The 49,384-nt window shown below is 64.1% G+C and carries 43 protein-coding genes, 4 pseudogenes and 1 riboswitch; of the genes and pseudogenes, 22 read left to right on the top strand and 25 right to left on the bottom strand.

The window, feature by feature from the left end; translation table 11 throughout:
* A pseudogene (locus tag NKI88_RS27460) lies at positions 1–609 on the top strand (hypothetical protein); the annotation flags it as partial.
* 26 nt (positions 610–635) lie between these two features.
* Here NKI88_RS27460 and NKI88_RS27465 read toward each other — a convergent pair.
* Genes NKI88_RS27465 through NKI88_RS27480 form a run of 4 tightly spaced genes read right to left on the bottom strand, consistent with a single transcriptional unit; the run spans position 636 to position 3,713 of the window.
* Positions 636–935, bottom strand: coding sequence for a CcdB family protein (locus NKI88_RS27465; protein WP_352658543.1), 300 nt, complete (start codon positions 933–935; stop codon positions 636–638).
* Positions 935–1,177: a type II toxin-antitoxin system CcdA family antitoxin gene (locus tag NKI88_RS27470; protein ID WP_352658545.1), complete on the bottom strand. Its 243-nt coding sequence runs from the start codon at positions 1,175–1,177 to the stop codon at positions 935–937. The genes NKI88_RS27465 and NKI88_RS27470 overlap by 1 nt, the downstream gene beginning before the upstream one ends.
* A 54-nt stretch (positions 1,178–1,231) precedes the next feature.
* Positions 1,232–3,052, bottom strand: coding sequence for an ABC-F family ATP-binding cassette domain-containing protein (locus NKI88_RS27475; RefSeq protein ID WP_352658547.1), 1,821 nt, complete (start codon positions 3,050–3,052; stop codon positions 1,232–1,234).
* Position 3,053: 1 nt separating this feature from the next.
* The gene (locus tag NKI88_RS27480) at positions 3,054–3,713 is read right to left on the bottom strand and encodes a thiamine diphosphokinase (protein ID WP_352658549.1); all 660 of its coding nucleotides are present in this window, start codon (positions 3,711–3,713) and stop codon (positions 3,054–3,056) included.
* A 162-nt stretch (positions 3,714–3,875) separates the two neighbouring features.
* Positions 3,876–3,990: riboswitch (TPP riboswitch) on the top strand.
* Positions 3,991–4,033: 43 nt separating this feature from the next.
* Between NKI88_RS27480 and thiB the strand changes: the two genes are divergently transcribed.
* From thiB to NKI88_RS27500, 4 genes are all read left to right on the top strand, one after another.
* Complete coding sequence (thiB, locus tag NKI88_RS27485; protein WP_023752858.1) at positions 4,034–5,041, top strand: thiamine ABC transporter substrate binding subunit; 1,008 nt, start codon at positions 4,034–4,036, stop codon at positions 5,039–5,041.
* 249 nt (positions 5,042–5,290) lie between these two features.
* Entirely contained in the window at positions 5,291–6,898 is a 1,608-nt protein-coding gene (thiP, locus tag NKI88_RS27490) for a thiamine/thiamine pyrophosphate ABC transporter permease (RefSeq protein WP_352658551.1), read from the top strand.
* Positions 6,895–7,659, top strand: a complete 765-nt coding sequence (thiQ, locus tag NKI88_RS27495; protein ID WP_352658553.1) for a thiamine ABC transporter ATP-binding protein — start codon at positions 6,895–6,897, stop codon at positions 7,657–7,659. Before thiP ends, thiQ begins: the two co-directional genes overlap by 4 nt.
* A gap of 330 nt (positions 7,660–7,989) precedes the next feature.
* Complete coding sequence (locus NKI88_RS27500) at positions 7,990–9,396, top strand: M48 family metalloprotease (protein WP_245260137.1); 1,407 nt, start codon at positions 7,990–7,992, stop codon at positions 9,394–9,396.
* 96 nt (positions 9,397–9,492) lie between these two features.
* On the opposite strand, the gene NKI88_RS27505 is transcribed toward NKI88_RS27500, so the two are convergent.
* Positions 9,493–10,350: an RNA polymerase factor sigma-32 gene (locus NKI88_RS27505; protein WP_023693606.1), complete on the bottom strand. Its 858-nt coding sequence runs from the start codon at positions 10,348–10,350 to the stop codon at positions 9,493–9,495.
* Between the two features lie 397 nt (positions 10,351–10,747).
* Between NKI88_RS27505 and NKI88_RS27510 the strand changes: the two genes are divergently transcribed.
* The 3 genes from NKI88_RS27510 (at position 10,748) to NKI88_RS27520 (ending at position 13,103) form a co-directional block, all read left to right on the top strand.
* Positions 10,748–11,521, top strand: coding sequence for an amino acid ABC transporter substrate-binding protein (locus NKI88_RS27510; RefSeq protein ID WP_023712815.1), 774 nt, complete (start codon positions 10,748–10,750; stop codon positions 11,519–11,521).
* Positions 11,522–11,658: 137 nt separating this feature from the next.
* Positions 11,659–12,339, top strand: a complete 681-nt coding sequence (locus NKI88_RS27515) for an amino acid ABC transporter permease (protein WP_023693608.1) — start codon at positions 11,659–11,661, stop codon at positions 12,337–12,339.
* Positions 12,336–13,103, top strand: coding sequence for an amino acid ABC transporter ATP-binding protein (locus NKI88_RS27520; RefSeq protein WP_023673665.1), 768 nt, complete (start codon positions 12,336–12,338; stop codon positions 13,101–13,103). The genes NKI88_RS27515 and NKI88_RS27520 overlap by 4 nt, the downstream gene beginning before the upstream one ends.
* A 194-nt stretch (positions 13,104–13,297) precedes the next feature.
* Here NKI88_RS27520 and NKI88_RS27525 read toward each other — a convergent pair whose 3' ends face one another.
* The 6 genes from NKI88_RS27525 to NKI88_RS27550 form a co-directional block, all read right to left on the bottom strand.
* The gene (locus NKI88_RS27525) at positions 13,298–13,879 is read right to left on the bottom strand and encodes a CarD family transcriptional regulator (protein WP_023673664.1); all 582 of its coding nucleotides are present in this window, start codon (positions 13,877–13,879) and stop codon (positions 13,298–13,300) included.
* A 425-nt stretch (positions 13,880–14,304) separates the two neighbouring features.
* Entirely contained in the window at positions 14,305–14,643 is a 339-nt protein-coding gene (fdxA, locus tag NKI88_RS27530; RefSeq protein ID WP_013529180.1) for a ferredoxin FdxA, read from the bottom strand.
* 253 nt (positions 14,644–14,896) lie between these two features.
* Complete coding sequence (locus tag NKI88_RS27535) at positions 14,897–15,283, bottom strand: RNA-binding S4 domain-containing protein (RefSeq protein WP_023673663.1); 387 nt, start codon at positions 15,281–15,283, stop codon at positions 14,897–14,899.
* Positions 15,284–15,358: 75 nt separating this feature from the next.
* A complete protein-coding gene (locus NKI88_RS27540; RefSeq protein ID WP_352658556.1) occupies positions 15,359–18,910 on the bottom strand; it encodes a helicase-related protein in 3,552 nt (1,183 codons plus the stop codon).
* Positions 18,911–19,604: 694 nt separating this feature from the next.
* Entirely contained in the window at positions 19,605–20,330 is a 726-nt protein-coding gene (gene phbB, locus NKI88_RS27545) for an acetoacetyl-CoA reductase (RefSeq protein WP_023698448.1), read from the bottom strand.
* 129 nt (positions 20,331–20,459) lie between these two features.
* The gene (locus NKI88_RS27550; protein ID WP_023673832.1) at positions 20,460–21,644 is read right to left on the bottom strand and encodes an acetyl-CoA C-acetyltransferase; all 1,185 of its coding nucleotides are present in this window, start codon (positions 21,642–21,644) and stop codon (positions 20,460–20,462) included.
* 302 nt (positions 21,645–21,946) lie between these two features.
* Here NKI88_RS27550 and phaR point away from each other — a divergent pair, with 302 nt between their 5' ends.
* Entirely contained in the window at positions 21,947–22,561 is a 615-nt protein-coding gene (gene phaR / locus NKI88_RS27555) for a polyhydroxyalkanoate synthesis repressor PhaR (protein ID WP_023685813.1), read from the top strand.
* 49 nt (positions 22,562–22,610) lie between these two features.
* Here phaR and NKI88_RS27560 read toward each other — a convergent pair whose 3' ends face one another.
* Complete coding sequence (locus tag NKI88_RS27560; RefSeq protein ID WP_352658558.1) at positions 22,611–23,066, bottom strand: GNAT family N-acetyltransferase; 456 nt, start codon at positions 23,064–23,066, stop codon at positions 22,611–22,613.
* A 50-nt stretch (positions 23,067–23,116) separates the two neighbouring features.
* On the bottom strand, positions 23,117–23,536 hold the full coding sequence (locus NKI88_RS27565; RefSeq protein WP_023707263.1) for a rhodanese-like domain-containing protein: 420 nt from the start codon (positions 23,534–23,536) through the stop codon (positions 23,117–23,119).
* A gap of 89 nt (positions 23,537–23,625) precedes the next feature.
* Here NKI88_RS27565 and ftrA point away from each other — a divergent pair, with 89 nt between their 5' ends.
* Positions 23,626–24,618 (top strand): transcriptional regulator FtrA, encoded by a 993-nt coding sequence (ftrA, locus tag NKI88_RS27570; RefSeq protein ID WP_502909501.1) that lies wholly within the window; start codon positions 23,626–23,628, stop codon positions 24,616–24,618.
* Here ftrA and NKI88_RS27575 read toward each other — a convergent pair.
* Complete coding sequence (locus tag NKI88_RS27575; RefSeq protein WP_352658561.1) at positions 24,615–25,754, bottom strand: citrate/2-methylcitrate synthase; 1,140 nt, start codon at positions 25,752–25,754, stop codon at positions 24,615–24,617. The genes ftrA and NKI88_RS27575 overlap by 4 nt on opposite strands.
* Positions 25,755–25,847: 93 nt before the next feature.
* Between NKI88_RS27575 and NKI88_RS27580 the strand changes: the two genes are divergently transcribed.
* Entirely contained in the window at positions 25,848–26,936 is a 1,089-nt protein-coding gene (locus tag NKI88_RS27580) for a citrate synthase/methylcitrate synthase (protein ID WP_352658563.1), read from the top strand.
* Positions 26,937–27,189: 253 nt separating this feature from the next.
* Here the strand turns inward: NKI88_RS27580 and NKI88_RS27585 are convergent, their stop codons facing one another.
* Complete coding sequence (locus NKI88_RS27585) at positions 27,190–27,480, bottom strand: hypothetical protein (RefSeq protein ID WP_352658590.1); 291 nt, start codon at positions 27,478–27,480, stop codon at positions 27,190–27,192.
* On the opposite strand from NKI88_RS27585, the pseudogene NKI88_RS27590 reads away from it, so the two are divergent.
* The 8 genes and pseudogenes from NKI88_RS27590 (at position 27,371) to NKI88_RS27625 (ending at position 36,678) form a co-directional block, all read left to right on the top strand.
* Positions 27,371–28,452 (top strand): annotated as a pseudogene (locus NKI88_RS27590) (patatin-like phospholipase family protein). The gene NKI88_RS27585 and the pseudogene NKI88_RS27590 overlap by 110 nt on opposite strands.
* Positions 28,453–28,933: 481 nt before the next feature.
* Positions 28,934–30,133, top strand: a complete 1,200-nt coding sequence (locus NKI88_RS27595; RefSeq protein WP_352658565.1) for an efflux RND transporter periplasmic adaptor subunit — start codon at positions 28,934–28,936, stop codon at positions 30,131–30,133.
* 65 nt (positions 30,134–30,198) lie between these two features.
* Positions 30,199–33,363 (top strand): efflux RND transporter permease subunit, encoded by a 3,165-nt coding sequence (locus NKI88_RS27600; protein WP_352658567.1) that lies wholly within the window; start codon positions 30,199–30,201, stop codon positions 33,361–33,363.
* A gap of 96 nt (positions 33,364–33,459) precedes the next feature.
* Positions 33,460–33,618 carry a DUF3309 family protein gene (locus NKI88_RS27605; RefSeq protein ID WP_023707271.1) on the top strand — a complete coding sequence of 53 codons (159 nt, stop codon included), beginning with the start codon at positions 33,460–33,462 and terminating at the stop codon, positions 33,616–33,618.
* Positions 33,619–33,895: 277 nt separating this feature from the next.
* Positions 33,896–34,312 carry a DOPA 4,5-dioxygenase family protein gene (locus tag NKI88_RS27610; RefSeq protein WP_023712827.1) on the top strand — a complete coding sequence of 139 codons (417 nt, stop codon included), beginning with the start codon at positions 33,896–33,898 and terminating at the stop codon, positions 34,310–34,312.
* A 529-nt stretch (positions 34,313–34,841) separates the two neighbouring features.
* Complete coding sequence (locus NKI88_RS27615) at positions 34,842–35,450, top strand: hypothetical protein (RefSeq protein ID WP_352658570.1); 609 nt, start codon at positions 34,842–34,844, stop codon at positions 35,448–35,450.
* Positions 35,447–35,839 (top strand): phage holin family protein, encoded by a 393-nt coding sequence (locus NKI88_RS27620; protein WP_023693628.1) that lies wholly within the window; start codon positions 35,447–35,449, stop codon positions 35,837–35,839. The genes NKI88_RS27615 and NKI88_RS27620 overlap by 4 nt, the downstream gene beginning before the upstream one ends.
* Positions 35,836–36,678, top strand: a complete 843-nt coding sequence (locus tag NKI88_RS27625; protein ID WP_352658572.1) for a hypothetical protein — start codon at positions 35,836–35,838, stop codon at positions 36,676–36,678. The genes NKI88_RS27620 and NKI88_RS27625 overlap by 4 nt, the downstream gene beginning before the upstream one ends.
* Positions 36,679–36,953: 275 nt before the next feature.
* On the opposite strand, the gene NKI88_RS27630 is transcribed toward NKI88_RS27625, so the two are convergent.
* From NKI88_RS27630 to NKI88_RS27650, 5 genes and pseudogenes are all read right to left on the bottom strand, one after another.
* Positions 36,954–37,199: a MoaD/ThiS family protein gene (locus NKI88_RS27630; protein WP_023684042.1), complete on the bottom strand. Its 246-nt coding sequence runs from the start codon at positions 37,197–37,199 to the stop codon at positions 36,954–36,956.
* 24 nt (positions 37,200–37,223) lie between these two features.
* Positions 37,224–39,488, bottom strand: a complete 2,265-nt coding sequence (locus NKI88_RS27635; RefSeq protein ID WP_352658574.1) for a xanthine dehydrogenase family protein molybdopterin-binding subunit — start codon at positions 39,486–39,488, stop codon at positions 37,224–37,226.
* On the bottom strand, positions 39,485–39,967 hold the full coding sequence (locus NKI88_RS27640; RefSeq protein ID WP_023684040.1) for a (2Fe-2S)-binding protein: 483 nt from the start codon (positions 39,965–39,967) through the stop codon (positions 39,485–39,487). The genes NKI88_RS27635 and NKI88_RS27640 overlap by 4 nt, the downstream gene beginning before the upstream one ends.
* A complete protein-coding gene (locus NKI88_RS27645) occupies positions 39,967–40,827 on the bottom strand; it encodes an FAD binding domain-containing protein (protein ID WP_352658576.1) in 861 nt (286 codons plus the stop codon). Before NKI88_RS27645 ends, NKI88_RS27640 begins: the two co-directional genes overlap by 1 nt.
* Before the next feature lie 178 nt (positions 40,828–41,005).
* Positions 41,006–41,961: pseudogene (locus NKI88_RS27650) on the bottom strand (SDR family oxidoreductase).
* A gap of 94 nt (positions 41,962–42,055) precedes the next feature.
* On the opposite strand from NKI88_RS27650, the gene NKI88_RS27655 reads away from it, so the two are divergent.
* Complete coding sequence (locus tag NKI88_RS27655) at positions 42,056–42,964, top strand: LysR family transcriptional regulator (RefSeq protein ID WP_352658578.1); 909 nt, start codon at positions 42,056–42,058, stop codon at positions 42,962–42,964.
* Here NKI88_RS27655 and NKI88_RS27660 read toward each other — a convergent pair.
* The 3 genes from NKI88_RS27660 to NKI88_RS27670 all read right to left on the bottom strand — a co-directional run bounded on the left by NKI88_RS27660 (position 42,928) and on the right by NKI88_RS27670 (position 45,377).
* Positions 42,928–44,103 (bottom strand): MFS transporter, encoded by a 1,176-nt coding sequence (locus tag NKI88_RS27660; RefSeq protein WP_352658580.1) that lies wholly within the window; start codon positions 44,101–44,103, stop codon positions 42,928–42,930. The two genes, NKI88_RS27655 and NKI88_RS27660, sit on opposite strands and share 37 nt — an antisense overlap.
* Before the next feature lie 155 nt (positions 44,104–44,258).
* Complete coding sequence (locus tag NKI88_RS27665; RefSeq protein WP_352658582.1) at positions 44,259–44,567, bottom strand: DUF1244 domain-containing protein; 309 nt, start codon at positions 44,565–44,567, stop codon at positions 44,259–44,261.
* A gap of 12 nt (positions 44,568–44,579) precedes the next feature.
* Complete coding sequence (locus NKI88_RS27670; RefSeq protein ID WP_352658584.1) at positions 44,580–45,377, bottom strand: N-formylglutamate amidohydrolase; 798 nt, start codon at positions 45,375–45,377, stop codon at positions 44,580–44,582.
* Positions 45,378–45,623: 246 nt separating this feature from the next.
* Between NKI88_RS27670 and NKI88_RS27675 the strand changes: the two genes are divergently transcribed.
* Positions 45,624–46,112, top strand: coding sequence for a DUF1036 domain-containing protein (locus NKI88_RS27675; RefSeq protein ID WP_023673118.1), 489 nt, complete (start codon positions 45,624–45,626; stop codon positions 46,110–46,112).
* On the top strand, positions 46,109–47,554 hold the full coding sequence (gene pyk / locus NKI88_RS27680; RefSeq protein WP_023690053.1) for a pyruvate kinase: 1,446 nt from the start codon (positions 46,109–46,111) through the stop codon (positions 47,552–47,554). The genes NKI88_RS27675 and pyk overlap by 4 nt, the downstream gene beginning before the upstream one ends.
* An 8-nt stretch (positions 47,555–47,562) precedes the next feature.
* Here pyk and NKI88_RS27685 read toward each other — a convergent pair.
* Both NKI88_RS27685 and NKI88_RS27690 read right to left on the bottom strand, forming a co-directional pair.
* Positions 47,563–48,026 (bottom strand): annotated as a pseudogene (locus NKI88_RS27685) (hypothetical protein).
* Between the two features lie 5 nt (positions 48,027–48,031).
* Positions 48,032–49,096 carry an alpha/beta fold hydrolase gene (locus NKI88_RS27690; RefSeq protein WP_352658586.1) on the bottom strand — a complete coding sequence of 355 codons (1,065 nt, stop codon included), beginning with the start codon at positions 49,094–49,096 and terminating at the stop codon, positions 48,032–48,034.
* Between the last annotated feature and the right edge of the window lie 288 nt (positions 49,097–49,384).

Genomic DNA, 49,384 nt, shown 5'->3' on the forward strand with positions numbered 1-49,384 from the left:
GCAGAGTTCTATACTCGCCCGGCGCCGGCGGCCGCCGCTCCCGCGCCGACCGGTGCGGGCGGCCAGAAGGCGATCTGCTACGAGGAACGCACCTCGACCGCGCAAGGTTCGGCCGAACCCGGCAGCATCGTCTGGTCGCTGGTGCAGGAATCGCCCGGCGGCGACCTGCCGCCCGAGCCGGCGATCCGCGCCGAGGCGACCATTCCCGGCAAGGACATCCAGCTGCGCATGACCATCCGCCGCAATACCGACCAGACGCTGCCGGCCAGCCACATCATCGAGATGATCTTCCTGACGCCCGAGGGCTTTGACGGCGGTGGCGTCGACAACATCCTGCGCGTCGCCATGAAGAGTTCGGAACAGGATGCCGGCAGCCCGCTGATCGGGATTCCGGCCAAGATCGCCGACGGCTTCTTCCTGGTGGCGCTCAACGACACCAAGGCCGACGAGGACGCCAATATGACCTTGCTTCGAGGCCAGGACTGGATCGACGTGCCGGTGGTCTACAAGACCGGACGCCGGGCGCTGCTGACCATGGAAAAGGGCATTCCGGGCGAGAAGGTGTTCGACGAGGCGCTGAAGGCCTGGCAGGCCAAGACGGCAGGTTGACGGGCGGCAGTAGCGGCTGCCTTCGCTCAGAAGCCCTGGAACAGCATGTCGAGCGCGGCGACGATGTCCTCGTGATGTCTAGAAAGGTTTCCCTCTGGCATCCGCAATTCGGACGCGCTGAAGGCCGACACAAACTGTGTGACCATCACAAGATCTTTGCCGTTTATAGCGAAGGTCGGGTGCAGGCGGCGACCAGGAAGCGGGGCAATCTCGGGCGGCATCAAAGGAACGACCACCCTCGTGCTCAGCCCTTCAAGCATATCTGACTGCACGTTGAGAAGATAACCGTCGCTCTCGGTACTCCGATAGAAATCGTAAGGCGCCATCAGAACGGCCGGTGTTTAGCCAATGGCAGTCCGTTCTTTCGGACATATTCGTTGGAGCCTTCGATGGCTTCCCTGTTTTCTTCTTGCCATCGACGCGTTTTCTCCGCCGCAATCGCTTTCGCGATCCCTGCTTCGGCAGCGCGGGAGATGTTGATGCCCAACGCTTTGGCGTCCTTGATCAGCTGAGAGTCAATGGACGTGTTGACAGAGGTCCGCTGAGTTTTTGGCGTCGATTGAAGCACGGAGATGCCTCCTTTCATGCGCACAATATACGCGCATAAAGACCGCAGGCAATGCTACCCCTCCATCTCCTCACGCAGCATTTCCAGCTCCAGCCACTCTTCCTCGAGTGCGGCCAGCGTGGCGCGTTCCTTGTCGAGGGCGGCGATGGTCTTTTGGAACGAGGCCGGGTCGCGCTCGTAATAGGCGGGATCGGCAATGTTGTTTTCCAACCGCGAGATCGAGGCCATTATCGCCTCGATCTTCTTGGGCAAGGATTCCAGAGCGAATTTCTGCTTGAACGACAGTTTCTTCGACGGCCCTTTTGGCGCTGCCGGCTCGCTCTTGCCCGCCGCCGGCGCATCGCTGGCTTCGGCCTTGGCGCGCGCCTTGCGGTCGTCGAGCCGGGTGCCGCCGCGCTGCGCCAGCATGTCGGAATAGCCACCGGCATATTCGATCCAGCGGCCGCCTCCGTCCGGGGCGATGATGCTGGTGACGGTGCGGTCGAGGAAGTCGCGGTCGTGGCTGACCAGGATGACCGTGCCGGCAAAGCCGGCGACAAGTTCCTGCAACAGTTCCAGCGTCTCCATGTCGAGATCGTTGGTCGGCTCGTCGAGCACTAGAAGGTTGGCCGGCCGCGCCAGAACACGCGCCAGGAGCAGCCGCGCCCGTTCGCCGCCGGACAGCTCGCGCACCGGGGTGCGCGCCTGTTCCGGCTTGAACAGGAAATCCTTCATGTAGGACACGACATGGCGCTGCTCGCCATTGATGACGAGGTTTTCGCCGCGCCCGTCCGTGAGATACTGCGCCAGGGTCTCGGCCGGATCGACCGCCTCGCGCTTCTGGTCGAGCGTGGCGATTTCCAGATTGGTGCCGAGCCGCACCGAGCCGGCGTCGGGCTTCATCTCGCCGGTGAGCATCTTCAACAGCGTCGTCTTGCCGGCGCCGTTCGGCCCGACAAGGCCGACGCGATCGCCGCGCTGAATGCGGGTCGAGAAGCCCTTGACCACGGTCAGGTCGCCAAAACTCTTCTCGATGTTCTTGGCCTCGATCACCAGCTTGCCGGATTCGGCGGCGTCGCTGGCCACCATGGTCGCCGAGCCCTCGGTGCCGCGATGGCCGCGAAAACGCTGGCGCATGGTCTGCAGTTCGCCCAGGCGGCGCATGTTGCGTTTGCGGCGAGCCGTCACGCCATAGCGCAGCCAATGCTCCTCGCGCACGATCTGGCGGCCGAGCTTGTGCTGTTCGCGCTCTTCCTCTTCCAGCACAAGGTCGCGCCATTCCTCGAAATGGCCAAAGCCCTTGTCGAGGCGGCGGGTCTGGCCACGGTCGAGCCAGACGGTGGCGCGCGAGACGCGTTCGAGGAAGCGACGGTCGTGCGAGATGACGATCAGCGCCGAAGACGTCCGGACAAGCTCTTCTTCCAGCCATTCGATGACCGACAAATCGAGATGGTTCGTCGGCTCATCAAGCAGCAGAATATCGGGTTCGGGCGCCATGACGCGGGCAAGTGCTGCGCGGCGCGCCTCGCCGCCGGAGAGATCGTTGGGGTTCTCCGTGCCGGCGAGGCCGAGATGCTCCATCAGATATGTGGCGCGGTAGGGATCGTCGGCAGGCCCAAGCCCGGCCTCGACATAGGCGCGCACATTGGCAAAGCCGTCCATGTCGGGCATTTGCGGGAGATAGCGCACCGTTGCCGAAGGCTGGCGGAAGACCTCGCCGTCTTGCGGCTCGATCAGACCAGCAGCAATCTTCAGGAGCGTCGACTTGCCGGAGCCGTTGCGGCCGACGAGCGCGATCTTGTCACCGGCGGACGCCGTCAGTTCGGCGCCATCGAGCAGCGGCGTGCCGCCAAAGGTCAGTCTTATGCCGTCGAGGTTGAGAAGGGGCGGGGCCATGTCAGCTTTCAGGCAAGGGGTAGGGGTGGGCGAGCAGCAGCGCGCGGCCATGGCCGAGCGCTATTTCGAGGCCTCCCCCGGTCGTGTTGGACTTGACCTCGTTCGAGATGGTCAGCGACGAGCCGAACACGACCTCGACATGGTCGAGCGGCCACTTCGCGCCGGACACGGTGAGGCCCGAAAGATCGGAAAAGCCGAGCACCGAAAACAGCGTTCCGTCGGCATAGTCGAAGCCGGCCTTGCCAGGCAGCAGAGGGGCGCCTTCCTGCGCTCCGCTGGTCAACAGCACTTTTGTCCCGGCCTCGGCCAGCCGCAGGCTGAGCGCCAGATGGAGGAAGGCGTGGTCGGCGCGCTTGCCGCCGAAAGCGCCGGCCAGCACCAGGCTGGTGGCGCCGCGTTCCAATGCCGCCGCGATCGCCAGTTCGCCATCGGTCTTGTCCTTTTCGGGAGGAAACACCTCCCGCGGCACGGCGGCGAGATCGGCAGGCAGGTCCGCCGGCACGGAATCGAAATCGCCGACCCACAGCTCCGGCATCAGGCCGAGCAGGCGGGCATGATCGATGCCGGCGTCGGCGGCGATGACGCGCGTGCCCGCGACCTGGCGGTCGAGCCGCGGCGTGCGGACGAGATCGCCGCCAAGCAGGATGGTGAATGTGCTCATATCCGCTGGCCCTTACCAGCCCCGCCGACGAAACGGAAGGCCGATCGGCACCGTCACTCTTTGTTGGAGCATGATCTTTTTCCGGAAACGGATTCCACTTTCCGGGATCATGCTCGGGCAAACTTCCACTTGCGTGGCACCTTGGCCGGGCCTATGTGTCGAAACGCTCTAACGGGGTGCCGGACGCGATCTTCGCGGACCGGCTGAGAGGCAGTCTCGCCAACCCGCTGAACCTGATCCGGTTTGTACCGGCGGAGGGATTAGACGCTTCGGACAGCCCGACGCCTCAATTCCTTTCAACACGAATGAAGGAGGCGCCGATGCGCATGTTTTTGTCCCGTCTTGTCCCAGCGCTGGGGCTTGCTGTTTCGCTACTGGCAAGCTCTGCGTCCGCGCAGGAAAAACTCACGATCTATACCTATGAGAGTTTCACTGCCGACTGGGGTCCGGGCCCCCAGGTGAAGAAGGAATTCGAGGCCGAGTGCGGCTGCAGCGTCGACTTCGTCTCGGTGGCCGACGGCGTCGCGCTGCTCAACCGCGTCAAGCTCGAAGGTGCCTCGACCAAGGCCGATATCGTGCTTGGTCTCGACACCAACCTCACCGCGGAAGCCAAGGCTTCCGGCCTGTTTGTCCCACATGGCGCGGTGGCTGAAAACAACGTGCCGGGCGGCTGGAGCGACGACACTTTCGTGCCCTATGATTATGGTTATTTCGCCGTCGTCTACGACACCGAAAAGCTGAAGAGCCCACCGAAGAGCCTGAAGGAACTGGTCGAGGGCGATGCCGCCGACAAGATCGTCATCCAGGATCCGAGGACGTCGACGCCGGGCCTCGGCCTGCTGCTGTGGGTCAAGTCGGTCTATGGCGACAAGGCGCCGGAAGCCTGGGCGAAACTCAAGGGCAAAGTGCTGACGGTGACGCCGGGCTGGAGCGAGGCCTACGGCCTGTTCACCAAGGGCGAGGCGCCGATGGTGCTTTCCTATACGACGTCGCCGGCCTACCACATGGTGGCCGAGAACACCGGGCGCTACCAGGCGGCCTCGTTCGAGGAAGGCGAGTATCTGCAAATCGAGGTCGCCGGCATCACCACCACGGGCGCGAAGAATCCGCTGGCGGCGAAGTTCCTGGCCTTCATGACCGGGCCGAAATTCCAGGATGTCATTCCGGAGACCAACTGGATGTTCCCGGCCGGGAAAACCGACAAGCCGCTCAATCCGGCTTTTGATAGGCTGGTCAAGCCGGCGAAGACCTTGCTGTTCAGCCCGGAAGAGGTCGCGGCAAATCGCAAGGCCTGGGTGGATGAATGGCTGGCGGTGATGAGCAAGTAGGAATTCAGGATGGCGCTTGAACACCCCCCTCTGGCGTGCCGGCCATCTCCCCCGCAAGGGGGGAGATCAAGCGCTCAGAAGCTTTCGTCAACCTCCAACGCGGCGAGGATGGGGCGGGGAGCGAAGCTGCTAATCTCCCCCCTTGCGGGGGGCATGTCCGGCAGGACAGAGGGGGGTGGGCGGGAACTCGACCTCCATGAAATATTTCCGTCAGCAGCCAACATGCGATGTAGGGTTGGATAACACGAAATGCGTGCGCACTATCCCTCTGACCCCCGCATCACGGCCGGCATTGTCGCGCTTGCGGCAATCGCGCTGCTGATCGGTGGCGCCTTCGCCGGCCTTATCCGCGAAGGCGCGCACGACCTTTCCGGCGCCGCGTCCGCCTTTGACCTCTATCTCCTGCGCGTTGTCCGCTTCACGCTCTGGCAGGCTGCGCTCTCGACTCTGCTTTCCGCCGTACCGGCGCTCTTCGTCGCCCGGTCGCTGTCGCGGCATCCGCGCTTCTTCGGACGCGGCTTCATCCTGCAGCTGTTCACTGTGCCCCTTGCCTTGCCGGCAATTGTCGGAGCGCTGGGCATACTGGCGCTCTATGGCCGCGCCGGTTATTTCGCCGCGATCGGTGGCCAGAGCTGGCCCGACATCTATGGGCTGCCGGGCATCCTCGTCGCCCACGTCTTCTTCAACCTGCCGCTGGCCACCCGGCTGTTCCTCGAAGCGCTGGGCACGGTGCCGGCCGATCAATGGCGGCTGGCGAGCCAGCTCGGCATGGGAGCGAGGCCAGCCTTCCGGCTGATCGAGTGGCCGGTGCTGCGCGCCGCGCTGCCGGGCATCGCGGGGCTTGTCTTCATGCTTTGCATCACCTCCTTCACCATCGTCCTGATCCTCGGCGGCGGGCCGGCGGCGACGACGCTGGAAGTCGCCATCTATCAGGCACTGCGTTTCGACTTCGATCCGGCGCGAGCGGTGACGCTGACCGTGCTGCAGATCGCGCTGACTTTTGCCGTCATGCTGGCGCTGACGCGGCTTGGCGCCAATATGACCGGCGACGCCAATTTGCCTGTCGCGCCGCGCCGCTATCACTTGGTCGGCAAAGCAGAAACAGCGTTCAACGCCGTCCTGATCGTGCTCGCCTTGCTGTTCGTCGCCGGACCGATGGCGGCCACCGTTGCCTCCGGCCTCGGCGCCGATCTCGGCCGGCTGGCGGGCGAGAGTGCCGTGCGTCAGGCGACCCTGACCAGCGCCGGTCTCGCCCTCTCGGCGGCGCTACTTTCGGTGGCGCTGTCGCTGTCGCTGATCATGGCTCGGCGGGCACTGTCGCTGCGCCGCCGGTCCAGTGCCCGTTCATTGCTCGAACATGCCACCGACACCGGCGCCGGCTTCGTCCTCGTCGTGCCGCCCATTGTCATCGGCGCCGGCTGGTTTCTCCTGCTGCGCGCGGTCAGCGATGTCTTTGCCATCGCGCCGGTCATGGTCGTCACCGTCAATGCGGTGATGGCGATGCCCTTTGCCATCCGCGCGATGCGCCCGGCCTATGATGCGGCGAGCGAGCGCCACGAAAAGCTGTGCGCGCAGCTCGGGATTGCGGGCTGGAACCGGCTGCTTCTGGTCGACTGGCCGTCGCTCCGGCGGCCGCTGGCCACCGGCTTTGCCTTCGCCATGGCGCTGTCGCTCGGCGATCTCGGCGTCATCGCGCTGTTCGGCAGCGATTCGGTGCAGACCTTGCCCTATCTCCTGCTGGCGCGCATGGGCAGCTATCGCACGGCCGATGCTGCCGGGCTGGCTTTGCTGCTCGGGGCGGTCTGCCTTGCGTTGGTGGTCGCGGCAGACTGGCTGGGACGGGGAGAGAGATCGTGACGTCCGCTGTGGAGAAAAGCACGACCGTCCGGCTGGACAAGGTCTCGTTCAGCTATGGCGGAACGTCATTCCTGTTCGATGTCGAATTCGACACATCGAAGATCACCGCCATCATGGGGGCAAGTGGTTCGGGCAAATCGACCTTGCTCAATCTGGTGGCTGGTTTCGAGACGCCGCAGTCCGGTCGTGTGCTGATCGGCGGCGCCGATTTCGGCGTCGAGCCGCCTTCGGTGCGGCCGGTGTCGATGGTGTTCCAGGAAAACAATCTGTTTGCTCATCTCTCGGTGGAGAAGAATGTCGGGCTCGGCCGCTCGCCATCGCTCAACCTGACCGAGGCCGATCGCGCCGCGATCGCCGAGGCGCTTGACCGCGTCGGCCTGGCCGGCAAGGAAAAGCGCCTGCCGCGCGAACTCTCCGGCGGCGAAAGGCAGCGCGTGGCGCTCGCCCGCGTTCTGGTGCGCGACCGGCCGGTGCTGCTGCTCGACGAGCCGTTCGCTTCGCTCGGGCCAGCACTGCGCGACGACATGCTCGACCTGGTGGCCGGCGTTCATGCCGAGCGGGCGATGACGGTGCTGTTCGTCACGCATCAGCCGGAAGACGCTCGCCGTATCGGCGAGCAGATGGTTTTTCTGGACAATGGCAGGGTTGCCGCGACGGGACCTGCCGCCGATTTTTTCGACGGCACTGGCCCTGAAGCGTTTCGGCGCTATATCGGCGCAAGTTCGGGCGGATCACGCGATATTGCCCGGAAGCGGACATAATTTACGACCAAACCGGCTACAGGTGATGTGGCGCTTGCTTGCCATGGTCCAGTCGATGTGGCTAGGTCCGCTTAGTACTGGTCCGGCACGAGCCGTGATTTGCCCCTACAGCGCCGCACCCGGCCGGATGCGTAAACGCTGTAGGTTTTTTGATGTGTGCAGGATTGCCAACGAAAACCGATTTTTCGCTGGCGCGGACCCCGGTCCAAATCATGCGCCGAGAGCTGAAGGAACGCCGTGCTGCCGACCGGCACTGACACTTTGAAACGCAGACCGCTGGTGCGCTTCCTCGCGCTGGCCGGCCTTGCCGTGGCGCTGGCCAGCTGCCAGATGTTCACGCCTCCCGAAGTGCAGGAATCCGGCTTCCAGCCTTCCGACAAGCCGATCACGGTCGACAATGTCGCCGCCAACAGCAAGCTTGCCGAACTGGCGAAGGCGCAACATCCGCGCATCCTTGCCACCTATGGCGGCGAATATTCCGATCCCAAGCTCGAGCGCATGGTGGCCAAGGTTGTCGGCAGCCTGACCGTGGTGTCGGCCAATCCGACCCAGACCTATCGCATCACCATCCTCAATTCGCCCAACGTCAACGCTTTCGCGCTGCCGGGCGGCTATCTCTACGTCACCCGCGGCCTGCTGGCGCTGGCCAATGATTCGGCCGAACTCGCCGCCGTCATCGCGCATGAGATGGGCCACGTCACCGCCAATCACGGCTTGCAGCGCCAGCAGCTCGAGGCCGAGGAAGGCCTGGCGACCAAGGTGGTCTCCGATGTGCTGGGCGACAGCCCGACCGCCAAGCAGGCATTGATCCGCGGCAAGCTGAGGCTGGCGCAGTTCTCGCGCAACCAGGAGCTGGAGGCAGACGCGATCGGCATCAAGTCGATCGGCGAGGCGGGTTACGATCCCTATGCCGCCGGTCGTTTCCTGCAGTCGATGTCGGCCTATACCGATTTCCGCTCGATCAGCGGCGCCACCGACGCCAGCCTCGACTTCCTGGCCACGCACCCCAACACGCCGCAGCGAATTGATCTGGCGCAGCGCCACGCCCGCCAGTTCGGCGCGCCGGGCATCGGCACCCGCGACCGCGATTCCTTCCTGGCCGGGATAGACGGCCTGCTCTATGGCGACACGCCGGAAGAGGGCTATGTGCGCGGCCAGACCTTCCTGCATCCGGGCCTCGGCGTTTCGTTCACGGTGCCCGACGGCTTCATCATCGACAATTCGGCGGCGGCAGTGACGGCGACCGGTCCCGGCGACATGGCGATCCGCTTCGACGGTGTGTCGATCGACAAGGATCGTGCGCTGACCGACTACATCAGAAGCGGCTGGGTGGCCGGTCTCGACGAGACCAGTGTGCGCCAGGAGACGATCGACGGCAACCAGGCGGCGACCGCGCACGCCGGCGCCGATGGCTGGCAGTTCGACATTGCGGTGATCCGCGCCGGCGGTCAGGTCTACCGGCTTTTGACAGCGGCCCCCTCGGCCAGCACGACACTCGATCCGGTGGCACGCTCGGTCAGCGGTTCGTTCCGCGTGCTCAGCCCCGCCGAGAAAGCGGCACTGAAGCCGCTGCATATCCGCGTCGTCACGGTACAGGCCGGGCAGACGATGGGCACACTTTCGGCGCAGATGGTCGGCGTCGACCGCAAGCTCGATCTGTTCCGCGTGCTCAACGCGATGTCGCCGGGCGCCTCGGTTTCGGCCGGCGACAAGGTCAAGATCGTCACGGACAGATAGCGCCGGTCTTCGTCAGAAACCCCAGCCTTCGTAGTGCTTTTTTCTGAGATAACTTTTCTGAGATAACTCGGGGCGGTACCCCTGTTCCTGGCAATCTCACGCTGCCATGAATTCGGGGTTCTGCTTGACCAGCGCGAGCTTGAGCTTTTCCATGGCGCGGGCCTCGATCTGGCGGACACGCTCCTTGGAAATGCCGAGCGTCTCGCCGAGCGCCTCAAGCGTCGCACCTTCGTCGGTCAGCCGACGCTCCTCGATGATCCTGAGTTCGCGGGCATTGAGCGCGCGGAGCGCCGTCTTCAGCCACATCAGGCGCCGTTCGACGTCGATGGTGTCGCCGGCGACCTCGTCAGGCAATGGATCGTCCGAAATCAGGAAGTCCATCCGCTCGGTGGTACCGGCCTCATCGGCGAGGGGTGCGTTGAGCGAAGAGTCAGGTGCTGAAAGCCTGGAATCCATCTTCTCGACATCGGCCTCGGAGACGCCGAGGGCTACCGAGACTTCGCGGTAGAGCGTGGCGTTAGAGATCGGCTCGGCGCCGTTGGCAAGACGGGCGCGCAGGCGCCGCAGGTTGAAGAACAGCGCCTTTTGCGCCGAAGAGGTGCCGCCGCGAACGATCGACCAGTTGCGCAGGATGTAGTCCTGCATCGAAGCGCGGATCCACCATGTCGCATAGGTCGAGAAGCGCACCTCGCGCTCCGGCTCGAAACGCGCGGCTGCTTCCAGCAGCCCGACATGGCCCTCCTGGACCAGATCGCCGAGCGGCAGGCCGTAATGTCGGAATTTCGAAGCCATGGAGATGACCAGCCGCATATGGGCGACGGTAATCTGATGCAGCGCCTGCTGATCCTGGTCTTCCTTCCAGCGCAAGGCGAGAACATGTTCCTCATCGCGCTCGAGGTAAGGGGCTTTCATTGCCGTGCGGACCATGGTCCGTCCTGCCGTGTCTTCGATCATGCCGCGCTCCTGCTCCCGGACATTTTCGGACGGCCTGGCGGCCGTTATCTCTGTTTGACGCAATTCCGAGGGAAACCGCTTTCCCACTTTCCTGGAATTGCTTCGGGCCTAGCGCAGCCAAGGGTTCTTGAAATGGAAACGCGGCGCCCTACAACAAGCCATGAACGTGCCACACCGGGGATTGGTTCCGCCGCCGATGGCGGTTGTTTTGTGCGGTCCGACAGGGCGCATCGACACCGCAGATCGGGATTATTGGCACCGATCCGAGCTGCTTTGAGAATCTGATTTCTGGATCGTCGTTTTTTTGAAATCTGGTTCCTTATTTTGCTGCGCTGTATCTGTCAGTTTCCGGCTCTCACAAGCGCCGGACACCGGCCAAGGACGGGATCACACAGAAATGAAATGGCTCAAGTCGCTCATCGTCGCCGGAACGCTTCAGGTTCTGGCTGTTACATCAGGCCATGCCGGCGCCAATCTTGACCAGATCAAGCAGGCCGGCACCCTCAAAGTCGGCACCGAAGGCACCTATGCGCCCTTCACCTATCATGATGCTTCCGGCGCGCTGGTCGGCTTCGACGTCGAGATCGCCAAGGCGATCGGCGACAAGCTCGGCGTCAAGGTCGAGTTCCTCGAAGGCAAATGGGACGGGCTGATCGCCGGCCTCGACGCCAACCGCTACGACGCCGTGATCAACGAGGTCGGCATCACCGACGCGCGCAAGGCCAAGTACGATTTCTCCGATCCTTACATCGCCTCCAAGGCCGTGCTGATCGTGCGCGGCGACAACACCGACATCAAGACCTTCGCCGACCTCAAGGGCAAGAAGTCGGCACAGTCGTTGACATCGAATTTCGGCAAGCTCGCCGAGACCAACGGCGCCGAACTCGTCGGCACCGACGGCTTCGACCAGTCGATCCAGCTGCTGCTCACCGGCCGCGCCGACGCCACCATCAATGACAGCCTGTCTTTCCTCGACTTCAAGAAGCACAAGCCGGACGCCAATGTGAAGATCGCCGCGCAGGAAGAGAACGCCGACTATTCCGGCGTCATCGTGCGCAAGGGTGATCCGGAGCTGGTCGCGGCGATCAACAAGGCGCTGGCCGACATCAAGGCCGACGGCACCTACAAGAGGATCGCCGATACGTATTTCGGCCAGGATGTCTCGCAGTAAAGACCATCTCCCGGCGGTTTGCCGGCAATGACCAATAGCGGCGGGCCGTCTTTGACGGCTCGCCGTTTTTCGCATGATATGAGAAGCACACAATCGCACTGCCGTCACCGCGGCGGTCTGTGAAGGAGGAGCCGTTCGTGCCGCACTGGCTACACCTGATGCTGGACTCGTTGCCGACACTGCTGTGGGCGGCGTTGATCTTCACCGTACCGCTGACATTGCTATCGTTCGCACTCGGCCTGTTCGTCGGCCTGGTTGTCGCCCTGGTGCGGCTGTTCGGTCCCAAGCCTCTGGTTGCCGTGGTCCGCTTCTATGTCTGGATCTTTCGCGGCACGCCGCTTCTGGTGCAGCTGTTCCTGATCTTTTACGGCCTGCCTTCGGTCGGCATATTGCTGGATGCTTTTCCGGCGGCGCTGATTGGCTTCACCCTCAACATAGGCGCCTACAGTTCGGAAATTATCCGCGCCGTGATCGGCTCGGTGCCGAAGGGCCAGTGGGAGGCGGCCTATTCGATCGGCATGACCTGGAGCCAGGCGATGCGGCGCACCATCCTGCCGCAAGCCGGCCGCGTCGCCGTGCCGCCGCTGTCCAACACCTTCATCTCGCTGGTCAAGGATACGTCGCTGGCCGCCGCCATCACCGTGCCGGAGATGTTCCAGGCGGCGCAGCGCATCGTCGCCACCACCTATGAACCGCTGATCCTCTATGTCGAGGCGGCGATCCTTTATCTGGCGATGAGCTCGGTGCTTTCGGCCTTGCAGACGCGGCTGGAGGAGCGGCTCAACCGCTATGGCGGCTTCCTGGAGGCGCGCTCATGATCGGCCTCACCGACATCGAAAAGCGCTTCGGCGACAATCTGGTGCTGAAGGGCGTGACGGTCACCATTGCCGAAGGCAGCGTCACCGCGCTCGTCGGCCCCTCCGGCGGCGGCAAGAGCACACTGCTGCGCTGCATCAACCTGTTGGAGATCCCGACCTCGGGCATGGTGCGCATCGGCGACGAGACGCTGGAATTCCGTCCCGGCATCAAGATCCCCAGCCGCGACATCCAGCGCCTGCGGCTGCAGACCGGCATGGTGTTCCAGAACTTCCAGCTGTTCCCGCATCGCACCGCGATCGAGAACGTCATGGAAGGCCTGGTGACGGTGCTGAAATGGCCGACGGCAAAGGCGCGCGAGCGGGCATTGGCGCTGCTCGAGAAGGTCGGCATGGCGCACAAGGCGGACGATTGGCCGGCAACGCTGTCGGGCGGCCAGCAGCAGCGTGTGGCCATTGCCCGCGCCCTGGCGCCGTCGCCGAAAGTGCTGCTTTGCGACGAGCCGACCTCGGCGCTCGATCCGGAACTGGCGCAGGAAGTGGTCGACGTGCTCGGAAAGCTCGCCAGCGAAGGCACCACCATGGTGATGGCCACGCACGACCTTCGCCTTGCCTCCAAGATCGCGCAGGAGGTGGTGTTCCTCGATGCTGGTGTCGTCGTCGAGAAGGGGCCGTCCACCGTGGTGTTCAGCAATCCGGAGCGGGAACGGACCAAGCGTTTTATTGCGACGCTGAAGCAGGAGGCGGAGAAGGAAGCCGGCGGCTGAGCCTTCTACGTTCCCCTTGTGAAGAGGTCGGACGGAAGGTCCGGGTGCGGTCTGGTGTCGTCCCCATCCTCGCTGCTTCGCAGCGACCCTGCCTGGGCGAGCCACGGGTCTCGCCTGTCCTTGGAACCCCACAAGGGGGTAAAAACAAACCCGGCACAAGGCCGGGTTTTTCATGAATTCGACGGTGAAAGCGATCAGGCAGCTTCTTCCTGCTCGGCTTCCTCATTGTCGGCCTTGGCGCCGCGCTTCGGGCCCTTGTTGAGGTTGACCTCGATCAGGCGCACGGCTTCGGTTTCCGACATGCGGTTGACTGCCGCGATCTCGCGCGCCATGCGGTCGAGTGCCGCCTCATAGAGCTGACGCTCGGAATAGGACTGTTCCGGCTGGTTGTCGGCACGGTAGAGGTCGCGCACGACTTCCGAGATCGAGATCAGGTCGCCCGAATTGATCTTGGCATCATATTCCTGCGCACGGCGCGACCACATGGTGCGCTTGACGCGGGCGCGGCCCTGCACGACCTTCAGCGCGCGCTCGACATAATCCTCTTCCGACAGCTTGCGCATGCCGATGGAGGTCGCCTTGGCGACCGGAACCTTCAGGCGCATCTTGTCCTTCTGGAAGTCGATGACGAACAGTTCCAGCTTGTGGCCCGCAACTTCCTGCTCGTCGATCGAGACGATCTGGCCGACGCCGTGTGCCGGATAGACGATGTACTCGCCGGTCTTGAAACCGTGGCGTGCCGAGGTGGACTTCTTCTGCGGGGTGATCGTTGCCATTACGCCCTGAACTCCTTGTTGTGGCACCGGCGGCCTGCCGGTCCGAACGCATGCGACCGGGGACACCGATCGTTAGCCGCACAACAGATGAACCCATCGGAAAAGCCGGGACCGGCAAACCGCATACATAGCGACTGCCTGGCCCAGATCGCTCTGGTCCGATTGGGGATTTCACCTTTCAGTGATTTGGGGCGCTTGCGCCATAAATCGACGTTGTGTCACCGGCATGTTTCAACTGGTGTAGCACAAAAAGTCGGAAGAATCAAGGTTTTGCTGCAAACGCGAAGGTCGAGCGACATCGCCGCCTGTCAAGGCAGTTAATGTATGAGGCGCGTTACGCAGCGTTATGACGATCCAATAGGCCGCACTTTTTTGCTTTGCGCATCACCCTTTCCGAAATCGATTCCGATTTCAGCGTCATGTGCTCAGTCGCCTTCGCCGGGCTCGGCGGAGAAATATTTCTCGAACTTGCCGGCTTCGCCGTCGAAGCTCTTGGCATCTGCCGGAGGCTCCTTCTTGGCGGTGATGTTGGGCCATTTCTCGGCGTATTCGGTGTTGACCTGCAGCCATTTGTCGAGGCCCGGCTCGGTGTCGGGCTTGATTGCATCGGCCGGGCATTCCGGTTCGCAGACGCCGCAGTCGATGCACTCGTCGGGATGTATGACAAGCATGTTCTCGCCCTCGTAGAAGCAGTCGACCGGACAGACCTCGATGCAGTCCATGTACTTGCATTTGATGCAGTTGTCGGTCACGACATAGGTCATTGGTCGGCTCCGGGACGTCCCGTTCTTGCTAGAGCGACGTGCGTCCAATTGGACGCACAAAGTCCGCTCTGACACTTTGAATCTGCGCATCGTGCCTTCCGAAAAATCGATTTCCGATTTTCGGGCCGATGCGGCGGCTTTTTTGGTGAGGTAACGCCTTTGCCTGCCGCTTGCAAGGGCAGCCATTGCAGGCGGGGCCCGCGTGTCCGGAATGAAATTCCAGACCGCCGGCATGGCGCAGACGGCCAAGGCTTCAGTCTTCGCCGAACAGCCGGTCGGTTTGCCTGCGCTCTTTCTTGGTCGGCCGGCCGCTGCCGGCGTCGCGCAGCGCCGGAATGGCATCGGCAACAGCCTCGCCTTTCGGCGCCGGCGGCGGGGACATGTCCTCGTAGAGCGTGCGCGCTTCCTCGGCCGGACCGCGCCGCACGCCGGTGCCAAGCACCTTCCAAATGAAAATACGGCGCTCGTGCGTAATGGTCAAAACGTCGCCAGGCTTGACCAGATCGGAGGCCTGCGCTGCTTTGTCGCTGTTGATGCGGACGCGTCCGGCGACGACCAGCTTGGCCGCCAGCGAGCGCGATTTTATCGCGCGCGAAAAGAACAGCCACTTGTCGATGCGCTGACGACCTTCAGCAACCATCGCAGCGAGTTATCTCTTGTTGGAGCATGATCTTGTCCGAAAACCGGTTCCACTTTTCGGGATCATGCTCAGAGCCTACTTCTTCAGCTGGTCGCGCAAGGCGGCGAGCTTGGCGAAGGGCGAGTCCGGATCGAAGCGCGCAGGGCGTTCCTCGCGTGGATTGGCTTGGAAAGCCGGCTTGGCGCCTTGCGGTCCGCCTTTGCCTTCCGGCCTGCCGCCTTTCCAGTCAGGCCGGCCCTCGCGCGGACGCTCGCCTTGCGGCTTGCCGTCGCGGCGCTGTTCGCCCTCGGCCTGCGGCTTGGGCTTGAACTTCGAACGGTCGAAGCGTGGCTTGGCGGCACCGTCGCGCTGGTCGCGCCGGCCCTGATAGGCCGGCCGTTCGCCCGGTGCCGGCTGTCCGCCGGCAGCGTCGGCCGGCGCATCGGCGCGGCCAGCCTGGCCGTTACGCGGGCGATTGTCCCGGCCTTGACGATGGCGCGGGCGCTGCTCGAAACGACCCTGCCGCCACAGCAAGATGGGCTTTGGCGCTTCGGCCTCGGGGACAGGCTCAGCGCTTCCACCCTCCCCCTCGTGGGGAGGGTCGGCGCGCAGCGCCGGGGTGGGGGCAGCGCCGGCGTCGGCGGTTGCGCCTGAAGTGTCTGCTGTGTCTGCACCTGCTTCGTTAACGCTGTCACCCCCATCCGCGTCGCTTCGCGCCGCGACCTCCCCCATCGAGGGGGAGGTAAGGGCGTCGGCGTTTTCGGCGACGGTGGCGTCGGCGCTTTCGGGGACGGTGTCGTCAGCTTCTGCAACAGCCGGAGCTTCTTCCGCGATTTCTATGGGAGCTTCGACCTGTTCTTCCGCGACGGGCTCCGCCGTTGCTTCCTCGATGGCTGGAGCTTCGGCGGTGGCTTCAACGGCCGCAGTTGGCTCCGAACCCTCGGGAGGCGCGCCCGGCTGAGCGTCCGCAGCAACGGCCGCTGCGACTTCGGCGACGGGCTCCTCAGCCGTAATCTCGGTGGCTGCATCCGGCTCCGACCCAACGGCCGGCGCCTCAGCGACGGCTTCACTTGCCACGGCTTCCGCCGCCTGAGCCTGCTCGGCCTTTGCTGCGGCTTCCGCCAGCTTGGCCGCAGCCGCTTGCCGCGCGGCATTGTCCTGCGCTTCGAGCCGCGCCTTCACCTCTGCCGGCGGCTTCGGCTCGGCGCGATAGCCGAGACCTTTCAGGATCTCTTCCATGTCGTCGGCGGTGGCGCCGAGGATGGACATCATCGGCGGCGTCACCATGAAGGACTGGCCGTCATAAGCGCCGTCGGGGCGCTGTCCCAGACCGGGCTTCCAGTTGGTCGCAGGCCGGATCAGGTCGGCCAGCCGTTCCAGAATGTCGATGCGCACGGCGCGGCGCCCGAGATTGCGGTAGCCGGCGAGCCTGTAGAAGCTCTTGTCGAAGGCCGGGTCGATGACCACCGATGTGCGGCCGGAGGCCAGCGCGTGCACCACGTCGCCAAAGCCGGGCTTGTCCTTGCCGTCGTTCTTCAGCGCCCACAACAGCGTGATCAGTCCGGCGGGCGCCGGCTTGATCAGCGCCGGCACGAAAACGTGGTAGGCGCCGAAGCGCACACCGAGCCGGCGCAAGGCGGCGCGACCCTCCTGGTCGAGCGACTTCATTTCCTCGGCGATGTCGCGGCGGTTGATGAGGCCGAAATGCTCGACGAGCTGGAAGGCGATGCCACGGCCGATGCCGGCGATCTGCTCGGCATTCTTCAAGTCGACCAGCGGCTTCAGCAAGGATTCGATCTGGAAATTGACGAAGCGCTCGGCGCGCGCGGCGACCTTGTCGCGGGCGGGACCGGTCAACTGCTCGTCGGCCAAAAGCACCAGGCGCGGCTTCAGCGCGTCCTCGCCGGCAACCAGCGTGCCGATCGGCGCGCCGATCCAGCGCAGCGTGCCGTCGGAGCCGAGCGCAAGGTCGCCATTGGCGCAGGCGCCGAAGCGTTCGGCACGCGCCTCGAACTCGGCGGCCAGCGCTTTTTGCGCTGCCGTACGCACGGCCTTGGCGTCTTCGCCGCCGGCGCTCTGATCGGCGGTGAAGCGGAACCCTTGCAACTCGCCGACATGATGGCCTTCGACAAGGACGGTTCCGGTAGGACTGATTTCGGCTTCAGGCATTGTATTTTCTCTAAGGCGCCGCATGAGGACGGAAGTCCTGCGGTCTACAAACCGTTTCGTCAACCGCTCATGCAGCGCATCCGACAATCTGTCTTCGATTTCGCGCGTCTTTTCCCGCCAGTGTGCCTGATCGGCCAGCCAGCCCGGCCGGTTGGACACGAATGTCCAGGTGCGTATCTGGGCAATTCTGTGCGACAGCGTGTCGATATCGCCTTCGGTGGTGTCGGCGCGGCGCACCTGCTCGGCCATGTAGTTCTCATCGACATGGCCGTGTTTGGCGAGGTCGGTGTAGATCGAGGCGATCAGGTCGGAGTGCTGGGCCGGCGCGATCTTGCGGTAGTCCGGCAGAGCACAGGCTTCCCACAGCAGCGCGACGCGCTTGGCATTGGTAGCCAGCGCGCGGATGTCCTCGTCGCGGGAGAGATGTTCGAGCGCCTGCGCATCGACCGCCGGCAACGCCCGCGTCAGGCCTTCGACCGGCGCGTTGGCCTCGATCGAGCGCTTCAGGGCGTCGAGGCTGGCGAAGTCGAAATGCGCGGTGCGCCATTGCAGCACCTTTACCGGATCGAACTCATGCCCCTCGATGCGCTTGACCAACTCCTCGTCCAGCGGATCGACCTGGCCGGTGACGCCGAAGGTGCCGTCGCGCAGATGCCGGCCGGCGCGGCCGGCGATCTGGCCGAGCTCCGCCGCCGTCAGGTTGCGGTACTGGTAGCCGTCGAATTTGCGGTTCTGGGCGAAGGCGACATGATCGAGATCAAGGTTGAGCCCCATGCCGATGGCGTCGGTGGCGACGAGATAGTCGACGTCGCCTGCCTGGAACATTGCCACCTGGGCGTTGCGGGTGCGGGGCGACAGCGCGCCGAGCACGACCGCCGCTCCTCCTTGCTGGCGGCGGATCAGCTCAGCGATGGCATAGACCTCGTCGGCGGAGAAAGCGACGATGGCCGTACGCCGCGGCAGGCGGGTCAATTTCTTCGAACCGGCATAGGCCAGGTGCGACAGGCGAGGGCGCGTCACCACCGAGACGCCTCTCAGCAGCTTTTGCAGGATGCCATGCATGGTGGCCGCGCCGAGCAGCAGCGTTTCCTGGCGCCCGCGCAGGTGCAGGATTCGGTCGGTGAAGATGTGGCCGCGCTCGAGGTCGCCGGCGAGCTGCACCTCGTCGATGGCGACGAAGGCAACGTCGGTCTCGCGCGGCATGGCTTCGACGGTGCAGACCGAATATTTCGCGCCGGGCGGCTGGATTTTTTCCTCGCCGGTGATGAGCGCCACCTTGTGGGCGCCGACCTTTTCGCAGACGCGGGCATAGACCTCGCGCGCCAGAAGGCGGAGCGGCAGGCCGATAATGCCGCTCTCATGCGCCACCATGCGCTCGATGGCGAGATGGGTCTTGCCGGTGTTGGTCGGACCCAGCACGGCAGTCACGTCGCGGCCCGAGAGGATCAGCGGCTCGGTGTGTTTCGGTTGGATGTTCATCGGCCTGGAGATGAGGCTTTCTGCATCGTGTTGTCGGGAGCGCGCCTCGCGTGGCGCGTATGACAGGCGACACATAGGGATTTCAGCCGCGAAGCGAAAGCGGAATGTTCCGGCCGGCAATCCCACGGTTCGTCTTTGAGGTCTCAATTAACAGTTGGAACGAGTCTGGAACGAATCGGCGACGAATCAGTGACTCCGGCAGATTCAGCTTTTGTTCACGGCTACATGTGGATTTTGCGAGCCTGAGTCTCACCATATGCTGAATCGCGGAAACTGGCCCGATTCCTGCAAGGCGACCATTGGCGTTAACCTTTGCCGGCGGGGCATCGTCGTGATCCGATACGCCTCGGCCAACATTATGAAATGGCTGAATTTTCTTAATCGGCCTTAACCATTTTCCGGTGGTATTCGGCCTTGGTCGTTAACGTTCCGCTCAAAGCCGGAACGAATGGGTGACGAATCGGCGATGGCGGGATTTTCCTGGTTTGTTCACCCCAACATGTTGTGTTGTCCACAGCTTGTCCACCGAGAATTCACAGCTTGCGAACCGGGTTTTGCACAGGGCGCCTGGAAATCGTTAATCTTTGCGTGCCGGAACGGGTCAATGTCTCGCGCGCAGCCCGGGGAACATCGCCGGCCGGCGATGAAAAACGGGCCATAAGGCGGCCCGTCCTACCGGGCGAAATGCTGTCGTTCAGGCGAAATACTGGCCGCCATTGGCTGTGATGGTCGAACCGGTGATGAAGCCGGCGTCTTCGGAAGCGAGGAAGACGACGCAACGCGCGATCTCTTCCGGTTCGCCGAGGCGGCCGACCGGAATCTGCGGGATGATGCGTTCATTCAGCACCTTCTCGTCGATCGCCTTGACCATCTCGGTGGCGATGTAGCCGGGGCAGATGACATTGACTGTGATGCCCGCGCGCGCGCCCTCCTGCGCCAGCGCCTTCGAGAAGCCGATGTCGCCGGCCTTTGCGGCGGAATAGTTGACCTGGCCGGCCTGGCCTTTCTGGCCGTTGATGGAGGAAATGGTGATGACGCGGCCGAATTTGCGGTCGCGCATGCCGCCCCACAGCGGATGCGTCATGTTGAAGACCCCAGACAGATTGGTGTCGATGACTTCCTTCCACTGCTCGCGCGTCAGCTTGTGGAACATGGCGTCGCGGGTAATGCCGGCATTGTTGACCAGCACCGAGACCGGGCCGAGATCGGCCTCGACCTGTTTGATTCCGGCGGCACAGGCGTCGTAGTCGGCGACCGACCATTTGTAGGCCTTGATGCCGGTTTGTGCGCTGAACTTCCCCGCTGCCTCGTCATTGCCGGCATAGTTGGCTGCAACGGTGTAACCGGCATTCTTCAGGCCGATCGATATGGCGGCGCCGATGCCGCGCGATCCACCGGTGACGAGCGCTACTTTGGTCATTGAAAGTTCTTCCTCCCTTTGGTCGGAAGAAGGGAATAGGGAGTAGGGAGTAGCGAGTAGGGATCGATATCCCGCCGCGCTGCTCCTTCTTCCCCATTCACTACTCCCTATTCACTACTCACTTCTCTTTCACAGCGCTTCCACGCACAGAGCGACGCCCATGCCGCCGCCGATGCACAGCGTGGCAAGGCCCTTCTTGGCGCCGCGGCGGCGCATCTCGAAAACCAGCGTGTTGAAGACGCGGGCGCCCGACGCGCCGATCGGATGGCCGATGGCGATGGCGCCGCCATTGACGTTGACGATCGACGTATCCCAGCCCATGCCCTTGTTGACGGCGCAGGCCTGCGCGGCGAAGGCTTCATTGGCCTCGACAAGGTCGAGGTCCTTGACCGACCAGCCGGCCTTCTCGAGCGCCCGCTTCGAGGCGGGAATAGGTCCGGTGCCCATGATCGCCGGATCGACGCCGGCCGTCGCCCATGAGGCGATGCGCACCAGCGGGGTGATGCCGCGCCTTGTGGCTTCAGCCTCGCTCATCAGCAGCGCGCCGGCGGCGCCGTCATTGATGCCCGACGCGTTGGCGGCGGTCACGGTGCCGTCCTTGTCGAAAGCCGGCTTCAGCTTGGACATGGCGTCGATGGTGGCGCCGTGGCGGATGTACTCGTCCTGGTCGACGACAGTGTCGCCCTTCCTGCCCTTGATCGTGAAGGCGACGATCTCGTCCTTGAACTTGCCGGCCTTCTGCGCGGCCTCGGCCTTGTTTTGCGAGGCCAGCGCAAACTGGTCCTGGTCGTCGCGGGTGATCTGGAACTGGCGGGCGACGTTCTCGGCGGTGTTGCCCATGTGGTAGCCGTTGAAGGCGTCCCACAACCCGTCCTTGATCATGGTATCGATCATCTTGTAGTCGCCCATCTTGACGCCGGCGCGCAGGTGCTCGGCGTGCGGCGACAGCGACATCGATTCCTGGCCGCCGGCGATGATCACAGTGGCGTCGCCGGCGGCGATCTGCTGCATGCCGAGCGCGATGGCGCGCAGGCCAGAGCCGCAAACCTGATTGAGCCCCCAGGCGGTGGTCTCCTTGGGCAGGCCGGCATTGATCGACGCCTGGCGGGCGGGGTTCTGGCCCTGCGCGGCGGTCAGCACCTGGCCGAGAATGACCTCGTCGACTTCACCCGGCTCGACGCCGGCGCGCGCCAAAAGCTCCCTGATGACGACGGCGCCAAGTTCATGCGCCGGGGTGGCGGCGAAGGCGCCGTTGAAAGAGCCGACAGCCGTGCGTGCGGCGCTGGCAACGACGATTGAATTGGAAGCGGACATTTTTCTCTCCAGACTTCGAGGTGTCGTGTTCTTGGGGGCTTGTTGGGACTTTTCTTGCCCGTTCCACACCCCAAGTCAAACCGGAAATGGGCATGCCGGCCAAGCGCCGCAAGCAGGGCGTGAGCGGCCGGCGGGATCGCCCAACCTTTGCTGCGCAGCATAATTGGCCGGCCATGCAGCAATAAATGATGCCGCACTGCACAAAGCGCTTGGAATTATAGAGCTTTTGCGCATATCCTTAAAAATGGCGCAATCGTTACCGGCGGCTTACTCAGGCGCGCCGGTGTCCCGGGAGGATGCTGATGGCCGCGAAAGACGACCCTATCATTATCAAGAAATATGCCAATCGCCGGCTCTACAATACCGGCACCAGCACCTATGTGACGCTCGAGGATCTGGCCGAGATGGTCAAGAAGGGCGAGGAGTTCACCGTCCAGGACGCCAAGACCGGTGACGACATTACCCATCCGGTGCTGACGCAGATCATCTTCGAACTGGAGAACAAGGATGGGCAGAACATGCTGCCGATCCCGTTCCTGCGCCAGCTGATCGCTTTCTATGGCGACCAGATGCAGCAGATCGTGCCGAGCTTCCTCGAACAGTCGATGATGGCCTTCTCCAAGGAGCAGGAGCGGTTCCGCGAACAGATGAAGGGCGCGATCGGCAAGTCGCCGCTGGATGTGATGAAGATCGCCACGCCGATCAAGGCGCTGGAAGAGCAGACACGCCGCAACATGGAAATGTTCCAGAACGCGATGCGCCTGTTCACGCCGTTCCCGACCGCCGCCACAAATGCTGCGGCCGCGGCTGCACCCGAGCCGGCCCGCAAGGATGTCCCGGAAAAAAGCGGCGACGACCTTCAGGAACTGAAGCAACAGATCGCCGCCATGCAGCGCAAGCTCGACACGATGTCGTAGAGGCGGCCGGGCAATGGTCTGAACCGGCTCAACCCGGCTGGGCCTTGCCTCACGGGTCGATTTTCAGTTGCCACGGTTCCCAGATATCGTCGGGCTGGCCGTCGAGCGAGCGGTAGAAGGCTTTGGCCGGCGAGTTGGATTTCAGCACCGTCCATTTGATGGCGGAGGCGCCAATGCTCAAAGCGTGTTGGCGAAGCTGTTCAACAAGCGCATGGCCGACCCCCATGCCGCGCGTCGCTTCAGTGACGTAGAGTTCCTTCAGCCAGACAGCCGGCTTCAGGTCGTAGGTCCAGGGGATGAGGTAGTGGACGGCGATGCCGACGATCACGCCCTCTCGCTCCGCCACCAACACGCCGAACCGGGGCGATGGCCCCAGCCCGTGCTCGATGAGGTTCGCTTCGGTGACGCGAAGCTTGTCGTCATAACCCTCGAAGACGGCTAGCGCCCGCATGAGGGCGAGCACCGCACCGACATCCTGGCGCTCGAATGGACGAATTCTAACCATCGCCTTCTGCATGCTTGCTCAGTCTTCAAGGCCGACCATATCGCGTGGCCTCACGCGTGCAAGACACCGGGCTCCTTGCCTGAAGCGAAAGGAAGGTCCTCGTCCTGCCAACCGGTTATGCCGCCGATCATGATCTTCACGGGACGACCGAGGCTGGCCAGCTTGAAGGCCGCCTGATCCGCGCCATTGCAATGCGGTCCCGCGCAATAGACGACGAACAGCGTCTTTTCGGGCCATTGCACCATCCGCTCGGCCGATATTTCGCGGTGCGGCAGATGCAGCGCGCCCGGCACATGGCGGCGTCCATAGGCTTCCGGCGAACCGACCACATGCAGGAGAACAAAGTCCGGCTCCCCGGCACGCAGTGCGGCGGCGACGTCGGAACAGTCGGTCTCGACGGAAAGCCGGCGCAGAAAATGGTCGCGGGCGATATCCGGCGATGCCGCCGGAATGTCTGTCACGTGGCTCATCCTCGTATCTCCATTGCTGATGCGACGGAGAGATAAGACAGGAAGCAGGGCGATTGCAGCTGGCAGCTTTGCCATATATCGTCAAGATCATGCCATCCTCTGCCAATCCGCGCCCTGCCGACCCTCTTGTCGTGGCCGTTGCCTATGACGGGCTGTGCACGTTCGAGTTTGGCGTGGCGGTTGAGATCTTCGCCTTGCCCCGGCCGGAAATGGGTGAGGATTGGTACCGTTTTGCGGTTGCCGGTATTGATACCGGTGAAATGCGCGCGCTGGGCGGCGTGCGTATTGTTGCCGACGGCGGGATTGATCTGATCGGCCAGGCCGGCACGGTGATCGTGCCGGGATGGCGCGGGTCGGAGGCTCCGGTGCCGCCGGCGCTGATCGAGGCGCTTCGAAAGGCACACGAGCGCGGCGCTCGCATTCTTTCGATCTGTTCGGGCGTGTTCGTGCTTGCCGCCGCCGGCCTGCTTGCGGGCAAAAGGGCGACCACGCATTGGCGCTACAGCGAGAAGCTGACGGAGATGTACCCCGACATCACCGTGATTCCGGACGTTTTGTACATCGATGAGGGCAATGTGCTGACATCGGCAGGCAGTGCCGCGGGCATCGATCTTTGCCTGCATCTGGTTCGGCGCGACTTCGGCACCAAGGCGGCAAACATGGTGGCGCGTCGCCTGGTGGTGCCGCCGCATCGCGACGGCGGCCAGGCGCAGTATGTCGAGAGCTCCGTTCCCGAGCCACATGAGCGCAGCCGGCTTGGCCCTTTGATCGACAGGATGCGCGCCAATATTTCCGCCGACTATCCCGTCGCCATCTTGGCCGAGCTTGCCGGGATGAGCGAGCGGACGTTTCTGCGCCGCTTTGCGGCCGCAACCGGCGTCACGCCGGCGCGCTGGCTGCTGTCGGAACGGCTTTCGCGGGCGCGCACGCTGCTGGAAGACACCGCCATGCCGATCGAACGGATTGCCGAGACCGCCGGCTTTGGCGCGGCAGGCACGTTGCGGCATCACTTCCGCCGGCAATTCGCCACGACGCCCGTCGCGTACCGTGCGCGTTTCGGGAACACGGCCAGGTCGGCTTAAGTCACGCGTCCCTCATAGCGGCCACGCGGCCTGATGATGCTGCCGCTAATGATCTGTTCGACCATATGCGCGGCCCAGCCGACGCTGCGTCCAAGCGCGAATAGCTGGAACGGTGCATCGCGGGGCAAGCCAAGACCGTGCGTCAGCGCGGCGAGGGCAAAGTCAATGTTCGGGTGCGCGCCGGTCGCGGCCATGGCGGCTTTTTGCAGCTGTTGCAGCGTCTCGTTGACAGAGATGACTGCCAGAAGTGCGGTGGCACGGGGATCGCCGTCGGGATAGAGCGGATGGCCGAACGCCGGCAAGGGCCGATCATGGCCGAGCCATCGCCGGATCGCCGCATCCGCGCCGTGGGCTGCTGCATCTTCGGCGAGCTGCATCACCGCTTCGCCGGCGCCACCGTGGCGCGGGCCGGACAGCGTTGCCAGGCCGGCCAGCAGGCATGCGGCAGGCGAGGCGCCTGTGGACGCTGCGACGCGGGCGGCGAAGGTCGATGCGTTGAGTTCATGATCGGCGAGCAGGACGAGGGCGCAGCGGATCGCTTCCGCGCCGGCATCATCCACCGACCAGCCCTGCGCCAGGCGCTTATGGACGGGCGCTGTGCCGGCTTCAGCGCCCAGCGACTGCGCCAGCGCTCCGACTGTGCGCGCGGCCTCGGTGCACAGCGAGGCGGCGCTGCGTCCTAGCGAAGGCCGCCCGTGGCCTGCAAGCATGGCAAGCTGCGCAAAGGCCGAGGCGCGGCCGACTGGATGAGGCGCTTCAGGTGACGGAGCTTTGAACGTCACCGGTTCGGCCGAGGCCCACAGCAGAGCGGCGGTTTCCTCCAGCGTCGCCGATTTGGAGAGCGCAACGGCGTCTTGCCCTCGGTAGATGAGGCTCCCGTGCAGAACGGTCGAAATTGCTGTTGCAATCGAGGGTTCGCCCCAGGCGATCGCACTCTCGGCGATGGCCGAGGGACTGCGGCCGCGCGCCCGGCGGGTCGCCAGTGCGGCGATGTCGTCGGCGCGGTACTGGCTGCGGCGCGGGTCGCTCTCATCCGGCCGCATGCCGATGCGGCCACGGCTGACATAGGCGTAAAGCGTCTGCGGCCGCACCTTGAGCCTTTCCAGCGCCTCTTCCCGCGACAGCCATTCGGACATTTTTAGCCCTTACATTGATTATATTGATCAAGCTTGATCGAGGCGCAGCCTAACCCTTATCTCCCATGCAGAAAAGCTGCAAGGAGATGAGATATGGCGAACGGGCTCGATGATGTGGTGGCGGCGGAGACCGTGCTCTCCGATGTCGATGGCCTTGGTGGCCGCCTGACGATCCGCGGTCATTCGCTGCCGGAATTGGCGGGACGCTGGCGCTATGCGCAAGTGGTTCGCCTGTTGCTCGACGGCTTCTTCGACGGCCTTCCCGGCGATGCCGAACTGGCAGCGAGGCTGGGCAAGGCTCGCGTCGAGGTGTTCGAGCGGCTTGCACCCTCGCTGCCGCTGCTCGCACCGATTGAGATCTATGGCGCCATGCGCGCCGGCATGGCGCTGCTGCCGGATGGCGAGGCACTGACGGACGCCTTGCGGCTGATCGCGGCGCCCGCTGTGCTGACGCCGGCTCTGCTGCGGCTGGCGCGTGGCGAGCAGCCGATCGCACCTGACGCGAAGGCCGATCATGCCGCCGACATGCTGAGGATGATCGAGGGATCCGTCCCGTCGCCGGCGCTGGCAAGGGCACTCGACACCTATCTGGTCACCGTGTGCGATCACGGCCTCAACGCCTCGACCTTTGCCACCCGCGTCGTTGCATCGACGCTGGCAGGGCTGACATCGTCGGTGCTGGCCGGGCTCGGCGCGCTCAAGGGGCCGCTGCACGGCGGCGCGCCCGGCCCGGTGATCGAGATGCTCGATGCAATCCAGGCGCATGGCGACGCGGCCGGTTGGCTGCGCGAGAAGGTCGCGCATGGCGAGCGCATCATGGGTTTCGGCCATCGTATCTACCGCGTGCGCGATCCGCGCGCCGATGTACTGAAAGCCGTCGTGCGGCAGCTCGGCAGCGAGGGCGAAGCCGGCCGCCGCCTGGCCTTCGCCGAACAGGTCGAGCACACGGCGCTCGAAGTGCTGCGGATCGCCAAGCCGCAGCGCTCGCTGCAGACCAATGTCGAGTTTTACACAGCGCTTGTGCTTGAGGCGGCTGGCTTTCCGCCACAGGCGTTCAGCAATGTCTTTGCCGCCGGACGTGTCGCGGGCTGGATCGCGCATGCGCGCGAACAGCAGACGACGGGGCGGCTGATCCGTCCACAGTCGCGCTATGTCGGGCCGGTGCCGGACCTCGTGGCCTGAGGTTCCAAGTTCAGATTGTTGCGAAGAGGACCCCACCCTAGCTTGCCGGGGCGAGCCACGGGTCTCGCCCGTCCTTCGGACCCCCACAAGGGGGAGGGCAGCTGGCGCGCGCCGCCGAAACGTCGGTGGTTTGCTGAGATCAGCGTCTACCAAGTCTCCCTCCCCCTTGTGGGGAGGGATCAAGGGTGGGGGTATTCGTAGGGCGAAGACCTGGGCGTGGAGGACCATTCCCCATGACCAAAATTTCATGTGATCACGCGACCGTGTTCGTGTTCTTGCCTTGGTCATCCCTTATATGCTGCGCTGCAATATAAGTCCGCTGCAGTCGAACCCGCCCGATCCCCGGGCGGAATGAGGCAGCAGCGACCAAACCGAACAGGAACGCCATGACCAAAAACGGCAAGGCGGAGGAAACGAAGAAGATCAACATCGCGCTGCAGGGCGGCGGCTCGCACGGGGCCTTCTCCTGGGGCGTGCTCGACCGGCTGCTGGAGGATGGCAGGCTGGAGATCGCGGCGGTGTCCGGCACCAGCGCCGGCGCCATGAATGCGGTGGCGCTGGCCGATGGGTTTGTGCGCGCCGGCGTCGAGGGTGCACGGCAAAAGCTCGACGATTTCTGCGCGCGGTGGCGGCCAAGGGCCGCTTCAGCCCGGTGCAGCGCATGCCGTGGGACGTCGCCTGGGGCAACTGGTCGATCGAGAACACGCCCGGATATTTCTTCTTCGACACCATGTCCCGAGTGTTTTCGCCCTATGTCGCCAATCCGCTGGGCTTGAACCCGCTGCGCGACGTGGTCGAGCAGGAGATCGATTTCAAAAATGTTCACGCCTGCAAGTCGATGGAGCTGTTCATTTCGGCGACCAATGTCGAGACCGGCCAGCTGCGCGTCTTTTCCGATGGCGAGATCGACCTCGACACGGTGATGGCCTCGGCCTGCCTGCCACAATTGTTCCGCGCCGTCGAGATCAAGGGCGTGCCCTATTGGGATGGCGGCTATGGCGGCAATCCGGCGCTGTTCCCGTTCTTCAAGACGGCGGCGACCGAGGATGTGCTTTTGGTGCAGATCAATCCGGTGGTGCGCGAAGGCACGCCGAGAAGCGCCAACGAAATCCAGAACCGCATCGACGAGATCACCTTCAATGCCGGGCTGCTGAACGAATTCCGCTCGATCGCCTTCGTCAAGGAGCTGATCGCCGCCGGCCGGCTGCCGCCTGGCGAATACCGCGACATCCGCATGCACCGCATCGATGCCGACGAGGCGTTCAAGGATCTGTCGGCGTCGTCCAAGGTCAATGCGGAATGGGCCTTCCTGAGCTATCTCAGAGACCTTGGCCGTATAGCGGCCAGCGACTGGCTGGAGGAGAATTACGACGCCGTCGGCAAGCGGCCGACGCTCGATCTTTCCGGCGAACTCGATGACGGCTTCAAACCGGTGCGCGGGCCGGCACCGGGACGGCGGGTGAAGGAATTTCTCGCCGCCCGCAAGAAGCCGGAGGCGGAACGCCGGCGGGCCTGAGTTTTTCGGAGCAGCGCCGGCGGCTTTCCCGATGCGGCGCAACTTCTGCGTGTGACGGTATACAAAATCATACTGACGCCTACTGCCATTCAAGTCGCGACGACGCAGGGCGCGCCCACATTTGAGCGTCAAAAACTGGTGCGGGCACAGGGGATGTCAGTGCCCAAAACGCCTTGAAAACAAAGCGCCTCCAACATCCGTATGGTTCCGAGACTGTGGTTCCGCCGCCTGACGGGGCGCCGATAAAACCGTTTCCGTTGGCCACACTACGCCTGCCTTGCGCAATGCCCCTGCAACTTTTCGACTGTATTGCGATGCAACTTTGATGTAGAAGCGCGGCTTCGCCGTTCACGGCAAATTGAACACGGCCTGGCGCGCACCCATATCGGCGATGCGCCCGAGTTGGAAGACACGGTAGCTGTTAGACGACGGACACCCTGTTGGATAACGACTTGGCCGAACCCCGCAGTGGAAAAAAATGATGCCGAAGATCAGGTTTCACAAGCTTGCCGCTATTGTCGTGCTCATCGGCTTCGCCGCCTGGATGGGAACAGGCGCGTTCTCGTCCGTCGGCAGCCCCGCTGTCGAAGGCGCTGCCAAGCCGGGCGACCAGGCCAAGCCGGGCGATCAGGCCAAGGCGCCGGACGCAGCCAAGCCCCCGACCACTGGGCCTAAGGCAGCCGAGGCCGAACCGAAGGCGCCGCTGCGCACCGTCGCGGTGGTGACGCCGCCGCGCAAGACCTATGCCCGCGCCATCCGCATTTCCGGGCTGACCGAGGCCGACAAGCGCGCCGTGCTGGCGACGCGTGTCGCCGGCGTCATCGAAAAGCTGCCGGTCAAGCAGGGCGATCACGTCAAGACCGGCGATCTGGTGCTGATGCTTGCGGCGGAAGAAAAGATCTCGATGGTCGACAATGCCAAGCAGCTCGTCGTGCAGCGCCAGGCTGAACTCGAAGCGTCGCTGCGGCTCATGAAGACCGGCAATCTGCCCAAGCTGCAGCTCGACACGGCGCGTTCGAACCTGACCGCTGCGCAGTCGCAGCTGGAAACGGCGCAGGCCGAACTCGACCGCAATCTGGTCAAGGCGCCCTTCGACGGCGTCATCGACCGGGTGCCGGTGGAGCTCGGCAGTTCCGTCATGCAGGGCGGCGAGGTGGCAACCATCCTCAAGCTCGATCCGGTGATTGCGCGCGGTGAAGTCAGCGAACGCGACCTCGGCTATCTCAAGCTCGGCGACAAGGCTGCTGTCCGGCTGGTCAGCGGCCAGACCGTCGAAGGCACCGTGCGCTACATCAGCCGCGACGCCTCGTCGGCGACGCGCACCTTCCGCGTCGAGATCGCCGTCCCCAATGCCGACGGCTCGGTGCCGGCCGGCATGACGGCAGAGATTGCGCTCAGCGCGCAGCCGACCGACGCCGTCATGTTGCCGCGCTCCGTGGTGACGCTGGGCGACAAGGGAGACCTCGGCATCCGCGCCGTCGACAAGGACAACAAGGTTGTGTTCTTCCCGATCGACCTGGTCGATGACTCGCCGAAGGGCCTGGTGCTTGGCGGCATTCCCGCCGATGCCCGCGTCATCGTCGCCGGCCAGGAGCTCGTCAAGGAAGGGGACGTCGTCAAGCCGGTCGAGGCCGACCAGGCGACCATCCAGAAACTGTTGGGCGAAGCGACAACGCAGTAGCGCCGGGTGGCCCCGGGCGGGGACAACCGGCCGCCATGCGGCTCCTGAAATCTTGAGAACAGGCCATGGATATCGTCAAACTCGCGATCAACAATGCCCGGCTGACCATTGCGGTGCTGGTCTTCCTGCTGCTGGCGGGCTGGGTCGCCTATCAGTCGACACCGAAGGAAGCGGAACCCGACGTTCCTACCCCTTATGTTTATATAAATGTTGCCTATCAAGGCATCGCGCCCGAAGACGCTGAAAGACTTCTGCTTAGGCCTCTGGAGGCAAAGCTTAAGAGTCTCAAGGGGTTAAAGGAGATGAAATCATCCGCCTATCAGGGCGGTGCCTTTGTCTTCCTTGAGTTTCTGCCGTCTATAAAAGTCGACACCGCGGTGACTGATACACGCTCGAAGGTTCAGGACGCGAAGGCTGACCTTCCCCAAGCGGCAGAAGAACCGGTTGTTACCGAGGTCAACATTTCCGAGTTTCCCGTCCTGGTCGTCACGCTGTCCGGCGATGTGCCCGAGCGTGTGCTTACGGCGGCGGCGCGCGAACTGCGCGACCGCATCGAGGAAGTCCCGGGCGTTCTTGAGGGCACCATACAAGGCGCGCGCGACGATCTCGTCGAGGTCGTCATCGACCCGATGAAGCTGTCGTCCTACGGCCTGCAGCTCGACCAGTTGATCGGCGCGGTCGGCGCTTCCAACAGCCTGGTCGCCGCCGGCAATATCGAGGGTTCGGAAGGCAAATACGCGGTCAAGGTGCCGTCGCTGATCGAGACACCCGAGGATGTCGCGTCCTTGCCGGTGGTCGCCGGCCCCAATGCCGTCGTGCAGGCGAAGGACATCGCCACGGTGCGTTCGACCTTCGCCGACGCCGAGACCATCACTCGCCTCAACGGCAAGCCGGCCATCGCCATCGAAGTCAAGAAGCGCATCGGCGCCAACCTGATCGACACGCTGGCCAAGGTGCGGGAAGTGTCCGACGCCTACGTCAAGACGATGCCGGAAGGCATGAACATCACCTACACGCAGGACAAGTCTGTCTTCGTCAACCAGCTGCTGGGCGACCTGCAGAACCACGTGATGATCGCCGTCATCCTGGTGTTCATCGTCATCCTCTATGCGCTGTCGGGCCGCGCCTCGCTGCTGATCGGGCTTGCCATTCCGTCATCCTTCCTGATCGGCATCCTGCTGCTTGCGATGATGGGCTACACGATCAACATGATCGTGCTGTTCAGCCTTATCCTGGCGGTCGGCATGCTGGTCGACGACGCCATCATCGTCACCGAATTCGCCGAACGGCGCATGGGCGAAGGCATGCCGAAGGCGGAAGCCTTCACGCTTGCCGCCAAGCGCATGGCCGGTCCGGTCATCGCCGCGACGATGACGCGCATCGCGGCGTTTTCGCCGCTGCTGTTCTGGCCCGGCATCATCGGCGACTTCATGAAATACATGCCGATCACGCTGATCGTCACGCTGTCGGCCTCGATGCTTTATGCGCTGGTGTTCGCGCCGACGCTGGGCGCGCTTTTCGCCAAGGCGCCGGAGCATCACGAGGAACAAAATCGCGACGGCTGGTACATGGCGCTGGTCAAGCAGGCGGTGCGCTTCCCCATCACCGTGCTGGTGCTCACCGCCGTGCTGCTCACCGGCGTCGGCTTCGCCTATTCGAAATATGGCGCCGGCGTCGAGTTCTTCCCCAGCGTCGAGCCCGATTACGGCCTGCTCTATGTGCATGCCCGCGGCAATCTCTCCCTGGCCGAAATGGACACGGCGACCAGGATCGCCGAAAACCGGCTGCTTGGCTGGCCTGGCGTCAAATCGGTCTATACCCGCGTCGGCAAGACGCAGGGCGGCGGACAGGACGTGCCGGAGGACGTCGTCGGCGTCATCCAGTATGAGTTCATCGACTGGCGCGAGCGCAAATCGGCGAACAATATCCTGGATGAGCTGCGGACCGTCATGGCCGGCATTCCCGGCGTCGATGTCGAGGTGCGCGTGCCGGAGGCCGGTCCTCCGACGGGCAAGGCGGTCCAGCTCCGGCTTTCGGCCATCGATCCCAAAGGGCTCGACGACCAGGCCCGCGCGGTTGCGGCGCGCATCGCCAAGGTGCCCGGCGTCATCGACGTGTCGGACGGCCTGCCGCCGCCCGGCGTCGACTGGGCGCTCGAGGTCGACCGCGCCAAGGCGGCGCAGTATGGCATCAGCCCGACGGCCGTCGGCACGGTGGTGCAATTGGTGACCAATGGGTTGAAGCTGTCGGAATACCGGCCGGCCGGCGCCGACGATGCCGTCGACATCAGGCTGCGCCTGCCCGAAGACCGGCGCACGCTGTCGACGCTCGACGAGCTCCGGGTGCAGACCGCGCAAGGCTCGGTGCCGATCTCGAACTTCGTCGTGCGCAAGCCGGAGCCGACCGTCGGCATCCTCAACCGCATCGACGGCGCCCGCACCGTGGTCGTCCAGGCCAACGTCGCCGCCGGCACGCAGGTTGCGGCGGTGCAGGCGGAGGTGACCAAGGCGGTCACCGACATGAAGCTCGACAACGGCATACGCTGGAAGTTGGCGGGGTCGAACGAGGACAGCGCCGAAGCCAGCGCGTTCCTCGGCAAGGCCTTCGGTGCGGCGATCTTCCTGATCTTCCTGGTGCTGTTGATGCAGTTCAACAAGTTCACCAGCGTGCTGCTGGTGCTGTCCTGCGTGGTCATGGCGACGATCGGCGTGTTCCTGGGGCTGCTGCTGACCGGCGAAGCCTTCGGCATCGTCATGTCGGGCATCGGCGTTATCGCGCTGGCCGGTGTGGTGGTGAACAACAACATCGTGCTCATCGACACCTATGACCGGCTGCGCGAAGAGGGCTGGGACAAGATGGAAGCGGTGCTGCAGACCTGCCGCGAACGTGCCCGCCCGGTGGTGCTGACGGCGGTCTCGGCCATCCTCGGCGTGCTGCCGATCGCCTTTGGTCTCGGCCTCGAAATCTTCCATCACGAGACGACGATCAACGCGCCGTCGACGCAATGGTGGATTTCGCTGTCCTCGGCCATCGTCTTCGGCCTGTCCTTCGCCACGCTGCTGACGCTGGTGGTGACGCCGTCGATGCTGATGATCTTCACGCGCAGCAAAAACAGCCGCTTCTACGCGTTCTTCCGCCGGCTGTTCGGGCGCGAAAAGAAATGGGATGCGTCCACAGGGCCGAAGCCGCTCGATGAGCCGGCAATCGCCTTCCCGAAAGCCGCGGAATAGCTGCATTCGAGCAGTCGGACAAAAGGCCGTCCGGAACTACCGGACGGCCTTTTGCATTGTCCCTTCGTATCCGACCAGCAAGGCGAGGGACTCTTAATGACCGTCAGCACCATCCTCATCATTGTCTTGATCCTGATCCTGATCGGCGCCGTCCCGGCCTGGCCACACTCGCGCTCCTGGGGTTATGGGCCGTCCGGAATAGTCGGCGCTGTGCTGGTGGTGCTGCTGATCCTGGTGCTGATGGGCAGGGTTTGATCGGGGCAAGAGACCTCTGCGATCAGCGGGTCCTCGCCCGATGAAGTGCTGGCAATGGGCATACGGCGGCGCCCGCCCACACTCCGTCCGCTTCGCGGCCACCTCTCCCACATGTCCATGGGGGAGAGGTGGCTGGGCGAAGCCGAGACGGAGTGGGGGAGCTCCATATGCGATTGGCCCGAAATCGAGATGACGAGCACACGCTGGGTCCCCCTTGGCCACCCCGCCCGCTTGCGTATACGCTGCCCGCACCACAATCACCGAGGGAGCCATCAAGGTGAACACCGCCAGCCCGCCAAGGCCTCTCGCCGAGATCGCCAGCTATCACGCCCACATCTACTATGACGGGCAAGCCGAGCGGCAGCACGCCGAATGGCTGCGCCTGCGCATCGGCGAACGCTTCCGCGTGCGCCTGGGCAACTGGCGCGACGAGCCGGTCGGCCCGCACGAACAGGCCATGTACCAGGTCTCCTTCGCCACCGAGATTTTCGCCACGCTGGTCCCCTGGCTGATGCTGAACCACGGCGGCCTCAGCATCCTCATCCACCCCAACACCACCAACCCCAAGCGCGACCATCTGGTCGATCCGATCTGGATCGGGCGGCCGCTGGGGGTTCATGGCGAGGTGCTGGGTGAAGAGGATGAAGCGGAAGAGGCGCTGGAGGTGAACACGGAGCCGACGCTGGGGGCGTAGGGAGGCGTTCTGCAAAGTAGAGACTTGGCCTTGGAGACGCGTTCGCCAGTAGCCTAGCTCAGGCATGCATGACAGGCCGCTTTGCGCCTCAAGCCGTATCCTATGCCTTCATCATTGCTTCGTCGAAGGTGCCGAACCAGCGCGGGGCCGTTGGAGCGATGACCGTCAATTGATGGCAAGGGAGAGTTCTCCTTGGTCGCCGGTACGCCGAGGCGGGGTCGCCGAATAGGCAAAGATTGCAATAGAGGAGGCAGCCGGCACTCGTTCCCGCAGGGTCGGGCGCACCCGTTCGGACGGAGCAACTGGCGCTCCGCACGAGGGACAGGGCAACTCACTGGTGACTGGGTGCGTGCCTGACGAAGCTCTTCGTTTCGGCTGAGATAAATGCTCTCACTTACGGAACATCGCAGGTTCGTCGAAGTTGGAAAGCTACGGAGGACGTGCACATGAACAGTGTAATCTATCTTATCGGCCTTATCGTCGTCGTGCTCGCGGTCCTCTCCTTCCTCGGTTTTCACTAGGTGGCCTCATGCAGCATGAGAAGGATCAGGGCGGACAGCCCACCGAATTCGACAAGGCGAAAAGCGACGTCTCCGAAAGACTTCGCCAGGAAAATGAGCGTGCCAGCGAGTTGCTTCACGACGCGCGGGACGAGGTGACCCGTAAGGCTGGCGACTATGCATCTGAAGCCACGCAGGTCATCTCCGACAAGGCGGAGGAGGCGCAGCGCGACATCGGATCGAGCTTGGCGGCGTTGGGTGGTGCACTGCGAGCGGCCAGCGATCACCTTGCCAGCAACGATGAAAGGAACGCATCGAAGTTCGCTTTGGATGCTGCCAGTGGCCTTGAGCGGCTTTCATCGTCCTTGAAACAGAAGCCCTTTAGCCAAGTCCTTGATGACGTGCAGTCCTTCGGCCGGCAAAATCCCGGTGTCCTGCTTGCGGGATCGGTGTTGGCCGGATTGGCTCTCGGGCGGTTCATCAAGGCTTCTCCGCCGGCAAGGCCCGATTCTGAGGCCGCTCCGGGAGGCCTCAAATCACACACCGATCAGCCACAGGGTTGGTCCGCTGATCGTCCACAAGATTTTGGCGTGGTCGGCGATGATGGGGCCACGCAGATCGCGGAGCAGGACAGATGAACAACCAGGACAATCCCAGCCTTGCCGGGCTAGTCACCGATTTGGCCCAGAATGTCACCACTCTGGTGCAAACCGAGGCGAGGCTGTTTCGGGCCGAGCTCTCTGAAAAGCTTACCAAAGCCGGAGCAGGTGCCGCGGAAGTGCTGGGCGGCGCGATTTGCCTGCTCGCCGCGCTCTTGGTGTTGCTGCAGGCGCTCATTATCGCACTGACGCGAGCAGGGCTTGGCGCGGGATGGTCTTCCCTGCTGGTCGGTGTGGTCGTGGCGGTCCTCGGCGTCATCCTGCTGCGGACGGGGACGGCCAGCATGGCGCCTTCGGAACTTACCCCCGACCGGACCCAGGGACAGCTCAAGCGCGACGCGAGCGCGATTAAGGAGCAGGTGAGATGAACGAGAAATCCGCAGCCGAACTTGAACGCGAGGCCGAGGCGGCTCGCGCTCGGGTGATGGAGACCGCCGAATCCATTCGAGGCAAGATGACGCCGGGACAATTGCTGGATGAGTTCACCGGGTTGTTCTCGGGAGGGGAGAGCGCGGCCATGCTCAGTAATCTCAGAACGCAGGTCCGAGACAATCCTTTGCCGGTCACCATGGTGGGCGCAGGTCTGGCCTGGCTGATGTTCGGCAGCGGTACCTCAAACGCCGCCCAACGTTCGGCTGGCTATCCATTGCCTTCAGCGCCGGGACGACATGATGCAGCAGGGGAGCGCGGCGGCTTGGGCGGCACGCTCTCCGACGCCGCGGAATCGCTCTCCTCGAGCGCTACCAGCGTCGGCGACACCATATCGAGCGCCGCAAGAGCCGCTGCGGCGGGCCTGACGGGAAGCGCTGCCAATGCAAGCTCGACGACTGGGGACATGGCGGCGAAAGCCAGCCGCTCCGCGCAAGATCTGTTGGAGGATCAACCCTTGGCCGTAGCGGCCGTCGGTCTCGCCATCGGCGCCGCTATAGGTGCAATGCTGCCCCATACCGCAACGGAGGACGAGCAACTAGGCGCCTATGGCGACAAGCTTCGCGATTCCGCCGAAACTTTGCTCAATAGGGGCCTCGATGAGGCCAAGCAGGTCGCCGCCGACGCCTATGAGACCATCAAGCAGGAAGCTGGCCGGCAAGATATGGAAGCAGACACGATAGCCGATCAGCTCGGCGAGATCGTGAAGTCCACAGCAGACAAGACCGAGCATGCCGTGCGCGAACGTATTTCCGATACGTCTCAGCGCCAAACCTAGCTTGATGATCCTGGATCAACGATAGCCGGCCTCTCCAGAAAGGGGCCGGTGTTGTCCGTCAAACGGTGACCCGCTCGAGTCACTTCAGAGCGGTGTGCGGACTGATGTCCCTTGCCGATAGTAATCCAGCGGATCAGGTTCTCTGGATTATTGGCCAACCCGCCGCCGATAAGACGCGGTCAGCAAAACTGGTATCTAGGCGAGGACCGACCTGCACTTGAAGGTCGCAGACCGAGGATGCCGGTCCGCTCTGGGACGTAGGGCGACACCCCACTTCACCCCCCAGCCAGCCGCGGCAGCAGAAAAATCTCCGCCCCCGGCGGCAGTTCCTTCGACCACGTATCGCGATAAATCGTCCCGTCGATGGCCACCGCGATGCCCTTCTCGATCCAGGGCTCGATGCCGGGATACTGTTCAGCCAGTTTCCTGAACAGTTCCCTGATGTCCTTGGCCTCGACCTCGACCTTGCTCTGTCCGCCGGCGAGCTGGCCCAGCGCGCCCCAGAGCGTGACTTCGACCATTAGGGCAAAAACCTCATTTCGGCCTCAGCCTCCCCGTTCCGCCTCGATCGCGGCGAGAACCCGTGGCGGCGACATCGGGATGTGGGTCATGCGCACGCCGGCGGCGTTGGAGACGGCGTTGGCGATCGCCGCCAGCGGCGGCACGATCGAGGTTTCGCCGACGCCGCGCACGCCATAGGGGTGGTTGGGGTTGGGGATCTCGAGGATCTGGGTGTCGATCATCGGCAGGTCGGAGCAGACCGGGATGCGGTAGTCGAGGAAGCCGGCGTTCTGGAGGCGCCCGTCCTTGCCGTAGATATACTCCTCGTTGAGCGCCCAGCCGATGCCTTGCGCCGCACCGCCCTGGTACTGGCCCTCGACATAGGTCGGGTGCACCGCCTTGCCGGCATCCTGGATCACCGTGTAGCGGATCACCCTGGTCGAGCCGGTATCGGGGTCGACCTCGATGTCGCAGATATGGGTGGCGAAGGAGACGCCGGCGCCGTCGGCGACGAGTTCGCTGTGGCCGGCGATCGGCCCGCCGGTCTTGCCGGACGCGGCGGCGATCTCCTTCAGCGACAGGGCTGCAAGATTGCCGTATTTTTCGCCTTTGGCGATGGCGTGGCCGTTTTCCCAGACCACGTCGTCGACGGGGATGTCCCACGTCTGGGCGGCGCGCTCACGCAGGATCTTGATGGCGTTGCGGGCGGCCGAGATGGTCGCCATCGAGGACGAGAAGGTGCCGCGGCTGCCGTCGGTCATGTCGTTGTAGCCGAGCGAGGACGTGTCGGCGACCACCGCCTTGAGCTGGGCATAGTCGATGCCGAGCTCCTCCGCCGCCACCAGCGACAGCGACGCGCGCGAGCCGCCTACATCAACCGTTCCGACGGCCAGCGACACCGAGCCGTCCATGCCGATGTTCAGATCCACGCAGGTCTGGCCGCCGAAGTTGAACCAAAAGCCGCAGGCCATGCCGCGGCCCTGGTTCTTGCCCAGCGGCGCCTTCATGTGCGGATGGGTCTTCGCCGCCTCCAGCGTCGGGCCGATGCCGATCGGCCCGTAGACCGGGCCGTAGGACGATCGCGTGCCCTCCTGCGCGGCGTTCTTGATGCGGAACTCTACCGGATCGATGCCGAGCTCCTTGGCCAGCTCGTCGACAGCACTTTCCACCGCGAATGCCGCCATCGGCGCGGAGGGCGCGCGATAGGCGGCGGTCTTCGGCCGGTTGACCAGCACTTCGAAGCCGACGGTCTTGACGTTGTCTAGCTTGTAGCAGGCGAAGGCCGTCATGGCGCCGATCTCGGCCCAGGTGCCGGCATAGGGGCCGCTGGTGTAGCGCAGCGTCGCTTCGGCGGCAGTGATGGTGCCATCTTTGCGGGCGCCGATCTTCACGTCGATCGAGGTGGCGCTGGTCGGACCCGAGGCGCGGAAGACTTCATCGCGCGTCATGACGAGCTTCACCGGCCGTCCGGCCTTGCGCGACAGGGCCAGTGCCACCGGTTCGGCCCAGACGTGGGTCTTGCCGCCGAAGCCGCCGCCGATTTCCGACGAGGTGACGCGCAGCTTCGAGGCTTCCAGCCCGAGCAGTTGCGCGCAATGCTGGCGGTAGACGAAATGGCCCTGCGTGCAGACCCAGAGGTCGGCGGTGCCGTCGGACGAGACGCTCGCCACGCAGGCATGCGGCTCGATATAACCCTGATGCGTCTGTTCGGTCTTGAAGGAGCGCTCGACGATGACATCGGCGTGGCCGAAACCCTGATGGACATCGCCATGGCCAAACTGGCTGCGTTTGGTGACGTTGGAAGGCTTGACCGGCTTTTCCTCGAGGCCCTCGGTGAAGATGGCGTCGTTGATCAACGGAGCGGTATGCTTCATCGCCTCGTCGACATCGGTGACATGCGGCAACAGCTCGTAGTCGACCTCGATGAGCTTCAGCGCCTGCCTTGCCGTGCGGGCATCGACAGCGGCAACCGCGGCCACGGCGTGGCCGTCATAGAGCGCCTTGCCGCGCGCCATGCAATTGTCGAGCACGTCGTACATGGCGGCATCGCCATCGGTGAGGTCGGGCAGGTCGGCCGCGGTGATCACCGCTTTCACGCCGGCCAGTTTTTCCGCCTTCGAGGTGTCGATCTTGAGGATCTTGGCGTGCGCATGCGGGCTGCGCAGGACACGCCCGACCAGCTGTCCCGCCATGTTGAAGTCGGCGCCGTAGCGCGCGCGTCCCGTCACCTTGTCGACGCCGTCGGGGCGAATGGGGCGGGTGCCGACGGATGAGAATTTGCGGCCTGAAAAGCGTGGGTCGAAGTTCATGCGTGCGCTCCCTTCATCACGTTGGCGGCGTCCTGGACAGCGCGCACGATCTTGTCGTAGCCGGTGCAGCGGCAGAGGTTGCCGGCGAGGCCGAAGCGGATTTCTTCCTCGGTAGGATCGGGGTTCTTGGCCAAAAGGTCCTTGGCCGCGATCAGGAAGCCCGGCGTGCAGATGCCGCATTGCAAGGCTGCGTGTTCGAGGAATTTCTGCTGCAGCGGATGCAACTGATCGCCATGCGCCATGCCCTCCACGGTCTCAATATGCCGGCCTTCGGCTTCAGCGCCAAGCACTAGGCACGAGCAGACCAACCGGTTGTCGAGGATGATCGAGCAGGCGCCGCAGTCGCCGGTGCCGCAGCCTTCCTTGGCGCCGGTCAGGCCGAGCCGATCGCGCAGGACGTCGAGCAACGTCTCGTCGGGCTGGCAAAGGTATTCGACGTGATCGCCGTTGATTGTCGTTGAAACTGCTACACCGGCCATCATTTGCCTCCTGCGCGTGCGTAGGCGGTCGTCGCGGCCCGTCCGGCCAGCACGCCCGCAACTTTTCGTCTGAACTCGATGGTGCCGCGCTTGTCGTCGATGGGGCGGCAGGCCCCAGCGCAGATCTTGGCGAGCCGCTCAAGTGCCGCCTCATCCAGCTTCCTGCCGATGAGAGCCTCGGCTGCTTCTTCCACCAGAAGCACGGTCGGGGCCGCGGCGCCCAGCGCGACGCGGGCGGCTGTTATGACGCCATGCTCGTCGAGCGTCAGGTTCACGCCCGCGCTGACCACCGCGATGTCCATCTCGGTGCGCGGAATGAATCTGAGGTAGGCGTCGCCCGAACGCGGCGCGCGCTTGTCGAGCAGGATCGCCTCGACGATCTCACCCTTGGTGAGCGAGGTCTTGCCAGGCCCGATCGGCACAGCCTCGACCGGAATGGTGCGCTTGCCCGAGGGACCGGCAACCACGGCCTTTGCGGCGGCGGCCACCAAGGCCGGGACGCTGTCGGCGGCCGGCGAGGCGTTGCACAGATTGCCAACGATGGTGCAGCGGCCCTGGACCTGTTTCGAGCCGATCAGCTTCGACGCTTCGACGACACCGGGCCAGGCCTTCTTCAGAACCGAGCTCTCGCCCAGGGCGGCGCAGGGGACGGTGGCGCCGATGCTGAAGCCGTCGGCCGTCTCCCTGATCTCGCTCAAGCCCTCGATCGCCTTGATGTCGACGATCAGGTCGGGATCGACAAACCCGCCCTTCATCCGAACGAGGAGGTCACTGCCTCCAGCGAGAATGGCTGATGTGCCGGAAGCGTCGGCCAGCAGGCCAACGGCGTCTTCGATTGAAAGCGGACGTATGTAACGCATCGTCTCCCCTTGGTGATGGTGATCTCGCCGACCGTTATAAACAGTCTCCTCATAATGACCATCCGGTTGCTGATTTCCAGCGATTGGGCCAGCACCGCGAGAGAGATTTTTGTCTAAAGTCTTTGTTTTGATGCATGTCGTTGTCCCAGAACCGCGCACACTTCTGGGCGACATGCATTCAAGCGGCGTCTTTTGCACGGTCGAGGCTGATGCCAATGTCCTTCAATGCCTCGGCCACGGCCTCGTCCAGCGGCGTGTGCGGGACTTCGCCGATGATGCCTTCCAGCCGGTCGGACACGAGCCGGTGCGGTTCGAAGCGCAGATAGGACACCGAGACGATCTCGCGCCACATCGCCACGAACGGGCTGCCGGCGCGCAGCACCCACCACGGCATGAAGGTCAGTTTCAGCGGACGTCCCAACGCTTTCTCGGCCGCGGCCTCTATGTCCATGTCGTTGACGGCGTGGCCGGGGAAGTTGAGCGCCTCGTAGATGCCGAGCTTGTCCAGGTTGCGCGCCACGCCGACGAAGCCGACGGCGAAGTCCGGCAAATAGGCCCATTCATGCACGAGGTTGGCCGGGCCGGGCGCGGTGTAGACGCCCTTGTTCATCTTGGCGGCGACGACGAGGTCGAACCATGAACCGCTGCCCGTGCCGCCGAAGAAATCGCCGGCGCGCAGGATGATGGTGCGGACGCGACCGGCATCGGCCTCGCGGCGAAACAGCGCTTCCATGGCGCAGCGGATGCGGCCCTTCTCGGTCGTCGGGCGGAACGGCGTGTCTTCGGCGACGAGCTGAGGCATCGGCGAGCCGTAATTATAGACGTGCCGGGGAAAAGATGCAGCGCGCCACTGGCATGGCAGGCGGCCACGACGTTTTCCGCCATCGGCAGGCATTTGCTCCAATCGGTGTAGATCGGGTTGAGACCGTTGAAGACGATGTCGACGCCTTGCGTGGCGCGGATCAGCGCCTCGCGGTCGAGTGCATCGCCGGCGACGGCGGTGGCGCCCTTGAGTTCGGCCGGGACCTTGCCGGTGCGGGTGACGGCGCGGACATCGAAGCCGGCGTCGATGAAGGCTTTGCCAACCACGCGGCCGAGCCGGCCATTGGCCCCCAGAATTGCGATCTTGGTCATTTTCTTCTCCGTGTATGTGTTTGCACGGCGAATATGATGCCTCCATATGCGAATGAAAATTGACGGGGGATGCAGCTTTGTTATTCATAAATGAATGGAAGATATCGATTGGAACCTGATCAAGAGTTTCGTCACCGTGGCGGAGACCGGCAGTCTGTCGGCCGCGGCGCGCAAACTGTCGGCCAGCCAACCGACGCTCGGGCGTCACATCGGTGAGCTCGAACAGGCGTTGGGCGTCACCTTGTTCCGGCGCGGGCGGCGCGGCTATGCGCTGACGGAAGCAGGCGCCACGCTGTTCGAACGCGGCAAGGCGGTGAGCGAGCAGGCGAGCGCGTTCTCACTATTGGCATTGGGCTCGGTCGAGGCCATCGAAGGCACGGTGCGCATTGCCGCCAGCGAGGTGGTGGCGGCCTATGTGCTGCCGAGGATGACGGCGCGGCTCGGCATCGAGGAGCCCGGCATCGAGGTCGAGATCGTCGCCTCGAACCAGGTCGAGAACCTGCTGCGAAGGGATGCCGATATCGCCATCCGCATGGTCAATCCGGCGCAGAACGAGCTGACGGCGCGCAAGGTCTGCGATATCAAACTCTGCTGCTGCGCGGCGAAATCCTATCTCGACAGGCACGGCCGCCCGCTCAAGCCCGCCGACCTTCTCGACCATCCGCTGATCGGCTTCGACCGCAGCGACGAGATGATCCGGGGCTTTACCCAGGCCGGCATCCCCGTCACCCGGAGCAGCTTCCGCTTCAGGGCCGACAACCAGATCGTTCTGTGGGAAGCGCTGCGGGCGGGAAACGGCGTCGGTCTTGGCCAGGAGCCGCTGGCGGACAGCGACCCGTCGCTGGAGAAACTGCTGCCCGGCCTGCCACTGCCCAGCCTGCCGGTGTGGCTGGCCATGCATCGTGACGTGCGCACCAGCGTGCGCATCCGCCGCGTCGCGGATTTCCTCTATGAGGAGCTGAAGCGCTATTCGGCGGGGGCGGCCGCGAATTCGGCGCGATGAGCGAGCCCGGCCATCAACAGCACGACGATCAGCAGCGCCGACATGGCGACGAAGATCGGACCGAAGCTCGAATGCTCGGCCACGAAGCCGATCGCCGACGGCGCCACCAATATTCCGGAATAGCCCATGGTGGTGACGACGCTCATGCCGGTGCCCGACGACATGCCTTCCTGATTGCCGCCGGCCGAGAAGATGATCGGCACCATGTTGGCGATGCCGAAGCCGCACAGGGCAAAAGCCGCGATGGCGATCCAGGGCGAGGGCGACAGGCCGGCGACCAGCATGCCGGCGGCGGCCACGATGGCCGAACCGCGCAGCGTGGCCACCGCGCCGAAGCGGTTGCGCACGCCGTCGCCGAAAAAGCGCATGACAGCCATGACGCCGGAGAAGGCGGCGTAGGCAAGGCCGGCGATGGCGAGGTCGGCGCCGAGCTCCTGCCGGAGATAAAGCGCTGCCCAGTCGAGCACGGCGCCCTCGGAAATCATCGTCAGCAGCGCCATCAGCCCGACCAGATAGACCAGCGGATTGGCCGGCAGCGTAAATCTGTGATGCTCGGCCGCCTGCGGCTTGTCCTCGGCGATGAGGTAGCCGACCGCCACGGCTATGACGGCAAAGGCTATGACCGTGACGACAGCCGCATGGGCGAGGTGGCCGTAAGTCTGGATGGCGTAACCGCCCAGACCGCCGCCGGCGAAACCGCCGAGGCTCCAGAAGCCGTGCGACGACGACATGATGGCGCGGGAGAGCCGGCGCTCGACCACCACGGCATTGGCGTTCATGGCGACATCCATGCCGCCGATCGAGCCGCCGAAGATGATCATGGCGATCGCCGCCAGCGGCACGTTGGGCGCCAGCGCCACGATCAGCAGGCCGAGGCTGCCGCACAGGCCGAACCAGCGCAACACGGCGCGCGAGCCATGCCTGGAGATCAGATGGCCGCACCAGCTCATGGCCGCGACCGCGCCGACGCCGAACAGAAGGATCAGCAGACCGAGGGTGAATTTCGAGATGTCGAGCCGGGTCAGGAACACCGGAATCTGCGGCGCCCAGCTGCCGGTCAGGAAGCCGTTGGCGAGGAAGATCGCGGCTACGGCCCATCGCCCCTGAAGGGCGCTCTGCATGGTGTCTTGCGCGTTCATGGCCCGAATCCGGTCAAGGAATGGCTTTGCGCGGCAAATTAGATCGATTCAATTTCTCGTCAAGCGCTTGGCTGCGAAAAGCTTGTGGGCCACATCTAAGGGGAAACCGTTAGGCGCTGTCCCGCCGACGTCAATCCTGTGAACCGCGCGCTACTTCAGTGATCCCTCGGCCGTCTTGCCTCGAACTCCGCTTTCTTGGCGTCCGAAGCCTCGGTCTGGTTCAGCGCCTGCCATTGCGCATAGGGCATGCCGTAGACGATTTCGCGCGACCGGTCCTTGCCGAGATCGACGCCCTCAGCCTCGGCCGCTTCGCGGTACCAGTTCGACAGGCAGTTGCGGCAGAAGCCGGCGAGGTTCATCAGGTCGATGTTTTGCACATCGCTGCGCTCGCGCAGATGCTCGACCAGCCGGCGGAAGGCCGCGGCCTCGAAATCGCGTTTCTGGTCATCGCTGAGTTCGGTCATTGCCTTGGATCCTCACAGCGGCCCGGTGCGCGAGCCGAACATCTTCACCTGATGTATATCGGGACGGCGGTCGATGGCGTCAACGAGCGGCGCCAGCCGTTCCGCCCAGGCCAGCGCCCCCTTGCGGTCTGATATCAGGTCCTGGCGGATCTCGATCAGCGCATGGGCAAAGCCGTTGACGATGGCGTGCTTGAACATGGTGTCGCCGCGCAACGCGCCGTCATAGGGTTCATTGTCGCCAACGACGAGGTTTTTATCCTGCGCCAGCATGTCGATCAGCGGCCGCGCCACGCGGTCGTCGAGGTCCCACAATATGCCGACATGCCAAGGGCGGATGAAGCCCTGCATGACAGGGGTGAAGGAGTGTACGGAGAAGATGAGCGGCGCTTTGCCTGAGGCGTGCGCCACCGACGCGATCATGGCGCCGACCGCGTCCTGATAAGGCCGGTAGAAGCCGTCGAGCCGCCTTTCGCGTTCGGCCGGTGCCATAGGGTAGTTTCCCGGCACGACAGTGCCGTCATAGAGCTGGCGGATCAGCGTCGGGTCGTCCTCGCCGCGATTGGGATCGATCAGCAGCCGCGAAAAATTGGCGATCACCGCCGGCACGTCGAGCGCTGCGGCCAGTTCGCGCGTCACCGTCTCGACACCGATGTCGTAGGCGATATGGCGATCGAGTTCCGCCGCCGGCAAGCCGAGACTGCCATACTCCTCCGGCAGGTCGCGGCGGGCATGGTCGGCGACAAGCACGATGCCTCGCTTGCGGTCGCCTTCGACGATATCGAAAGGCGCGAAAACTGTGGATCGGGTCATTGGCTGGAAAGGTCTGTTCGCTGGCTTCCGGGGAGGGTGGTATCGTCATTCCCACGAAGAGGACTGTTGCGCAATGCCGTTGTTTGGCCACGGTTTCTGCGAAAATCCTGTGACGCGCGGCAGATCGCGTGTCGGGGGCCTTTCTAAATCGATTGGAATTGGACAGAACGGCGCGTTGACATGCGCCCGGACTTTTCCGAAAAGGGGCGCTGAGAGATGCAGATGACGTTATTGAGGGGTTTCGGGATGGGTTCCGCCGGCAGGCCGCGTGCGCGCACCGCCTTTGCCGTGCCGCTCCTGACCCTGACGCTAGGGCTCACCGCGCTGGTCGCGGCTTCGCCTGCCCGCGCCGATTTCCGCGTCTGCAACGCCACGCAGAACCTGGTCGGCGTCGGCATCGGCTACCGCGCCAAGGCAGGCTGGATCACCGAGGGGTGGTGGCACATCGAAGGATCGAGCTGCAAGACGCTGATCGAAGGTCCGCTGTCATCGAGGTTTTACTATCTTTATGCAGAAGACGCCGAGCGCGGCGGGCGCTGGGATGGCCCGATCAACATGTGCGTGGCCGAAAAAGAATTCAAGATTGCCGGCGTTACCGATTGCGTCGCCCGGGGCTTCCAGCGCGCCGGATTCCAGGAATATGACACGGGCGAGCAGGCAAGCTGGATGGTCCAGCTGACCGATGAGTCCACAACGGGAGGCGCTCCAGCCGCCCCGGGAACAAACAGTCAATGAGACGTAGCCGCAAGGTCAAGATCCTCGCCACCATCGGTCCTGCCTCCTCGTCCGAGGAGATGCTGCAGAAGCTGTTCGAAGCCGGCGCCGATGTCTTCCGCATCAATATGAGCCACACCGATCACGAGCTGATGCGCACGCTGGTCGGCCGCATCCGCGCGGTCGAGGAAAAGGTCGGCCGTCCGATCGGCATCCTGGCCGATTTGCAGGGACCGAAGCTGCGCGTCGGCAAGTTCGCCAACGGCAAGGAGGTGCTGACCCCGGGCCAGACCTTCACCCTCGACAACAATCCCGAGCCCGGCACGTCGACCCGCGTCTACCTGCCGCATCCCGAAATCCTGAGTTCGGTCGAGGCCGGCCACCGTCTGTTGATCGACGATGGCAAGCTGGAGCTCAGGGCGGTGAAGAGCGACGGCAAGTCGATCACCTGCGCGGTCGTCGCCGGCACCACCATTTCCGACAAGAAGGGCGTCAGCCTGCCCGACACCGACCTGCCGGTCGGTGCGCTGACCGAAAAGGACCGCAAGGACCTCGATGCGGTGCTGGCGGAAAGCGTCGACTGGGTGGCGCTGTCGTTCGTGCAGCGGCCGGAGGATTTGGCGGAAGCCCGCAAGATCGCGCGCGGCCGGGCACTGATCATGGCCAAGATTGAAAAGCCGCAGGCGGTAGCCCGGCTGGCCGAAATCATCGAACTCTCCGACGCGCTGATGGTCGCCCGCGGCGATCTCGGTGTGGAAATGCCGCTGGAAGCGGTGCCCGGCATCCAGAAGCAGATCACGCGCGCCGCGCGCCGCGCCGGCAAGCCGGTGGTGGTCGCCACGCAAATGCTGGAATCGATGATCACCGCGCCGGTGCCGACCCGCGCCGAGGTCTCCGACGTGTCGATCGCCGTGTTCGAGGGCGCCGACGCCATCATGCTTTCAGCCGAATCCGCTGCCGGCGCCTATCCGGTCGAGGCGGTGGCGATGATGAACCGCATCGCCACCAAGGTCGAAACCGACCCGACCTATGCCGGCATCATCAACGCGCAGCGCTCGGAACCGGAAGCAACCGGCGCCGACGCCATTTCGCTCGCCGCCCGCGAGATTGCGGAGACGCTGAAACTGTCGGCGATCATCACCTATACGGCGTCGGGCACCACGGGCCTGCGCGCCGCGCGCGAGCGGCCGCAAGTGCCGATCATCGCGCTGTCGCCGATCCTCAACACGGCGCGGCGGCTGTCGCTCTTGTGGGGCACGCATTGCGTCGTCTCGCCCGACGCCAGCGACCTCGACGACATGGTCGACCGCGCCTGCCGCATCGCTTTCGAAGAGGGGTTCGGTCAGCCGGGCGACCGCGTCATCATCACGGCGGGCGTGCCGCTGAGGACGCCGGGTTCGACCAACATGCTGCGCATCGCCTATGTCGGGTCGGACGTGCAGGCCACCCGCAACATAGGTTGACAGAGGCTTCAACTCATCACAGTTCGCAGCGCTCTTGCCGCACCTTCGGCGTGATCGATACGCTGAAGGAAGCGGCGTGCCCGTGGAACGGGGTCGTGCAGGTACTGGTCCGGACCCAGCATCTTTCGCCGGTTGAGTTCGACTGTGTCGAGCAGATCGAAATCGACCGTGGCGATCGTGCAGTGCCACCCGGGATTGCGCGACGCCCAGCCCCTCTCGTGGTGTTCCAAAAGCTGCTCGCGGGCGGAATAGCCGTGATAGTCGAACGCGATCACGCCGTTGGTCGCGTAAATATGGTTCCCGGAAAGCCCTCGCCGGGAATGATCCGTTCACCGTAAAATCCTTCCAGAGGAGCATGCTCGAGAAAGGCGCCAGCAAGAATGGCGCACGCGCCATAGCCGAAGAAGATGCGGTCCGGCAACGCCCATCGCTTCTCCGGGTTTCTCTTGATGCCGTGTTTCAGGACATACATTGCGATCAGGTCGGGGCCAGTTCCGCGTCGGGCACGGTGATGTCGGGGCATCGCCCCTCATTGTAGGCATCGCCGGCGATGCGTGCTTCCACGGTTTTTGCCATTGCCTGCAGGTCGACGACCTTGCCGGCGACTTTCTCGATCGCGCCGACGACGAGGTCGGAGGCGATCCAATCCGGCTTGTGGCCCAGATTGTGGACCCAGATCAGTTCGGCGCCGGGGATGTCCCTGACCAGGCCGACCGAATGGATCGAGGCATAGACCACCTTGTCGCGGTCGCCCGAGATGACAATCGTCGGCGCTGTGATGTCGCGGTAATGCGGCGCGGCCTTCAGCGTATAGTCGTAGAGGCCGGCGACATCGATGGCGTTGGCGCGGAAAGCGCCGGGACGCAGCACCAGCGGAATCGAGGCATTGCCGACATAGCCTTCCGGCACCTTGTTGGGAGAAAACACGCAGGCCGTGGCGCTGTCCATCTGCAGCGTGCCTGCCGGATAGGTCAATGTCTCCGAGAACAGCCAGCCGATGATGGGGGTGGCGGTCAGCTTGTAGTACCAGGCGGTCGCGCCGCCCGGCCAGGGGTGGCTGACCGGCGACAGAAAGACCAGCCCGAGCGTCTTCTCCGGGTGTTCGCGGCCAAAGGCGGCGGTGATCACGCCGCCAAAGGAATGGCCGACCATGATCGCATTGTGGATGCCGAGACGGCCCATCAGTCTGGCGATGGTGTCGGCCTGCGCAGACGGGCTCTCTTTGCCGGGGCCGCGCGCCGACCAGCCGAAGCCCGGCCGGTCGAGGAAGACCATCTCGGCGCGGCCTTCGAGCAAAGGCCTGATCGGCAGCATCTGATCCCTGAGGTTGGCGCTGGCGCCATGGATGAAGACGATGGCCGGCAGCTCTGCATTTTGCGGCGCCGGCACGTGGACATAGTGGATGCGGGTGCCGTCGATGTCGGCAAATTCGCCGGCCGGCGGGTTTCGCCACTCGATCAGCCACGCGCCGGCGCGGGTGACACCGGCCAGGGCAAAGACGAGCGCGAGGAGCAAAGCACAGGCGGCGTAAATGAGGTTCATGCGCGGAGATACGGGGGTGGAGGGGGATAAGTTCTAGGGAGTAGGGAGTAGGGAGTAGGGAGTAGGGAGTAGGGAGTAGGGAGTAGGGAGTAGGGAGTAGGGAGTAGGGAGTAGTGAGTAGGGAGGTGGCGTCTCGACCAATCTTCTGTCCTGCCTACTCACTAATCCCAAATCCCTACTGCCAAATCAAAATCCTGCGCCGCCACGCGCCTCCGAAATGGCCGCGACCTGGTCCTGGGCGCTGCGCATCATCGGATAGATGGTAAGCACCTTCTGCCAGGCTTCGAG

Source organism: Mesorhizobium sp. M0317 (assembly GCF_040321555.1).
GTDB lineage: Bacteria > Pseudomonadota > Alphaproteobacteria > Rhizobiales > Rhizobiaceae > Mesorhizobium.

What these genes read in the sequence shown, in the direction of transcription:
- NKI88_RS27635 (WP_352658574.1), bottom strand. Translation starts at nt 39,488, where the DNA reads ATGAACTTCGACCCACGCTTTTCAGGCCGCAAATTCTCATCCGTCGGC.
- NKI88_RS27660 (WP_352658580.1), bottom strand. Translation starts at nt 44,103, where the DNA reads ATGAACGCGCAAGACACCATGCAGAGCGCCCTTCAGGGGCGATGGGCC.
- thiB (WP_023752858.1), top strand. Translation starts at nt 4,034, where the DNA reads ATGCGCATGTTTTTGTCCCGTCTTGTCCCAGCGCTGGGGCTTGCTGTT.
- NKI88_RS27655 (WP_352658578.1), top strand. Translation starts at nt 42,056, where the DNA reads ATGGAAGATATCGATTGGAACCTGATCAAGAGTTTCGTCACCGTGGCG.
- NKI88_RS27550 (WP_023673832.1), bottom strand. Translation starts at nt 21,644, where the DNA reads ATGTCCGCTTCCAATTCAATCGTCGTTGCCAGCGCCGCACGCACGGCT.
- pyk (WP_023690053.1), top strand. Translation starts at nt 46,109, where the DNA reads ATGAGACGTAGCCGCAAGGTCAAGATCCTCGCCACCATCGGTCCTGCC.
- NKI88_RS27560 (WP_352658558.1), bottom strand. Translation starts at nt 23,066, where the DNA reads ATGGTTAGAATTCGTCCATTCGAGCGCCAGGATGTCGGTGCGGTGCTC.
- NKI88_RS27605 (WP_023707271.1), top strand. Translation starts at nt 33,460, where the DNA reads ATGACCGTCAGCACCATCCTCATCATTGTCTTGATCCTGATCCTGATC.
- NKI88_RS27505 (WP_023693606.1), bottom strand. Translation starts at nt 10,350, where the DNA reads ATGATCGAAGACACGGCAGGACGGACCATGGTCCGCACGGCAATGAAA.
- NKI88_RS27480 (WP_352658549.1), bottom strand. Translation starts at nt 3,713, where the DNA reads ATGAGCACATTCACCATCCTGCTTGGCGGCGATCTCGTCCGCACGCCG.
- thiP (WP_352658551.1), top strand. Translation starts at nt 5,291, where the DNA reads ATGCGTGCGCACTATCCCTCTGACCCCCGCATCACGGCCGGCATTGTC.
- NKI88_RS27645 (WP_352658576.1), bottom strand. Translation starts at nt 40,827, where the DNA reads ATGCGTTACATACGTCCGCTTTCAATCGAAGACGCCGTTGGCCTGCTG.
- NKI88_RS27675 (WP_023673118.1), top strand. Translation starts at nt 45,624, where the DNA reads ATGGGTTCCGCCGGCAGGCCGCGTGCGCGCACCGCCTTTGCCGTGCCG.
- NKI88_RS27630 (WP_023684042.1), bottom strand. Translation starts at nt 37,199, where the DNA reads ATGGTCGAAGTCACGCTCTGGGGCGCGCTGGGCCAGCTCGCCGGCGGA.
- NKI88_RS27625 (WP_352658572.1), top strand. Translation starts at nt 35,836, where the DNA reads ATGAACGAGAAATCCGCAGCCGAACTTGAACGCGAGGCCGAGGCGGCT.
- NKI88_RS27535 (WP_023673663.1), bottom strand. Translation starts at nt 15,283, where the DNA reads ATGGTTGCTGAAGGTCGTCAGCGCATCGACAAGTGGCTGTTCTTTTCG.
- NKI88_RS27565 (WP_023707263.1), bottom strand. Translation starts at nt 23,536, where the DNA reads ATGAGCCACGTGACAGACATTCCGGCGGCATCGCCGGATATCGCCCGC.
- NKI88_RS27585 (WP_352658590.1), bottom strand. Translation starts at nt 27,480, where the DNA reads ATGGCGCCGGCGCTGGTGCCGGACACCGCCGCGATCTCCAGCCTGCCA.
- NKI88_RS27665 (WP_352658582.1), bottom strand. Translation starts at nt 44,567, where the DNA reads ATGACCGAACTCAGCGATGACCAGAAACGCGATTTCGAGGCCGCGGCC.
- phaR (WP_023685813.1), top strand. Translation starts at nt 21,947, where the DNA reads ATGGCCGCGAAAGACGACCCTATCATTATCAAGAAATATGCCAATCGC.
- NKI88_RS27670 (WP_352658584.1), bottom strand. Translation starts at nt 45,377, where the DNA reads ATGACCCGATCCACAGTTTTCGCGCCTTTCGATATCGTCGAAGGCGAC.
- NKI88_RS27615 (WP_352658570.1), top strand. Translation starts at nt 34,842, where the DNA reads ATGCAGCATGAGAAGGATCAGGGCGGACAGCCCACCGAATTCGACAAG.
- ftrA (WP_502909501.1), top strand. Translation starts at nt 23,626, where the DNA reads ATGCCATCCTCTGCCAATCCGCGCCCTGCCGACCCTCTTGTCGTGGCC.
- NKI88_RS27540 (WP_352658556.1), bottom strand. Translation starts at nt 18,910, where the DNA reads ATGAACATCCAACCGAAACACACCGAGCCGCTGATCCTCTCGGGCCGC.
- NKI88_RS27640 (WP_023684040.1), bottom strand. Translation starts at nt 39,967, where the DNA reads ATGGCCGGTGTAGCAGTTTCAACGACAATCAACGGCGATCACGTCGAA.
- NKI88_RS27520 (WP_023673665.1), top strand. Translation starts at nt 12,336, where the DNA reads ATGATCGGCCTCACCGACATCGAAAAGCGCTTCGGCGACAATCTGGTG.
- NKI88_RS27475 (WP_352658547.1), bottom strand. Translation starts at nt 3,052, where the DNA reads ATGGCCCCGCCCCTTCTCAACCTCGACGGCATAAGACTGACCTTTGGC.
- NKI88_RS27525 (WP_023673664.1), bottom strand. Translation starts at nt 13,879, where the DNA reads ATGGCAACGATCACCCCGCAGAAGAAGTCCACCTCGGCACGCCACGGT.
- NKI88_RS27500 (WP_245260137.1), top strand. Translation starts at nt 7,990, where the DNA reads ATGTTCACGCCTCCCGAAGTGCAGGAATCCGGCTTCCAGCCTTCCGAC.
- NKI88_RS27690 (WP_352658586.1), bottom strand. Translation starts at nt 49,096, where the DNA reads ATGAACCTCATTTACGCCGCCTGTGCTTTGCTCCTCGCGCTCGTCTTT.
- fdxA (WP_013529180.1), bottom strand. Translation starts at nt 14,643, where the DNA reads ATGACCTATGTCGTGACCGACAACTGCATCAAATGCAAGTACATGGAC.
- NKI88_RS27595 (WP_352658565.1), top strand. Translation starts at nt 28,934, where the DNA reads ATGCCGAAGATCAGGTTTCACAAGCTTGCCGCTATTGTCGTGCTCATC.
- NKI88_RS27465 (WP_352658543.1), bottom strand. Translation starts at nt 935, where the DNA reads ATGGCGCCTTACGATTTCTATCGGAGTACCGAGAGCGACGGTTATCTT.
- NKI88_RS27575 (WP_352658561.1), bottom strand. Translation starts at nt 25,754, where the DNA reads ATGTCCGAATGGCTGTCGCGGGAAGAGGCGCTGGAAAGGCTCAAGGTG.
- NKI88_RS27580 (WP_352658563.1), top strand. Translation starts at nt 25,848, where the DNA reads ATGGCGAACGGGCTCGATGATGTGGTGGCGGCGGAGACCGTGCTCTCC.
- NKI88_RS27510 (WP_023712815.1), top strand. Translation starts at nt 10,748, where the DNA reads ATGAAATGGCTCAAGTCGCTCATCGTCGCCGGAACGCTTCAGGTTCTG.
- NKI88_RS27620 (WP_023693628.1), top strand. Translation starts at nt 35,447, where the DNA reads ATGAACAACCAGGACAATCCCAGCCTTGCCGGGCTAGTCACCGATTTG.
- phbB (WP_023698448.1), bottom strand. Translation starts at nt 20,330, where the DNA reads ATGACCAAAGTAGCGCTCGTCACCGGTGGATCGCGCGGCATCGGCGCC.
- NKI88_RS27600 (WP_352658567.1), top strand. Translation starts at nt 30,199, where the DNA reads ATGGATATCGTCAAACTCGCGATCAACAATGCCCGGCTGACCATTGCG.